The following is a 56,440-nucleotide window of genomic DNA, read 5'->3' as shown; positions in this document are numbered from 1 at the left end:
GAAGGAAAGGCTGGAGCGGATCTGAAGGCGCAGGCGATCGATTGGCTGGTGGCGCTCGATTGCGGCACCGCCGACGAGCAGGCATTCGCCGCCTGGCGCGATTCCGACCCCCGCCACGCTTCGGTCTTCGCGCAGGTCGCCGCGACATGGCGGCGAACCGCCGATCCGCAACTTGCCATGCTGATAGATCCGATAGCGCCGCCGCCGCCAATGGCTGCGCCGGTTGCACCGCATCGCGTGTCGCGCCGGGCCGTGACGGCGGGCGCGGCAGCGTTGCTGGGCGTGGGTGGTGCGGGCGCGTTCCTCGCCTGGCCGCGCCGGAGCTATGCCGCGACGGCGGTGGGCGAACGGCGCACCCTGCGCCTGCCCGATGGCAGCCTGGCGATGCTGAATACCGATACACAGCTGGCATGGCGGTTCGGCCGCGATCGGCAATTGTGGGTCGAGCGCGGCGAGGCGGCGCTGCTGGTCCGGGCGGGGGCAACGCCGGTCCGCCTCTACAGCGATCCCATAGAAGCAGGGCTCAGCGACGGCAGGTTCAACCTTCGGCTTGCCCCGGAAGGTGGGCAGCTGCTCGTCGTCACCGGTAGCGCGACAGCGGCTTATCGGGGTGCGCCGAGCGAGACGATTGGAGCCGGCAGCGCGCTGACCGTCGCCGATGGCAAGGCGCAGGTGAGCCGATGGTTGCCCGACGCGCTCGCGGCCGCGACGGCCTGGGAGCAGGGCCGGATCATATTTGACGGCATGCGGCTGGACCGTGCGATCGCCGAGTTCAATCGCTACCTGCCGGAGAAGATGGTGCTGCGACAGGCCGATCTTGCCGGCACCCGACTGGGCGGCGCGTTCCAGATCGACGATCCGGACAGCTTTCTGCTCGCCTTGCGCGAAGGCTTCGCGATCGATCACCGCCGCGCGGGTGATCGGATCGAGCTGTTCCGCCGTTCCAACTGACGCACGACTATTCCGCAAGCGGCGCGTGACACGAAGCTGTCGCGTGCGGGCGGCACGGACGCTTCATGCGCCTGAGTCGGAGCCTGTTTCCCATCCGCATGCCCTTGCGTGCCTGCCGGCTGGCGTGCGGCGCGGCGGTGGTCGTGGTCGCGCCCGCACAGGCGCAGCCGCAGCGGGAAGCCCTGTTCGACATCCCGGCACAAAGCCTGGCGACCGCTCTGGATAGCTTCGCTCGGCAGGCGGGCGTGCAGATCCTCTACCCATACCGCCTGGCTGCCCCTCGCCATTGCGCCGGCGTGCGCGGCAGGATGACGGCCCGCGCGGCGCTCGATCGACTGCTGCGCAACAGCGGTCTTGCGGTCGCACGCATGTCCGATCGCGTCGTCATCCTGCGGGCGGCGCCGGCACGGAGCACCCGGCCCATTCCCAAGCCGCAGGCTCGACCCAAACCAGCAATGCCCCCGGAACCGCTCCCCCCGCCCGAGGAGCTTGTGGTCACCGGGCGCGCTGCCGGCACGCCGCTACGCGATACCGCGCTCAGCTACGCGGTGACGCCGATCGACGCCGACACGCTGGCACGGGCCGGGCCGCGATCCACGGCAGACCTGTTCAGGCAGATTCCCGGCTTCTGGGTCGAGTCCACGGGCGGCGAGGCGAGCAACAATGTGCGTTCGCGTGGCATCCCCACCGACGGCTATTCGTCGGTCGCGCTGCTCGAGGACGGGCTACCGGTCCAATATGACGGAGGGCTGGGATATCTCAACACCGATCAGGTTTTTCGCGCCGACTCGACGATCGACAGGGTGGAGGCGGTCCGCGGCGGCCCCTCTGCGGTATTCATGCCCAATGCACCCGGCGGCAGCGTCAATTTCCTTACGCGCTCCGGCCTGCATAGGCCGGGCACGACGCTTTCCGCCACGCTGGGAAGCTTCGGCTACCAGCGGATCGACGGCTTCGCAGGCGCCGCCCTCGCGCCGCATCTCGGTCTGTCGGTGGGAGGCTTTTACCGCCGCGACGATGGTTTGCGCGATCCGGGCTATCCCGCCGACCGCGGCGGCCAGCTTCGCGGCGCCATCGAGTATGACGACGGGGGCGTGCGCCTTGCGTTCAACGTCAAGCACCTCGACGACCGTGTCATCCTGTACCTGCCGGTGCCGCTCCAGGCCGGTGCTGACGGTGCCATCCGCGCCATTCCCGGCTTTGATCCATTGTTCGACACGCTGGCCGGCCCGCAGGCGGTGCACGTGCCCATGAAGACCGCTGCCGGCACCACGGACTTCGATCTTTCCGAAGGCACGCACAGCCGCGTCACGTTCTACACGTTTACCGCACGGCTGGCGCTGGGGCAGGGGCTTGCGCTGGAGAGCAAGGCGCGCCTGCGCACTGGAAGCACCCTGCGCAATGGGCTGTTCCCGATCGGACGCCCGATGTCCGGCGCCGCCTATCTCGACGGCGTCCGCACCCAGCTGGTGTCTGCCTTTCCCGGCACCGCCGCGACTCAGATCCGCTACACGGGCAGCAGCATGCCGTTCCTTCCAGATAGCAACGGCAACGGCCTTGTCGTGAGCGCAAACCTGCTTTCAGTGCGGATGCCGATGACCGAGTTCGTCTCCGACACGCGTCTGACGCAGCGACTGGATGCGCTGGGCAGCCACGAAGCGGCGGTTGGCCTAAGCTATGATCACATGCGGCTTGGCTTCGATCGGGAAATGGGCTCGGTGCTGCTGGACGTGCGCGGCCGGGCGCAGCGTCTGGATGTCGTGGCGCTCGACGGGACGGGGCAGCTGCTCGGCGCGCTCACCGACAATGGATTTCTCCGCTACGGCTCGCTGTTCGACCATGTCGACCTGCGCGCGTCGGACGTCGCGATCTATGGGGCGGACGAATGGAAGCTGTCGTCGCGCTGGCGGCTGGATCTGGGCGCGCGCTGGGAGCGTACCCGGATAGGCGGGGGCGTCGAAGGCGCGGTGGCGGTGGATCTCGGCGATCCGGCGACCTTGGCGGACGACGCGGTGCTGACCGGAACAGGTGCGATCACGCCGATCCACCGCAGCTTTTCTGGCGTGAGTTGGACCGCTGGCGCAAACTTCAATCCCACGCCCCGCAGCGGCATGTTCGCGCGTGTGTCGCGGATCGCACGGCTGCCGAGCGCAACCGAATTCAACGGAAATCCCAACCGAGCCGACGAAGCGGCGGTTCCGATCGCCATGATCGAGGCGGGGCTGCTGCTGCGGCACCGGCGCTGGAACCTATCCGCCGTGGCATTCCGGACCCATTTCACACGGCTGCCCTTCGCCGACTATCGCTTCGATCCTGCGTCCTACAGCTATGTCGAACGGACCTCGATCGCCGATACCACGACGCGGGGCCTTGAGCTGGACGGCCATGCCGAACTCGTGGGACCGGTACATCTGGATGTGCAGGCAACGCTGCAAGACCCGCGCTACCGCAATTTCCGCTATGTCGATCTCGTGGACGGCGCGCCGGTAACCTTCGATGTGACCGGCAACCATCTGATCCGCGTGCCGAAGCTTGCGGTCCGCGCAACCCCAAGCCTCGTCCTGTTTGGCGGCGATCTTCGTCTCGCATCCGAAATCGTCCATTATTCCGAGCGCTTCGCGGATATCGCCAACACTCAGCGCCTGCCGCCCTTTTCGCTCCTCAATCTCCACGTGGACGCCCAGCTCTCGGAGAGGCTGAAGCTCGTCGTCCGCATCACGAACCTGACGAACACGCTCGGGCTGACTGAAGGGAACCCGAGAGGCGGGTCCTTCAATGCAGACGGCCGGGGCAGTGGCTACTTCTTCGCCCGGCCAGAATTCGGCCGAGCCCTGCGCGCGACGATCATTGTCCGCCCATAGCGTTAGCGCATGCGGAGAAATTGCAGCACACCGTGGATTGCTGCCGGGGCTTTTGGGACGAAGCTGTCGTTCGCGGCGAGCTTGGCGAATGGCAACTCGCGCACCAGCGGACATTCAACCTCGTGGCCCGCGATCCGAAAAGATGCCCTCGCTCAACGAAGCAATTCCCGCCCGCTGTTGAGCGGATTCTAGACACTAGATGGCTGGTCTCGCCGGCGAACCTCACGCCCCGAGCGCCACGGCGTCAAAATAGTCATTGCCCCCACCATCCCGATGGCACCCCACTATTTCGCATCCCGCCGCACGGAGCAGCTTGCCGTACGCCGCTTCGCCCAGCGACCGCGAGCGCCGGCCGGTAAGGCTGTCCTGCCATGCGCAGCGCTCGCGGGGCGCGCTGAACAGGAAGCGGCCGCGGGGGCATAGCGCGCGGGCGACGCGGGCGATCACCGCGGCCTGGGCGGCCTCCGGCAGCAGGAACAATATGCCCACCGCCACTACGCCGTCGAATCGGCGGTCGAAGAAGCGGCTGGTTTCCGCCGGCTCGCAGGCCGCGGTCGCCTCGGGCACGTTGTCGCGGAAAGCCGCGATCATCCGCGTTGCGGGGTCGATGCCGAACAGCGTGAAGCCTTCGGCCGCCAGGCAGGCACCGATCGGCACCCCGGTGCCGCAGCCGATGTCGAGCACCGCGCCGCCGCGTGGCAGGTGGCGGGACCAGTGGAGGACGATGTCGGTGCCGACATCCGAGCGCAGCGCCGCGAACCGGTCCGCGACCGCGTCCCAGCCGGCGGAGGCGTCGTCGTTGGTCACCGACGCCTCGCCACCGTCTAGCTCTTCGGCTTGAGCGCGTCGGCCAGCGAGGCGGTCGCGCTGCCCGGGCGGGCGGGCTTGGGCTGGGACGGGTCGGGGGCCCAGCCGGTCAGGTAGACGATCGAATATTTCTCGGGCGTGCGGCCGTCCGGGTCGGCGCGCTCGGCGAAGGCGGCGGCGGTGCCGAGGAGGGTCTCGCGGCGGAGCGGCGGGGTGTTTGGCAGCAGGTTCGTCGCCGCCATGCCGCGCAGGTCGCGGATCAGCCCGCCCAGGCCGCCATAGCGCACCGTCAGCGTCTCGACATCGGCGACCGGCAGGGTGAAGCCGGCGCGCGACAGCAGGTCGCCGGCGGCGCGCACGTCGATCTGCGGGTGGAAGCGCGCGACCGGCCGGTCGGCCTCGGCGGCGAGCAGGCAGGCGCGCAGCGTCGCGAGGCTGCCGGCGCCCAGGAACGCGCCGAGGAACAGCCCGTCGGGCTTGAGCGCGCGGCGGGCGAGGGCGAGCGCGCCGGGGACGTCGTTCACCGTGTCGAGCACGCCGGCGGAGATCACCAGGTCGAAGCTCGCCTCGGGGAAGGGGTGCATGTCCTCGTCGGCGTGGATCGCGCCGCTCGCGGCGGCGAAGGCCGCGCCGGCCTCGAGCCGGGTGATGGTGGCACCGGGCCAGACGAAGCTGCCGTCAGCGCTGCCCAGGTCGAGCACATTGCGGAATTCGCGCTTCACGCCTTCCAGCCGCTCGTACAGCCCATCGAGCATGTGATCGCGCAGGAAGCTCTCGTAGCTGCGCGCGGCGCGATCCCGGCGCTTGCGGCGCAGCGCGCGGTCGAAGATTTCGGAGTCGGACACGGCGCGCTTGTGCAGCGGCGCGGGGCTTGGAACAAGAGGCGCGTGGATCCGCGCGCGCCTTTCCTCCGTATCCTCGACCTGGCGCTGCCGCCGCGCTGCCCGGGCTGCGGCGCGATCGTCGAGGCCGATCATCGTTTCTGTGCAAGCTGCTGGGACAGCCTGCATTTTCTGGGGCCGCCCTGGTGTGCGACCTGCCATCTGCCGTTCGAGTACGACCGCGGGGCGGGGGCGCAGTGCGGCGACTGCCTCGCCCATCCGCCGCCGCATGACGGGGTGCGCGCGGCGGTGGCCTATGGGGATGTCGCGCGACGGCTGGCGCTCAAGCTCAAATATGGCGGGCGATTGGCGGTGGCGGAGACGATGGCACGGGCGATGGCGCGGCTGGTGCCCGACGGCGTCGATCTGGTGGTGCCGGTGCCGCTCCACCGTTGGCGGCTCTGGTCGCGCGGGTTCAACCAGGCGGTGCTGATCGCGCGGAGCGTGGCTAAGGGGCGCGGGCTGCCGGTCGAGACCGATCTGCTGCGCCGGGTGAAGGCGACGCCCAAGCTCCAGGGGCTCGGGCGGCGGGCGCGGGCCAAGGTGGTCGCGGGCGCCTTTGCGCTGGCGCCCGATGGGCGGGCGCGGCTCCAGGGGCGGACGGTGCTGCTGGTCGACGACGTCCATACCAGCGGTGCGACGGGCGATGCCTGCGCCCGGCTGCTCAAACGCGGCGGGGCTTCGCGCGTTGTGGTTCTTTGCTGGGCACGCGTTCTCGCCGAGGACGCTACGGATTGACAAGCCGGGACCCCGCGCACACCTCTGGAGGCATTATGGCAAAGGTCGAAATCTACACCAAGGCGTTCTGCCCCTATTGCACGCGCGCCAAGCAGCTCCTCACCGCCAAGGGCGCGGACTATGAGGAGTATGACATCACCATGGGCGGGCCCAAGCGCGCCGAGATGCTGGAGCGCGCGCCGGGCCGCACGACGGTGCCGCAGATCTTCATCCACGGGCAGCATATCGGCGGCTCGGACGATCTCGCCGCGCTCGATCGCAAGGGCGGACTGGACCCGCTGCTCGCCGCATGAGCCGCGCCGCGCTGCTCCAGATGACCAGCGGGATCGATCCCGCCGTGAACGCGGCCGCGCTGGTCGAGGCGGTGGCGCAGGCCAGGGCGGGCGGGGCGGCGATGCTGTTCACCCCCGAAATGTCCGGCCTGGTCGACGGCAACCGCGAGCGCGCCCAACGCCACTATGCGCATGAGCGCGACGATCATGTACTTTCCGCCGTCCGCGATGCCGCCGCGAAGCAGGGCATCTGGGTGCATCTCGGCAGCCTTGCGGTGCTGCGCGAGGACGGCAAACTCGCCAACCGCGCCTTCGTCATCGACGACCAGGGCGAGATCCGCGCGCGCTACGACAAGATGCATTTGTTCGATGTCGACCTGCCGACCGGCGAGAGCTGGCGCGAGTCGAACAGCTATACGGCGGGTGCGGGCCCGGTGGTGGTCGATACGCCGCTGGGCAAGCTCGGCCTCGCCATCTGCTACGACCTGCGCTTCCCGGACCTGTTCCGCACGATGAGCGATGCGGGTGCGACCATCCTGGCGGTGCCGGCGGCGTTCACGCGGCCGACCGGCGCGGCGCATTGGCACGTGCTGCTGCGCGCCCGCGCGATCGAGGCGGCGGCGTTCGTGATCGCCGCGGCGCAGACCGGCGAACATGAAGACGGCCGCGCCACCTATGGCCACAGCCTCGCCATCGATTCCTGGGGCGACGTGTTGCTCGACATGGGCGAGGCGGCGGGGCTTGGCTTCGCCGAGCTCGACATCGCGCGGCTGGAGGATGTGCGGACCCGCGTGCCGGTGCTCCGCCATCGGCGCGCGATCCCAGAGGCGAGGACGGCGTGATCGTCTTCGACCTGAAGTGCGGCGGCGATCATGTGTTCGAGGCGTGGTTCAAGTCGAGCGGCGCCTATGAGGAACAACGCACGCAGGGGCTGATCGCATGCCCCTTCTGCGGCGACGTCAACGTGAACAAGGCGGTGATGGCACCGGCAGTGGCGGCCAAGGGCAACCAGGCGCCCGACAAGCCGCCGGTCGCTCCGGCCGCGTTCAAGGCCGCGCTGGCTGCGATCGCGCAGCTCCAGGCCAAGCAGCTCGAAACCTCGACCTGGGTGGGCGGCGCGTTCGCCGAAAAGGCGCGCGCCATGCATCTGGGGGACGCGCCGGAGGCACCGATCCACGGCCAGGCGACACTCGCGGAGGCGAAGTCGCTGGTCGAGGACGGCGTGCCCGTCGCGCCGCTGCTGGTTCCCGTCGTCCCGCCTGCGGCGCGCAATTGATTTGGGCGGCATAGGCCGGTACGAGCGCTCGCGTGGCCCGGTAGCTCAGCAGGATAGAGCAAGCGATTCCTAATCGAGAGGTCGGAGGTTCGAATCCTCTCCGGGCCACCACGCAAAGCCGCATAAAACCTCGCTTTTTGCACGTCCGGCGCACCTCAGCGCCGGAGCGTTTTGACACGCGTTTTGATATTCTTGCTTCGTTCTCCGCCTGCGATATCATGTCGCTCGGGGGGCGAAGATGCACTGTTCGAATTCGATCGATTGGGCCGCGACAGGCTCTATGCTGCAAGGGATCGGCACACTTGCTGGCGTCGCTGCGGTGATTATCGGAGCGCACATCGGCGCAAATGCCTGGCGTCAACAGAAGTTGGCAGAGCGGCGGTTGGAAATGGCCGAGCGCATCCTCACCGCCACTCACAAAGGCCGCGCCGCGCTCTCATATATCCGCACACCTATGATGTTCGGTGGCGAGATCGATAAGGCACTAGAGGAATTGAAGAAATTCGAAGGCTACTCGGATTGGCCACGTGAGAGAAGAGAACGGATGCCTCTTGCTCAAGCTTATCTCAACAGGGTGGTGAACTGCCGGCCGCAAGTGGAAGCATTGGATGACTGCCTTCCGCTCGCACGAGCTATGTTCGGTGAGAGCGTGGAGAATTCCCTAGAAATAATTAGGCAGCAGTTTTGGGCACTTCGCACTTGGTATGAGGCTTATGCGAATGATTGGAATGGCACCGACCCTGCCTTCACTATTAGAATTCGTCGGGCAATGTACGAGATCGAACCGAGAGATGGGGAGCCGAACGAAATCTCAGAAGCGATCACGAACGCCGTTACAGTGATCGAATCGGCGCTTGAGCCAGCGCTCCGCCTAGAGCAAGTTGGCCTCGCCAAAGCTAGCTCGTCCGCCCCATAACATCGTCAATCGGCGAGGGCAGCAAGCGTCTCGCTATTAAGGACGCGCGCGATGTGTTCTCGCCGGGCTCGTGCGATCCGGAGGGCCTTCTCCCGGTTCGCCTTGTCGTAGATCTTCGTCGTCTTGATCTCGGTGTGGCCGGGCACCGCGCGAATATCGACCTCACCCGAATCACCCAGCTCGGTGAGGCCGCCTGCCGGAAGCTGGTGAACCGCAGGTCCTTCGGCAGCCCGGCTTTGATCCGGATGCGCTTGTGCAGCTTCTGCATGTAGTCGATGCCGTATGCCTTGCCGGTCCGCTCATCCCGCACGATCATCTCGCGCTCGGCGCCTTCGGTGCGCGGCGTGCGCGCCAGCTCGGCCTCAAGCTCGGGGTATAGCTCGACCGCATCCGCCCCCTTGCCGTCGACCAGCGGCAGCGTGATCGACTTACCCGTCTTCGACTGAATGACGGCGATCTGCTCGCCCGGGCGATAATCGCCCCAGTAGAAGCCTCGCACGACCTTCTTGTCCGGATCCTCGAACCCGAACACGTCCGTGACGCGCTGGCAGGTCTCGAAGCAGAGCGCCGCGGCGGTCGCCATCGACTGGCGGCCCATCGCGCGCGCAGTCTCGCGATAGAGGTCGTACTCCTCGCGCGTGGCCGCCCGGTTGCCCTTGCCGACGCCGGTGCTGATCTTGATGCCCATGCCCTTGAAGGGGTTCACCTTCACGCCGGTGTGCTTCGAATAGCCCGGCCGGCAGGCGAGGCTCCACACCAGGCGGCAGACCTGCATCATGTAGGAGCCCTGACGCTCGCCGTGCTTGGCCATCGCGCGCTGGTAAAGCTTGTCGGCCGCCGGCCCGTCGACGGCGCCCGCCTGGCGCTGGCCGAACGTGCCGGTCTTCATCTCCATCTCCTCGACGTACCGCATGGCGCGCTCGTAGCCGATCCGCGTCTGGTGGCGCTTCTCGGTGAAGCGATCCTGCTTGCGATACCAGTCGAAGAGCCACGCGATCGTGCCGTGCGGGATCTCCTTCTGATCGCCCAAGCGCCAGGCTGCGAACGCCTCGTTCAGCACGCGTGCGCGAACGATCACCTCGGCGACGTCGGTGCCGAGCGGCGTGCTGGCGACCGGGCACGTCTTGCCGTTCCGCAGCGCCTTGCGGCGGACCTTCTCGTCGGGGGAGGTGGCGAGCTTCGGATCTGCCCAGGCGGGGCGGCACCAGAAATAGGCGCGCTGGCCGCCGGCGAGCCGACGCACGTTCACATAGGCGGGCAGCCGTTCAGTCGCCATCGCCGAAGTCCATGTCGTCGGCGACCTCGCCGAACAGCTTGCGGAGCGCCCCGTCCAGCTGCGCGCGCTCGGTGATCATCGAACCGTGCGGCCCGCGCGCCCGGAAGCGCACGGTGCCCTCGCGCTCCCACTGGCGCATCTGAGCCTCGGACACGCTGGTATAGGCCAGCGACATCGCGCGCGTCATCGCGGCGGGCCAGAAGGGCAGGGGGCCGTCGATCTTTTCAGCTGCGCCCTTGCTCAGCCTCTCTGTTCCGCCGCGCCTGCTCCCATTCGCGGCTGACGCTCGCCATTTGGCCCACGTCTTCTGGGAATTCCCGTCTGGCAGTGGGGACAGGCCGGAACCATGTTGCGGCGGCGGAAGTGCTCGTCCATCTGCCGTGCCGCGATGCGAATGATGTTGTGCGCGCGGGCTTGCTCATCCTCGTGCGCGGCATGGAGGAGGGATGGTTCACCGGTAAGGCGCTGCGCGACTATCTGCCGGGTCAGACGGGCGCGGCCGATCAGTTCGCCGCCGCCCGCCGCATCATCAATGGAACCGACCGCGCCGACATGATCGCGGCCTATGCCATCAAGTTCCAAGCGGCGCTGACCGCTGGGGGGTGGTCATGAGCATCCTCAATGCCCTGCGCGGCATCAACGGCGAGTACGAGGTGCAACGCGTCCTCGGCGCCTTCGGCACGCTGACCTACATCGTCACGCCGCCGGCGCTGATCTGGGCGGGCAAGGTGCAGGTGTCGATCACGGAGTTCTGCGTTGCCTATCCGGCCGGCCTCGCCGCCTGCATCACGGCCACCGCGGGCGCGATCGCCATCAAAGACCGCCAGGTCGCCAAGGCCAAGGCAGAGACGGAGGCCTCGGCATGATCGGCTGGCTGATCCCCCTCGTCGGCGAGCGCTACGCCAAGCGCGTCGCCATCGGCGCCGGCGCGTTCGCCGGCCTCATCGTCCTAGCGGCTGGCCTGTGGCTCTGGCTGCACTTCCATGATCGCCGCGTGGTCACGAACGACCGCGCCGCGGCGAACGCCGAGGTCGGGCAGCGGCAGGTCCGCGCCGAGCGCGCGGCCGGCGCCGCCCAGGCCAACCGCGACACCGAGATCCGTGACGACCAAGCCCAACAGGAGGAACGTGCCCATGAAGCGCGCCGCAATCGCAGCTCTGCTCTCGATGGCCTGCATAACGGCCTGTAGTACCCCGCGCGCGATCCCCGTCACTCCGGATCCCGCGAAGCTCGCCGCCTGCCCAGCAACCGACGAGACGTTCCCCGTGCTGCCGCCGCTGCTGCCGGTGACCATCCCGGCAGGCACCCAGGTGACCGACGCCAGCGGCGCAAAGCGGATCCTGGCCGCGCCGCTGGATGTCGTCGACTTCGATATGTTGCTCGACCGCGACGAGGCTACGGCCGTGTTCGTGGTGCGCGAGCGCGCCGACAAGAAGCTCTGCCGATCGGCCGTCCAGTACGTCCGCGACTGGTCGATTGAGATCGCGAAGAAGCCCTGATCAGCTGACCGCCGCGGCGCACGGCACTCTCTCCCTCACCCCAACATAGGAGCGCGGCCATGCGCCTTAGCGCCTTGAATCTGTCTGTCTCCAGCCGGGCTCTGTTCGCGGCGCGGCCGGCGCTGCCCGCCGCGCCGGTGATCGACGGCCTGGTGGCGCTATCCTCGGTGGCTGGCGCCGTCGCCAACGACAACGGCTCGTTCCCTGATCTCACCGGCTGCGCGGTTGCGCTGACGATCAACAACATGCCGCTCCGGCATCCGATCAACGACCCGCCGCTGGATGCGACCAAGCTGGTGATGCTGGTCGAAGATGTGTCTTATGACGTCATTGGCGGCGTAATCACCGAGCAGCGTATTACCCGCGCGGTCAGGGGCACGTTGCCCGCTAAGCGCCCGTGGCCCAAGGACTGGCTGAGCCTTGGTTCTACTGTGCCGGCGCGCTCTTATTGCTCTTCGGTCACCTCGGGGGGAGTGACGCGGGCATATTACACCGAGCTGGGCGGTACCAAGGGTACGACGGCGCCGACGCACTCGGCCGACGGCCAGACCGTTTCCGACGGCGGTGTCCTGTGGAAGCTGATCCCGCTGACCCAGGACACCGGCTATATCGAGCAGCAATCTAGCGGCGACGTGATCGCGCACGTCATGACGGACATGCCCATCTACAAGAGCACGGTCATCAAGAGCGTCAGCCTGGGGGCTGGTGCCTATGTGTCGGGCATCGCGGCCTCGCTCGCCTCGATCGGGTCCGGCGCAACCGTCACCAACCTGTCGACCATGCCCTATCCATCGCCGATCGTGACGATCATCACGCCGCCGCATCAGCGGTCGACCGGCACGCTCCGTGTTGAGGTTGTCGTCGATCATGGATGGGGGATCCACATCGGTGGCCGCCGGCCGGTTGCCGGCATCCGGGCCACCGCTTGGAACATGGCACGCACCGCAAGCGTGGTGCTGGCCGATGTCGTCGATACCGAGCTGTCGACCCAGTACACGACGTCCGGGCCAGGAGGTTGCGCGGTCGAGGTTTTCCCGCTGACGTTCAACACGTCCTCGCTCCCCGCCGGCGACTGTTTCATCGAGCTCGAGGTGTGCCCCTGGCTGGGAACGTCGTTCAACACGAGGTTTGGTGGCGAGGGCGCCGACTGGCGCGCGTCGCAGGCCTATACCTTCGTCGGCACCATCGTCCGCAACGGCTCGAACTATTATCAGCTGAAGACGGCCGGCGTCTCCGCCTCCTCTGGCGGGCCAACCGGCACGATCGTGTCAACCGACGTGACCGACGGGACGTGCACCTGGGCCTATATCGGCAGCGACAACCTGATCGTGAACAGCCGCAACATCCAGGCGCGCTGGCACTTCTACAACGACCCATCCAACCTCCTGAAGATCGGCTATTGCTTCATCGATCCTTCGGGAACCGCGACGGGCACCACGGGCGTGTTCAGCACCTTTGCCGCGGCCGATGCTGCCAAGGGCACGCTGTCGAATTGCTACGCCACCCCTGCGGCAGCGGAGACGGCGCTGCAGAGCTACCACAACACGGCAAGCGGCGGCCTGACCACGCACAACGACAGCGGCGGCGGGCATGCCTACATGAAGGCGGGCACCCACAACGGCTTCGGCACCGCGATGGGCACCAGGACGCGAGGCAGCGTGTGGTTCTACCTGCAGGCGGACCCGTCAGCTGCGCCCGGCACCGTCATCTTCGGGAATGGTCCGGTGAAGGCCGGGCACCCGCGCATGTGGTTCGGCGACGGCGTGACCATGACCGCGACCGCGACAAGCTCGGCCAACATCTTCTTCGACCGCGCGACCGACAACACCGCGATCGTGAAGCAGGCGACCGGCGAGCTGGTGATCAGCGGCGTGACCTACACAGCTTTCGACACCACGTTCGGCTTGCAGTGGCGGAACGGTTGGGTGTGGCTGCTGAATAGCAGCATCCTCAACGCGGCGGTGATCGGCGAGCCGAAGCAGCAGCAGTCCGGCTATGCCCTTGTTGCCGGGAACAATCTCAATGGCCCGAACGGCGGCTATGTCAGCACGCCGAACACCATCGGCAACACGATCTTCCTGCTGACCGCTATCCGCGACTTCGCTGCACCGACCGTGCCGGTGATGTTCTCGGTGATCCGGGACAACCGTATTCACGGGCCGGTTAACTCGAACGGCGGCGTCCTAATCTTCCTCTACACGTACAATGCCGGCGGCAATTATGGCTATCCGGTTCTCGGCATGTCGCTGGACGGCAACCTGGCGAAGTCCGCCTATTATGTCGGCTGCAAGGTCGCGCAGATCGGCGCGGATGGCTCCTCGGTGCCGATCTATAACCTGGTCGAGGCGTACAACTCATTCTTGGGGCAGCGCCACAACCTTGCCTATAACGACAGCAATGGGCCCTATCACACGCAATTATTCCGCGGTTTCAATCTCTCGACCACGGATAATATCGTCTGGGACAGCACGGGTCACGGCAACAATCCGCCCGCCGGCTCGCGCTGCCAGAACTATTGGCCGGTATATGGCGTTGCGTCGGCGCTGAACGTCAACCTGAACGGTTCGGAATCCGGGAATGCGCCCGGGATCAGCAGCTATCTGGGCATGTGGATCGACCCGTCCTCGACCTATTTCGCGCTGGGTGGGACGAGCACCTTCTCGTCGCAGTTCGTCAGCGACACGACCGGCGTGACCAACGCGGCCAACCAGGCCGAAACCGTGGGCGACTTCCGCCCGGTCGCCGGCTCGGTGATCGTCAACCGCGCGTCGCGGCAGGCGCGAAAGTTCGACATCCTTGGCGTCACCCGGCGCACCGACGGCAGCGGCGCCGTGGGTGCGTATGAGCGAGCATCCTGACGCCGCCGCTCCAGCTCCAGAAGGAAATCACCATGCTCCGTTTCCTCCTCGCCATGATCCTGCTCATGGCGCCCGCCGCCGCACACGCGGCAACGATCCCCGTCGCCACGCCCGCGCAGCTCACCGCCGCGATCAAGGCGGCAAAGCCCGGCGATACCATCGCGCTTGCCCCCGGCGCTTACGGGGCGCTGGTCATCAACGACCAGGTGTTCGCGAAGCCGGTGATGATCACCAGCGCGGACCTGGCGCGGCCGGCGGTGATCGCGCAGATCGTCCTCAACCGCTCGGCCAACATCACCTTCTCCAACCTTGAGGTGACGTCGGTCACGCGGATCTATGACTACCTGATCCGGGTCAATGGTGGGTCGGGCATCACGCTCGACAAGCTCTTCATTCACGGCCTCCTCGATGGGGTGGTGGACGAGCGCAACGGGGTCATGGTGGCGCAGAGCGACGGCTTCACGCTCTCTGGTTCGCGCATCGTCGAGATCGGGGTCGGCATCAACGCCAAGCAGAGCACCAACATCGTCATCCGCGACAACGACATCAGCTGGATCGGCGTCGACGCGATCGAGATCCCCGGCGTTGCCGGGGCCCTGATCGCCTGGAACAAGTTCTCCAAATTTCGCACCATCGGCACGTACCACCCGGACGGCATTCAGTGCTGGACGACGGGGATGCCTGCGGCCTGCAAGAACATCCGCATCATCTCCAACCAGTTCATCGGCGATGCGCAGCCAGGGTCAGCCTATGTCTACCCGCAGGGCATCTGGTTTGGGGACGAGGAAAAGCGCGGCGATTACACGAACATCGAGATCGCGGGAAACCTGTTCAGGTGCGTCAACTGGCAGGCCATCGCGCTCTATGTGACCCAGGCCCGAGGTACGATCGTTCGGTTCAACCGCATCGATGCCTGCCCGGGCGTGACGCCGTGGATCAAGATCAACGACCCCGGTGCAGTAGTCGAGGGCAACGTAGCGCCGGTCTTCTACGTGAATAGCACCGTCAAATCGCTGCCGGCGGGCAACTACGTCGGCGGGGTGGCTGGGCAATAGGTAGCCTCAGGCAGGTCTTAGAGAGCGCCGCTACCTATCAGAGCTGACGAGAGAAGTAGCAGTCGTCACACTCGCCGTGTTCTACGCAGCCGACAGAGGGGCAATCAGGAGTGATGCACTTCTCAGGCGTGACGGCGGTCCGCGAAGCGATCGTTTTGCGAGTAATAGTCGCCAAAATGCGAGAGACTAGCCCCGGCCGCGACTCGCGAAACGCGAAGTTCATCTCATTTCTCCAAAAAGCTAGTCTGCCCCATGCTTGGTCTGAGTCGCCTGAGGCGCTTTGTTCACTGCGATGTTAAAATAAGTGTTACTTACGATGGAAGCAACAGAATAGATTCCAGGATTGTTTCCAATGTAGACGCGGTCATCCGTTCTCGTCATGTTCCGCAGACGCGAGTCGCCAAAGACCGAGCGATCTTTCACGCGCTGTGCGTGGTGGACGAGGCGCAGGAGCGCGCCCGATCCGGGCCCGTGCCGCCGACGGCCGGGCTCCGGCTGGGGCTCGCGTTCCTGCACCTATGCGGCGCGGAGCGGAACTGGATCGACCAATTCTGGAAAGCCGCGGTTGGTCGGTCGGAGGTAGGGCAGGGCGCCGATGCGTTCGGCCGCAGCCAGGAGATGACGGCGGCCGTGAATGCGATCACGCGCGCGGTTGGTGTCGAGCGATCGACAGCATTCCTCGATGCGCTTCGCGCAGCGCGGGGGGACTAGGATCAATCCTCCACTGGCCTAGCCGCATCGAGCACCAATCGCACGACTGGCAGGTACGCCCGCCAGGCCGGGCCATCCTTCGTCTCGCTGTCAGGAAAATGCCCGTAATACTCGCATAGCTTTCGAGCAGCCCGCTCTTCGGGGTCGGTGGCCTTGAGGCCTATTCTATCCATCCCCGCCGCCCACTGCTTGGCCGCCAGCGCCGTGCGCAGCTCGATCGGCTTCTCGCCGCGCTCCATCATCCCGATGAACACGGCCGACAGTCCGATCGCGGTACCAAATTCCTTCTGAGAAACGCCGCGGGCGGTGCGCAGCTGCTTCAGCTCTTCCGGTTGCATCGTCACGCCAAGCCCTCTATTTTAAGGCCCGGCCCCCGTCCCGCTTCTTCTGGCGGTTCCGAGGACCGGTCACTTTAGAAGCGGATTTCGAGGATCAGTCTGATCCGCTTCCATTTGAACCGGAGTTTGAGATGTAAGAGCATCTCTTCACTCCGTTTTTCGTCGGTGGGGACCATCCCCGCCGACGAATGTTCTATAACTCAGTTATACTGAGTGCGCAAGCTGAAATATAACTCAGTTATGTTTTTCTGCGCGGTCAGGTCGCGCGGCGCAACACGGTCCGATAGTTCGGACGGAAGCGGCGCTGCTCCGCGCGTGCCTGCCGCTCGCTCTTGCGCGGCGGGGCGTCCAGGTAGGGACCAGGCACCCCAAAGAACTCGGCAGCACGGGCGCGCTCGGTCTGCGCCAGCTCATATGGGACCTGCTCGCGGATGTGCCGGGCGATGTAACCTTCGGGGCGGCCGAGGATCCGGGACAGCTGCGCGTAGGAGAGGCCGGTGCTGGCGCACTGCTCCGCAATGCGCTGGCGAATGACGTCCGGCGATGGTCCCATGGTGCGCGCGCCCCGATCTCGTTCTTATCGGATCTATATAGCGGTCGTTCTGGATGTGTTCCACCTGCGCGCGGCCCCTGAGGCGTGCCGCTCCGGGACGGGACGGCAATTCGAATCGCCAGTCGACCGGCCGACTTGGCGCGGCATGGTCGCGCGCGCCGCCCGGTTCGAGGTCCCGAAAGCGCCGTTTCAGCCTCGGGGTACAAGTCGGGGTATCATTTCAGCCGCTGGCGGCAGAAACGACGGTAATCTGCGGCGCAGCGTCACCAGTTCGACGGGCTCCCTCTCGATCCAATAGGCGGCTCGATCCGGCTCGAATCGTCCCGCGGAAGCGCTCATCATGCTAGGTTGCTGGCGGCAGCGCACCAAGCTTGGGGAGCAGCCAGATGGGGAGGGTGCACTTGACGCTGATACTGGGGCCGAATGGCCAGACCTCAACTGCTCACCGGAAGTTGTCCGAGCCAGAGTGGAGTTGGCGTCCGTTCTCCGCCACTGACGTTCCGCTAAGCGACAGCGAGCTCGCGCAGCTGGGCCTGTTCTCGCAGTTGGAAGCCCAGTGTAAAGTGAGCGTCGCTGCATCGATCAAGGGCCTCGAAGGGCTCGATTACGATCAATTTCGCAAGATCGAGGGGCAACAGTTCGGCCAGCTTCTCGCCCGATTGGCGAAGGCTGCCGCGGGGATAGATCAAATACTGGACGGCCGTATCTCGATGACGCAGGAGCTTCACGAAGCCGCGCTTACCCATAGAAACCAGAGCCTTCACAGTTGGTGGGCCTGGAGCGAGGATGAGGGGGAGGCGATCGCCTTCGATCTTAAGCGCCGCCAGAGATTGGCTGCCGGCGGTTTGGAGGTGGCGCTCCGGGAAATGTCCGCGCTGACGTTTCCCACAAAAGCGTGTCTGATCCGGGTGGTAGACCTGATTGCCGGCGGCATCATCCCAGGCAGCGCCGACGGCCGAATCAAGATGTTCACCGCTGGCAGGTGGGTTTCGGTGTGATCGCCTCGGTCCCAGCTTGTATAGCGTGGGGGTATCGGTGGGGGTATCGTCGCAGAGCGGCCGCGGCATAGCGACGGTATCCGGCCAAAAACCTGCTGTAGGCCGGTAGGTGCCGGGCCAGCAGCAATGGCTTCTCAGAAAGTTGCATGCGTTCTCACGGCGCGAGCCCAGCCACGTCGTGACCGTTAGTCTAGAGCGTCGGAGTGCCCGGTGTTATAGCCGCTCTGCGCGTTCTGGATCCCCTCGATCAGATCTTCGAAGAGGTCGGCAACGGTGCCATGCGGCACTCTCACTTCATTATCATCGGCGAGTGAGATCACGATGCCGCCATCGGTTTCGCGGGCCTGGATGATCTGGTCCGTGTTGATGATGACTTGGCCCCTCGGCAAAGCGTCGATCGAGATCAATGGCATGATGTTCCCCTGTTTAGCCGGGAGCGCTTAGGCCCCCGCGACATGATGGTGCCTCCGCCCGTCCTCGGTCAACGGGCGCCGAGCTGGCGATTGGCTCAGTTTCGGAACAGTGGTAGAACATCGGCAGGGATCGGCGTTTTGACAAATCCCGGAACGCCGCAGGATACCGTACGGGAACGGAGCGTGAATATGTAGAAAGCAATGTTGAAAAATAAGGCTTTCCTCTCGATTCCTAATCGAGAGGTCGGAGGTTCGAATCCTCTCCGGGTCACCATTACTCAGGCGCTAAGGCTTTATCTCTTGAGCGAGATTTCGCGGGTGCAGGGGGCGCGCCGTGCGAGCGATGGCGAGCATTCGCGCCAGCGTTGCCGCGGTCCGTAAGCGTCGGAACCGAGATATCGCGTAGGCCCATTCCCTTCGCGAGGGACTGGCACCCAGGCAGGTCCTTTTGCATTCCAAACGCGGGCGCGAATGGACCGAAGGGAGGTCCCGCATGGGGAGCGCTGCCGGCCCTCTTCGGGCACCATATCGACCAGCCGATCGATGGGCGGCGCAAGCGTCGCGCCGAATGGGCGTTTTCGCTCGCATCGCCAAAGTTCTGGTTCGCCATGCAACCGGCGGCGCTGGCGGGCTTTCTACCAGCAACTGCGTGGACTGGTGGTCGATCCAAGCTGGGTTGAAGGGGAAGATGTGACCGGTCGCTGTGACAATATGCCCGGCGGATGGTGGGCCCCGGTGGCGGGCGTACTCTTCCGCGAGGCGCACCCGCGATTGTGCTTCCTGCAATGGTATCAAGAGGTTGCTGGGCATATCCTTTGTTCGGCCCGGCTTGGAAGGAGCATGTCTCTCGCGAGCAGCGGGTGTGACCATCATCCACGGCAGAGATCCGGGAAGGCCCATGGCAGAGGACTCCAAGACCGAACTGCATCATTCCCTCAATCTCGCGGGTTTCCGCGCGCTGGCGACCGCCGCCGGCCTGTTGCAGCTTTGCCGGGAGCTCGAAGCGGCGAAGCTTCTATCTCCCGATGCGATCGATCGCGTGCGCGACTCCATGTTCAACGAGCTGATGGAGCAGGCTGCCCCCGCGCGTCGGCACGACGCGGCGTTTGCGGCGCATCTCCGGCGCAGGTTGGAAGGCCTGTTTTCAGGCGCGGAGCGGCTCGGCGACACGCCCATCCTGCCGTCCTGACGCCGGACAAGGCGCTCAAAGGGCCGCTGTGCTGCCCGACGAGCGGCAGGTTGTGGGCGGAGGGTTTGCCATGAGCGCGCGTCCATCCGCCGTTGACACCCGTGCCTACCATGCGGGCGGCGTGGGTATGCTCACCGTCGCCATCAGTGGTTCGCCGCATTCCGAGTGGCTCGTCGAGCAGGCGGAAGCGCTTGCGGCGCGGCTGGGTGTTCCCTGGGAAGCGCTGCATGTCGAGACGCCAAGAGCCGATCGCGATTCGCCGCGGGGGCAACGGGCAGCGGTGGCGCTTGCGACGGCGGCGCGGCTGGGGGCCACCATTGCGCGGGTGCCCGCCGCGTCTGCAGCCGATGGCATCCAGGCGCATCTTCGAACCATGCCGATTCGGCATCTCGTGCTGGGCCACGCCGCGGAGGGACGTCGCACCTGGTTCCGCGGCCCCGGGACCGCCGACCGCCTGCTCGCGGACGAAGAGGGGCTGGCGATCCACCGCTTCACCCATGCCCGTGAGGAGAGCCGCGGCCGATTGAACGGCGCCGCGCGGCCGGCGGCCTCCGTGCCCGTCCGCCACTATCTGCTTTCCGCCGCTGCGGTTGCGCTTACCCTGGTAATCGCCGGCTTGTTGCAGGCCTTTGTGGGGCTTCGGCCGCTGGACCTGCTGTTCCTGTTTCCGGTGATCGCGGTGGCGGCGCGGCTTGGACTTGGCCCGGCACTGCTGGCGGTGGCGCTTGCCGTTCTCGGCTATAACTACTTCCTGATGCGCCCCCTGAACGCATTCAGCCTGCAGGCCCCGCTCAACGTCGTGATGGGCGCGGTCCTCGGGGCGGTCGCGATCTATACCAGCACGATCACCGCACGGCTGCGCGGCCGGCTGGTGCTCAGCGACCGCAGCGCGCACGAGAATGCGAGCATCGCCGCGCTTGCCCAGAAGCTGACGCGGGACGCCGATTGGGAGACGACGGCGCGCACGGTGTGCGAACACGTCCACCGCCTGTTCGACGTGCAGGCGACGATGTACCGCGAAGTCGATGGCGTGATTTGCCACGTTGCCTCGATCCCGAGCGAGACCCGGCTCGGCCCGGTCAACCAGGCGGCGCTCGACTGGGCGTGGGCGGAAGGGGAGGCGGCCGGTGTGGGAACCGCCGTACTCGGCGCAGCGGACTGGCAGTTCCATCCGCTGAAGACCTCGCTGGGAACGCTCGCCGTGCTCGGCATCGCGCGCGATGATGGCCGGGACCCGGTGAATGCGGTGCAGAAACTGCTGCTGCACACGCTGATCGCCCAGGCTGCCCTGGCGCATGAGCGGCTGCGGCTCGAAGACAGAATGCGCGGATCGTCAAGAGCATAGGCGATCGGTCCCGGCGCCTTCCGGCCGGAGGATGCGTTGGGGCGCGGAAGGAGAAGCACGCATGCTGTTCGTTGTGCCAGCGCTCGATCGGAACCTGGCATGAAGGCCGCGCTGATCCGCCTCGCCGACCAGCTCCGCCAGAGCTACTGGTTCATCCCGGCGCTGATGACGTTCGCCGCGGTGCTGCTCGCCGGCGGCATGGTATGGCTGGACGGACAGGACGGATCGGGCTGGATGGACCGCTTTGCCTGGCTGCACGCCTCGCGGCCCAGCGGCGCGCGGCAATTGCTCTCCGCGATCGGCGGGTCGATGATCACCGTTGCGGGCACGGTCTTCTCGGTGACGATCGCCGCGGTCGTCTATGCCTCGGGCGAATATGGGCCGCGGCTGCTCAGCAACTTCATGCGCGATCGCGGCAACCAGATCACGCTCGGCACCTTCATCGCAACCTTTCTCTATTGCATCATCGTGCTGCGGACGGTGCGCTCGCCCGAGGAATCGGGCGCGGCCGCGTTCGTGCCGAACCTTGCGGTGCTGGTGGCGCTGCTGCTTGCGATCTGCTCGGTGGGGGTGCTGATCTTCTTCATCCACCATGTGCCGCAGCGCATCCATATCAACAGCGTGATCGAGGATATCGGCCGGCGCCTGCTGCGCGAGATCGATCGGCGCTTCCCGAGCTTCATCGGCGATGCGGTAACCGAAGACGCCACGGGGACCGACGACGCCCGGCCGCCATGCGGTGACGCTTGCACGGTCCCGGCGCGCGGCACCGGCTATGTCCAGCTGATCGACGAGGACCTGTTGATGCGCCTGTCGCAGGAACGCGACCTGGTCTGCCGCGTGCGCTACCAGCCGGGCGACTTCGTCCACGCCGGCCGGCCGCTGCTGGAGCTGTGGCCATCCAGCAGCTGTGACAAGGACTGCGTACGTCAGCTGCAGGGCGCCTTTGCACTCGGGGCGCAGCGTACTGCCCTGCAGGATCTGCGCTTCCTGATCGACGAACTTGTCGAGATTGCCGATCGCGCGCTTTCGCCGGGTATCAACGACCCGTTCACGGCGGTCACGTGCATGGACTGGCTGGGCGCGGCGCTCACCGAACTTTGCCGCAGGAAGCTGCCCAAACCGTCGCGCCGGGACGAGGCAGGGACGGTGCGGGTGATCGCTCCTCCGCTCAATTTCGCGGCACTGCTCGATCGGTCGTTCGGCGCCCTGCTCCAGCATGCGGGAACCAGCACCATCGCGGCGCTGCACTACCTGCAGACACTGGGCGAGATCGCTGCGGACTGCGACAATGCAGACCGCCGGGCGCTCCTGGTGCAATGGGTGGAGCGGATGGAGCGCAGGGCAGGCGATGTCCTTGCCGATCACGATGCGCGCCGCGTGTCCGAAGCGGCGTCGGCACTGAGCCGGTCCCTGGTAAACGACGACGAATGACGGCTGTCGGGCGACGAACCGAGGGGTTTCACCCTGCATCTCGCGGCCTTCCCTTGTAAGCGGTCTGGCAAAGGGAGAGTTGTTTGCCGTTCATCGTCACTGCCGCCCGTATCGGCGCACACGTCGCGCCGATCGTTCTGCTCGCTGCCTGTGTTCCTGCCGCGCCCCCTGCCGCCGTCCAGGCTCCGCCGTCGCCGCCACCCCGGCCGGCGCTGGTCGCACCACCGATCGACGCAACCTCCGCGACACCAAGGCCGAGGCGATCCGACGAGCCTCCGGCGGCGCTGCTCAATGCGGTGCAGGCGCTCGGCACCGGGTTCCAGGGGCAGGTCGCGATCTCCGTGCGCGACGTCGATCGCGGCTGGATGGTCGCGTGGAACGGCGAGCGGCCGCATCCGCAGCAGAGCGTCAGCAAGCTGTGGGTGGCGATCGCGGTGTTCGACGCGATCGATCACCAGCGCCTGTCGCTTGCCACGCCGGTGACCGTGACCCGTGCGGACCTCACCGTCTTCCACCAGCCGATCCGCGCGCTGGTCGGCCCAACCGGCTATGGCACCACGATAGGCGCGCTGCTCGAATGCGCGCTGACCCGCAGCGACAATACCTGCAACGACGTGCTGCTGTGGAAGGTCGGCGGCCCGACGGCGATCCGCCGGATGCTGAAGGAGAAAGGCGTCGACGGCGTCGGGTTCGGCCCCGGCGAGCGCGAACTCCAGGCAAAGACCGCCGGTCTGGCCTGGCGCAAGGAATGGGCGGGAGGCGAGGGTTTTCTCCAGGCGCGTGCTGCAATGCCCGCCGCCGAACGCCGCAGGGCGCTCGATCGCTACCTGGCTGCGCCCTATGACGGCGCGACCGCCAATGGCATCACGCTGGGATTGTCGCTACTCGCCCGGGACAAGCTGCTGAGCCACGGATCCACCGATCGGCTGTTCCGGATCATGCTCGCGAGCAAGACGGGGCCGTTGCGGCTGAAGTCCGGCCTGCAGCCGGGGTGGAAGATGGCGCACAAGACCGGCACCGGCCAGGAACTCGGCAACCTCGCCACCGGCTATAACGACGTCGGCCTGCTCACCGCGCCCAATGGGCACCGCTACGCGGTTGCGGTGATGATCGCCAGCACGCGTCAGCCGATCCCGGTGCGGATGCGACTGATGGGCGATGTGACCCGGGCCGTGATCCGCACGGCCGAATGAGAACCGATTTCGCGTTCCGGGTGAAGTTCGCCTAGCGTCCGCGCAACGGGTATAAAAGGGACGAGGACCGCCTTGAACGACGCCATCGAAGCAGCAGCGGATCGCCGTGCCCGGCTCCGCGAGCGCCTGTTGCACCTGACCTTGTACCGCTGGTGGCGTCAGTCGGTCGTCGCACCGATCGACCATGCGGCGGTCGTTGCGCGGATCGTCGAGGACAGCGGCTGGTCGGGGCGCTTCGCCTTCATGACGATGATGTCTGCCGGCATCGCGGTGCTGGGCCTGCTGCTGTCCTCCCCCGCCGTGGTGATCGGCGCGATGCTGATCTCGCCGCTGATGAACCCGATCCTCGGTTTCGGCTTCAGTCTGGCGCTGTTCGATTTCGTCGAGCTGCGAAGGTCGCTCAAGGCGCTGGCGATCGGCGCGTTCGCCGCCGTCGCGTTCACGGCGCTGATCGTCACCATCTCGCCGCTCCAGGCTCCGACCTCGGAGATCGTGGCGCGCACCCGGCCCAACCTGTTCGACCTTGCCGTCGCGCTGTTCGCCGCGCTGGCGGGTACCTATGCGATCATCCGCGGCCGCGGCGAGACGGTCGTCGGCGTCGCCATCGCCACTGCGCTGATGCCGCCGCTGGCGGTCGTCGGCTATGGCATCGCCACCTGGAACGCGCCGGTGGGGATGGGGGCGCTGGCGTTGTTCGTGACCAATTTCATCACCATCGCGCTCTCGGCTACGGCGATGGCCCGCTTCTATGGCTTCGGACACCATCTCTCCAGCCGCCAGACCTGGACGCAGACGACGATCCTGATCCTCGTCTTCGCCGGGATGGCGATACCGCTCGGCATCTCGCTCAACCGCATCGGTCGTGAGGCGGTGGCGGTTACCCAGGCACGGTCGTTCCTCGCCGAGCGTTTCGGCGCCAAGGCGCGGGTGACGCAGCTCGACCTCGATTTCAGCCGCGAGCCGCTCGTGGTGCGCGCGGTGGTGATCACCCCCCAGGATGCGATGCAGAAGACCGCGCCGCTCCAGAAGGCAATGGCGGCGCAGCTCGGCCGGCCGGTGCGCCTCAATCTCGACCAGGTGCTGCTCGGCGCGGGCGCCGACGCGCTGGCGGCGCAGCGTGAAGAATTGCGACGGGCGGGCGAGGCCTCGAACCAGGAGACGCAGCGCGCGACGGAGATCGCGCAGATGGTGGCGCTGATCGCCGGCCTGAAGCCCGACGACGTCACGGTCGACCGCGACCATCACCGCGCCACTGCCGCCGCGATGCCGCTGCCGGGTGCGGGGATCGAGGCCTATCGCATGCTCGAGACGCGGGCGGCACAGCGCGCTGGCGACTGGACGGTGGCGATCGTCCCGCCCCAGGGGCCGTTGCCGGAGATTGGCTTCGCGGACAATGTCGATACGCTGGATCCGCGGGCTGCAGAGGCAGTGGCCGCGTCGATCTGGGCGGCGAAGCGCTGGAACATCGCGGCGCTCGGCGTGCCGGGCCTGCCCCCCGGTACGCCGCCGGCAAAGCCCAATCTCACGCAGCGCAGGGCGCTTGCCATTGCCGAGCAACTGCGGCGCGCAGACCTGGTCGCCCGTGCAGCGCCGCCCGCCGGCCAACGCTTTGCCCTCGTCCCCACACCGGTTCTGCCCTAGGGATTGATCTCGCCCAGCCGCCCCCCGCGCAAGGAGCGCCCGCTTTGAACCATATCGGTCTTCCCGAACTCGGCACCTTGCTGATCGTCGCGTCCATGGTGGCGATGATCTCGCGGCGCATAGGGCTGCCCTATACCGCCGGGCTGGTGCTGGCCGGGATTGCGCTTGCCTTCCTGCCGGTCGGCGCGAACCTGCCCCTGTCGCGCGAGCTGATCTTCAACGTCTTTCTGCCGCCGCTGATCTTCGAGGCGGCGTTGCAGCTGCGCTGGCGGCGCTTCCGCGAGGAGCTGCCGCTCACCGTGGTGCTGGCGTTTCTCGGCGTCGCCATTTCCGCGCTGCTGGTCACCGCGGGTATGCACTGGCTGCTCGGCTGGAGCTGGCTGGGCGCGGCGTTCTTCGGCGTGCTGATCGCCGCGACAGACCCGGTCTCGGTGATCGCCGCCTTCAAGGAGATGAAGGCCGAGCCGCGGCTGAGCATGGTCGTGGAATCGGAAAGCCTGCTCAACGACGGCGTGGCCGCGGTGGGCTTCGCGATCCTGATCGCGGTGGCGGAGGGCGGGGGGCTCAGCGTTGGCGGTATTGCAACGTCGATGCTCTGGACGGTGTTCGGTGGCGTGGCGATCGGCGCCGCGATCGCTTTCGTGGTGCTGACGGTGGCGGGGCGGACCGAGGACCATCTGGTCGAGGTGACGTTGACCACCGTCATCGCCTGGGCGAGCTTCCTGCTCGCCGAGCATGTCCATGCCTCGGGCGTGTTCGCGGCGCTCGCCGCCGGGATCATCGTCGGGGCGATCGGGCCGCGCGGCTCGATCTCGGTTGCCGGTCGCCAGCATGTCCAGGATTTCTGGGCCTATGCAGCCTTTCTCGCCAACTCCTGCCTCTTCCTGCTGATCGGCAGCCACGAGGCGCATCAGCCGATCGCATTGGTGAGCGGCGCGCTGGTCGCGGGAATCCTGCTCACGCTGCTCGGTCGGGCAGCGGCGGTCTATCCGCTGGCGGCGCTGTTCGCGCGCACCAGATTGCGGCTGCCCGCCACCTATCAGCATGTGCTGGTCTGGGGCGGGCTGCGCGGCGCGGTGGGGCTGGCGCTGGCGCTGGCGGTGCCGGAGAGCGTCGCAGAGCGCGGCGCGATCGTGGTGGTCACCTTCGGTGTCGTCGCCTTCTCGATCTTCGCGCAAGGCCTCACCATGCCGCCGCTGCTTCGCCGCTGGAAGCTGACCGGCGCAGAGGATGCCGAGCATTGACCTCAGGGGCCGATGTCGATGGCGTCGGCCTGCGTCCTGGTGTGTGTACCGTCGTCGAAGCCCAGCGCCCGCGCTACCGGGCCGTTCCAGTCATAGGGATCGGTGCGGACCGTCACCCGGCCCGTCTCGTCGACAAAGGCATTCTGGTAGAGCAGCCGCACCGGAATGCGCGTCGGCAACGGCACAAAGGTCTGCTCGCCACTCGCGCTCGCCGCCTGCCAGCGATCGGCCACGCCCTCGTCCTCGGCGAGCAGTTGCGCAAAGCCTAGCGCATCCTCCACCCGCACGCAGCCATGGCTGAGATGCCGCTGGCTGCGCTCGAACAGGCCCGGTGCACTGGTATCGTGAAGATAGATCGCCTCATCGTCGATCATGTCGAACTTGACCATCCCCAGCGCATTGTCCGGCCCCGGCTGCTGGACGATATAGCCGCCCCGACGCACCATGTTGTGGCTGGCGAGATAGTCGGGGCCGACATGCGCCAGCTCGCTATTCTCGATCGACTTGGGGATCGTCCAGGTGGGGTTGGCGACCAGGCGGTAGATCGGCGCATAGAGAAGCGGCGTCTCCCGCCCGGGCTTGCCGACGATCACCTTGCGCGTGTCGGCCAGCACGCCGTTCCGATAGTAATAGAGGCGCGCGGCCGCGATGTTGACGTCGATGCGCGTCGCCGGTGGATTGCGCGCCAGCCAGCGCAGCCGCTCGAGCGCGACGGCGAGCGCCCGGGCGCGATCCGCGGGGCCGAGATTGAGCACTTCGACGGTGCGTGGCCCGATCACGCCGTCTTCGGACAGACCATAGTCGCGCTGCAGGGACCGCACCGCGTCGGCAATTGCGTCGGTATAGAGGCCGGGAGCGGCGGCGGCCTCCGGCTGCCCTGTTGTGGGTTCGAGCAAATAGCCCTCGGCCGCGAGTTGCTTGGCGATCGCCGGGATTCGATCGTCATGGTCGCCGGGGCGGATCAGCCCCACTGCGGCGATGGGGATCATATGCCCGCTGGCGGCGCGCTGCTCTGCGACGGCGGCACGATATGCTTCGGACAGGCGGGCATAGTCGGTGTCGCCAGGGGCCAGCCCGGCCAGCCAAGGTTGCAGGTCACCGCGTTCGATCGCCTTGGCCAGTTCCTGGACGAGATCGATGTCGGGGCGGGGCAGCGTGTAGACACCATGCAGCGCCTTGGGATCCACCACCCCCTTCGCCAGTGCACCGGCATAGAGAAGCGCGGCGCGCGTCAAGGCTAGTTCGCGGGCGGCGGGCGCTCCGGCGTGGGCCGTTTCGGGCAGGAACTGGAGACGGTCCAGCCCGTGGTCGGCGCGCCGGGCAATCGCAGCTTCCAGTGCTTGCACGGCGGCTTCGGTCCACACCGGTCGCCAGCCCATGCGCGCATAGAAGCGCTGCACGTCCGGCTCCGCGGCCAGCGCCCGCAGCGAGGCGGCCGTGGCTTCTGCCGAATGTTGCGCAGCACCGCTCGAGCTTGCCTGCATGGCAAGGACCGGGGAGGCGCACGACAAGGCGGTGCAAGCCGCAAGCGCGGAGCAGAGACGAAGCTTCCTGATGTTCATGTCTCTGCCAACGCCTTCCGCCCGCCGATCGCTCCCGCGGCGCCAGTCCGTCAGCCTTTCCCCCAGCGGATCGGATCGTGCGGCAAGTCGCCGCTGATCTGCTGGGTGGCGGAGGGCGGCGCTCGGCACACGTGCCTGGAGAGCCGCCGACCCGCTCAGTGTGGCGCCAGTCCCAGTTCGACGCCGGTCTTGTCGTGGAGCGCGAAGCGATCCACGATATCGGCGCTCGCTCGATTGTAGCCGACCACGTCGACCGCGCGGCCATCGCGACGTAGCCGTGCAACGATCTTGTCGAGCGCGCCAACGGCGGAGATGTCCCAGAAATGGGCTGCCGTCACGTCGATCACCACCCGGTCCGCGCGATCTTCTGCCTGAAAGGCGCGGGTGAAGCGGTTCACCGAGGCGAAGAAGATCTCGCCGGTGACCCGGTAGACGGCGCGCGTGCCGTCTGCGGAGAGATCGCGCTCCACCGAGAACATGCGCTGCACCTTGCCGGCGAAGAAGATCCCGGAAAGCAGGACGCCCGCAAGGACGCCCAGCGACAGGTCGTGCGTCGCGACGACCACCACCACGGTGATCAGCATCACGATGGACGAGGTCGGCGGGTGACGGCGAAGGTTCGGGATCGAATTCCAGCTGAAGGTGCCGATCGATACCATGATCATCACCGCTACGAGCGCCGCCATCGGGACGCGCCCGACATAGGGGCCTAGCACGGCGAGGAGGAAGAGCAGGAAGGCGCCGGCCACGAAGGTGGACAAGCGCCCACGCCCTCCCGACGTGACGTTGATGACCGACTGGCCGATCATCGCGCAGCCGCCCATCCCGCCGAACAGGGCCGCGACGATATTTGATCCACCTTGTCCGGCACATTCCCCGCGCTTGTCGCTCTCGGTGTCGGTCATGTCATCGACGATCTGGGCCGTGAGCAGCGATTCCAGCAGTCCCACCGCCGCCATGGTGAGCGAATAGGGCAGGATGATCCGGAGCGTCTCGAGGCTTAGCGGGACGTGCGGCAAGGCGAAGCTCGGCAGCCCCTGCGGCAGCTTGCCCATGTCGCCCACCGTATGCACCGGCAGCGACAGGGCGATGCTGACCGCGCTCAGCACGAGGATGGCGATCAGCGGCGACGGCACCGCTTTCGTGATGCGTGGAAGGCCGTAGATGATCGCCAGCCCGGCGGCGACCATGGCGTAGGTCTGCCAGCCGACATTCGTCAGCTGGGGGAGCTGGGCCAGGAAGATCAGAATGGCGAGCGCGTTGACGAAGCCGGTGATGACCGAGCGCGAGACGAACTGCATGACCAGATCGAGCCGCAGCAGGCCGGCTACGATCTGGATCACGCCCATCAGGATCGTCGCCGCGAGGAGATATTCGACGCCGTGCTGGCGCACGAGCGGCCCGACAAGGACGGCGACTGCCGCTGTCGCGGCCGATATCATGCCGGGACGCCCCCCGATCAGGGCTATGGTCATCGCGATTGCGACAGATGCGTAGAGTCCCACGCGCGGGTCGACGCCGGCGATGATGGAGAAGCCGATCGCTTCCGGGATCAACGCCAGGGCGACGACGATGCCGGCCAGCAGGTCTCGGCGAGCGGTGATGCCGTCAGTGAACCACTGGCGGCGGTACGCGGTAAAATCGAAGGTCATTGAATATCCACAACAGGGCACAGGGCGCCAAGCAGCGCCGACAGGATGGGTGCGTGTTGTTGTCCGGCGGATCGGCGGCCGGAATAGCCACCCGGAATTTCACCGGGTCCTTGCGAATGCTGCGGCTCATAAATGCTTGGCGGGCTGGAAGCAACACGCCCGCCATGGGAAAGCTTCCGCGAGCGCGCGACCAGTGGACCGACCGGCCCACGCGACGCCAAGTCCGGGAAGGGGAGGCGCGGCGCCATGATGGCCGTTGTGGCCCAGGAGGGGCGTCAGGCCAGCCCCAGCAGGTGGATGAGGCCGAGGCTGATCGCCCCGAGCACGAGGAGCGAAAGCACCACCGCGGCGGTGACGCGGCCGCCGGCATGGGCGACCGTGCGAACGTCGACTCCCAGGCCCAGCGCCGCCATCGAGACGACGGTGAGCAGCGTCGCAGCTTCGTTTGCCGGGGCGAGCGCGGCATGTGGGATCAGGCCGCAAGACCGCAGGCCGACCAAGCCGAGAAAGCCGAGGATGAACCAGGGCACCAGGTGGTGCAGCGGCGGCCGGCCGCGGGCGGGGCGTTCGCCGGTGGTGACGTGTGGGGGCAGTTCGTCCGTCTCGTCGCGCAGCTTGGGCGCGATCAGCGAGAGGATCAGGCAGACCGGGCCGAGCATCAGCACGCGCACCAGCTTGACGAGCGTGCCCATCTGGACGGCGAGGGCACCTCCGGGCGCGGCGGCGGCGATCACCTGCGGGACGGCATAGACGGTAAGGCCGGCAAGCGCGCCGAATTGGTGGCCGCTCAGGTGGAGGCCGAAGGCGATCAGCGGCAGCGTCAGCACGACGACCACGCCCAGCACGGCCGTGAAGCCGATCGAGGCGGCGACATCGTCGCCATCCGCACCGATCACCGGCGCGACCGCGGCGATTGCCGAATTGCCGCAGATCGAGTTGCCGCAGGCGACGAGCAGCGCCATGCGGGTCGGCAGCCCCAGCATCCGCCCGATCAGGTAGCTGCTGGCGATCGCCACGCAGACCACGCCGGCGATGCCGAGCAACAAGCCCGGTCCGGCAGCAAGGATCGTCGCCGCGCTTACCGACGCGCCGAGCAGGACGACGGCAAACTCGAGCAGGAACTTGGCGCTGAAGCCGATGCCGGGGAACCAGCGCCTGTCCGGCGTCCAGGCGGTGCGCACCGCGGTGCCGATCAGAATGGCGAGGACAAGCGCTTCCAGCCAGGCGCGCCCGAACACCGCCTCCTCGATCCGTTGCAGCACGAAAGCACCGGCGGTGACGCCCAGGCAAAGCGCGAGCCCCGGCAATATGGTGCTGCCGGGCAGTGTGGGGTAGCGGGACGGGCTCAGCGTAGTCACATCGTGTCTCCTTGGTGAGGCACAGATGCTGAGGTAGGACTGCTCCATCCAACGATCAGTTCCTATGATTTTGATCGGCGGAGATGATTGATAAGCGATGGTGCTCGCGCTGTTCGGGCATGTTTGAACCTGGACGTGCGCTCATCCTCAGAAAAGCGTGCCACGCTGCCGGTGAGATGTGATCGAACCGATCGTTCCGTTGACTAAATGCCCGAGTCTTGATGCGCGTCGACGCTCTTGATGTCGTCGAGAGGCGGCTGCTGACAGGTATGGGCGATCGCCTCCGCTGGCGTGCTACGGACCAGCAGTATCGGTTCGCGGACCGCCTATCCAGCGAGCGACAGATCGCTCGCGGCGTCTTCAGCATTCGCCTCATCGAGAAAGAAAGGGGGGGTCGGTCGGCTCAATGCCGAGGCGTCGCGGTGGAACAACTCGACGGCGTGCGCGGCTCCGGTGGGATGAACGCGGCGGAAGCGGCGGACCCGGTACCGCCCACCACTCCCGCCGCGCGTCAGATGCTCGGCTCCTGCAATTGCAACGAAGCTGCGAAGCCGTTCGGGGTCATGCCGCGGGCGTAGCGCTATCCACGGGTACGTCATCGTCGCCAGCCGACGGGGTGCGCGGCCGGCGGTGGCCCGTGGTCATGCTCCGCAGCACGCCGTCGCGCCGCACCAGGCCGTGCATCAGCGCCGCGGCGAGGTGGAGCAGGATCAGCGCGAAGAAGGCAAGCGCGACCGCGGTGTGCGCCGCGCGCAGCAGCGCGTAGAGCGCGAGGTCGTGCGGCAAGATCGGCGGCAGCACGATGCCGCCGCCCAGCCGAACGGGGTAGCCGCCGGCGGACAACATGCCCCAGCCGATCAGCGGCAGGGCGAACAGCGTGGCGTAGAGCAGCACATGCGATCCCCAGGCGATCCGCTTCTGCAGCGGCGCAAGGTCGTCGGGGAGGGCGGGCGCCCCGGTGGCGAGGCGGAGCGGCAGGCGCAACAGCACGAGGACGAGGATGAGGATGCCGATCGGACGATGCAGATCGAGCAACGCCACATAGGCCGGGCCAGTGGTGGAAACCATGAAGACGCCGATGAACAGCATCGCGAGCACCAGGGTCGCCATCACCCAGTGCAGCACGCGCAGGGCGAGGTGGAAATCGGGGGAAGGGCGGGTCATTGCTGCGCTCCCTTGGCCGGGCCTTCACCGATCGCGCTCGGATGCGGGCCTTCGCCGGCGCGTCGCGTGAAGGAAGAGGAATAGGCCTTGGAGCGGGCGGCGAGCAGCGGATCGTCGGACAAGGCAATGCCCTCCGGCAGGATGGTGGGATCGAAGTTGAGGTCGCGGCAGCTGCCGGTTTCCTCCGGCTGGGTAGCGCGGATCGTCAGCGTGCCGGCATCGATCGTGCGATGCGGCCCCTGCCAGGCAACCGTTGCCTTGTCCGTGACGTCGCCCGGATTGGCCTCGACGAGCAGCAGGTGCCAGCGCGAAGGCCCCTTGGCGGTGCGGTCGATCATCTCCCGGAACAGCGCGTCGCGGGGGAACTGGTCGAGATGCTGCTTGTCGAGCTCGGCAAGCGGCGCCTCGGGAGCGAACTGCCAGCGCACGAAGCGGGTGGTGCCGCTGGCATCGGTGAAGCGGAAGGCATTGATGCTGTAATAGGTCGCATTGGCAAAGCTGTTCGGCAGCACCGCCTTGGCCATATAGGCCTGGAACACCTTCACTTCCGGATGCGCCGCCAGGAAGGGCTTCATCGCGGCAGGATCGGGCTTGCCGGTCTTCGGATCGGGCGTGGTCGCACGCTGGAGGGCGACGAAGGAGGCGACATCGGCGACCGGGAAGATCGGGGTATGGTCCAGCGCCATTCGCCATTCCTCGCCGTCGGGCGTCTTCAGCAGCAGCGCCATCGAGTGGAACACGTTGCGCCCGTCGCCGGCCAGCGGGTTGCCGCCAGCCAGCGAGACTCGGCCGAGCACCGGCAGCGTGCCGGTGCGCAGCGGCTGCGCCGTGGTGAGCGCGCTCCCCTTGCCGTTCGCTGCGAAGTCGCCGGTGAAGCACAGGCCCTTGGCATGGGCGCGGCGATAGCCGGGCTTGGCTCCGCCGCTGTTCGCCTCCAGTGCGGTGGTGACGTCGCCGCCGCTGATGCGCCGCTGACCGAGCCAGCCCGCGGCCCAGCCAAAGCCGGCGAGCAATGCCAGTATGATTGCGCCGATCAGGGCGAAAGCGCTGGAGGTGCGCCGGTTGAGCATGGGCATATCGATTCCGGTCCAAGCTGATGTTGCTGGGGTAGACGACGCAGCGTTGATACTATTCCCGTCGCGCCGAAGAAAAAATTAGACGATGGAATAATTGCGCCGTCGACGCGTCTCTCGCTCAGGATGGTTTCGATGTCGGTCAGCGAGCAGATGATTGCCGAAGTTCAGCCGCTGATCCCAGCGATGCGGCGCTATGCGCGCGCCATGCTGCGGCATCGCGACGATGCGGACGATCTGGTGCAAGACGTTCTGGAGCGTGCGCTCGCCCATTGGCGCAGCCGCCGTGGCGCCGCCAGGCTGCGTGCCTGGCTGTTCGCCATCCTGCACAATCTTGCGCTCGATCGGCTGCGTCGCCGCGCACGCCGAGGCCCGGAAGCGGCGATCGATTCGGTGCCCGAGCAGTGGCTGGCGGTGCCGGCGGAGCAGGAACGCGCCATCGCCCAGCAGGATTTGCTGGCGCAACTCGCGCTGCTGCCGGAAGACCAGCGCGCGGTGCTGCTGCTCGTGGGCGTGGAGGATCTCAGCTATGCCGAGGCCGCGGCGGTGCTCGACGTGCCGCTGGGCACGGTGATGTCCCGGCTCTCCCGGGCCCGCGAGCGTCTGCGCCGGCAACTGGAGGAAGGGGGGCGGCCAAGCCCCGCACTAAGGGTGGTACGATGAGCAACGGGCCCATTACCGAAGCGGATCTCCAGGCCCATGTGGATGGCCGCCTCGCGCCCGAGCGCGAGCAGGAGGTTCGCGTCTGGCTCGCTGCGCATCCCGAAGACGCCGAGCGGCTCTCCGCCTATCGCGTCCAGATGGGCGCGCTGCGGGAAGCACTGCGCGGCGTTGCAGAGGAACCCTTGCCGGCCGCGCTCGACCTGCGGGTGCGGGTACCGCGTCGAACGCGTTGGACCGCATTGCGGGCGGCAGCCGTTGCCGCAGGTGCCGCGGGCCTGATGCTGCTCGGGGGCGCGGGGGGCTGGGCGCTTCGCGACCGAAGCATCCCTCCGCAGGCAGGCACCGCCGCTCTCGCCCGGGAAGCGGTGTCGAGCTACGCCGTCTATGCCAGCGACACCGCCCGCCCGGTGGAACTGCCGGCTACCCAGTTGGAGACCCTCGATCGCTGGTTCTCACAGCGTCTCGGTCGCGCCATTCGCGCACCGGACCTTCGCGCCGCATCACTGACGTTGATCGGCGGTCGACTGGTGCCGTCCGCGCACGGCGCAGCCGCGCTTTATCTGTACCAGGATCCGGAGGGACGTCGTCTGGTAGTGTACCTGCGGCCTATGGCAGTGGAGGGCACCGATCGCATGCAAGCGCGGCGTGCGGAAGGGGTGACGGGCTGGACCTGGGCCAATGCAGGCCTCGGGTTTGGCGTCTTCGGAACGGCGCCGGAGTCGGATCTGCACGGCGCTGCCGACATCGTTCGATCGCAGCTGGCCCGCATCTAGGCGAAGAGCAGCTCCATCGCGGCTTGGGGCCTCGCGGCGTGAAAGTGTCGTCTCGGGTACTCGCCCAAGCCGCCTCAGCAAGCGGTAGGAGTGGCGCGCGATGGTTCGTCCGAGCGCTCGGCACTGAAAATGTGACTGATAGCCACAAAAATCGGGCAATTCGGTCCCATTGTCATGCGGCGTCCATATTGCTGCGGTAGCGCCTGCCCGAACCGGCGACAGCACAGGCTCGGGCACGAAGGTTTGGAATGGAAATCGATCGCAGACGCTTTCTTCTCGGCGCCTCCGGCGCCGCCGCGAGCGAGGCCGTCGCCGCGCCCGCTTTGGCCCGGCCTGCCGAGCGCGGCTCGCTCCAGGACATCGAGCATGTCGTGATCCTGATGCAGGAAAATCGCTCGTTCGATCATTATTTTGGGATGCTGCGCGGCGTGCGCGGGTTCGGCGATCCCCGGCCGGTCACGCTCCCCAGCGGCAAGCCGGTCTGGGCGCAGCGCCGCGCCGATCGCGACGGCGGGCAGATCGCCTGGCCGTTCCGGCTCGACTATACCGCCAGCAACGCGCGCTGTTTCACCGGCCTGGACCATAGCTGGAAGGACAGCCAGGCACGTTGGCGCAACTGGGATGTCTGGGCGGAGCAGAAGGGTGCGCTGACCATGGCGCACCTCACCCGCGACGACATTCCCTATTATTACGCGCTGGCCGACCAGTTCACCATCTGCGACAGCTATCACTGCTCGCTCCAGGGGCCGACCGGGCCCAACCGCCTCTATCATTTCACCGGCACCAACGGCCTCAGCGTCGGACAGACCGGGGAATATTGCGTCACCAACGGCGGCTCGGATCCCAATCCCGGCGCCGACATGGCCAGGGACGACGACAGCGACGGCCTGCCCTGGCGCACCTATGCCGGCCGGCTGGAGGAGGCCGGCGTGTCGTGGCGGGTCTATCAGGAACTCGCCAATTATTCGGACAATCCGCTCGGCTATTTCCAGGAGTTCCGCAAGCTCGACCGCGCCTCGTCGCGCTATCGTCGCGGTCGCGCCTTCGTTCCCTGGAGCGATGGCATCGCCCCCGCCGATCCCGAGAAAACCCGTGCCCAGCACCTGATCGCCGCCTTCGCCGCCGATGTCGCCGCCGATCGCCTGCCCGCGGTCTCCTGGATCGTGCCGATGATGGAGATGAGCGAGCATCCGGACGCGCCGGTACCCTTTGGCGAAGTGCTGATCTCCAGCCTGGTGGCGGCGCTCGCGGCCAATCCCAAGGTCTGGGCGAAGACCGTCTTCATCCTCAACTATGACGAGAATGACGGCTTCTTCGATCACGTGCCCGCGCCGATGCCAGCGATCGCCCCGCGCTACGGCGCGAGCAACGTCGATGTCCGCAGCGAAACCTATCAGGGCGAGCCGGTGGGCCTCGGCCCGCGCGTGCCGGTGCTGGTGATCTCGCCCTGGACACGGGGCGGCTGGGTCAATTCGCAGCTGTTCGACCACACCTCGGTGCTGCGCTTCCTCGAGAAGCGCTTCGGGGTGGCGGAGCCGAACATCTCGCCCTGGCGTCGCGCCGTGTGCGGCGATCTGACCTCGATCTTCGATTTCGACGTGCCGCGAAAGGCCCGGCTCGATACGCGCTGGGCGACGGCGCTGCCCTCGGTCGCGGACTATGTCGAAGAGACGCAGCGTCTCTGTCGCACCGCGCCTAACCCAAGGATCGCCACGGGGACCGGCGTGCCCGTGCAGGAAGCCGGGACGCGCCCGGCGCGCGCGCTGCCCTACCGCTTCGAACTGGTGCCGACCTGGTCCGACGCCGGGCTGACGCTGCGCTTCGACAATAGCGGCCCCGACGGGATCGTGTTCAGCGTGCAGGACGAAACGGCGTTTCCCGGCTGGCGATACTTCACTGTCGCGTCGAACAGTCGGCTGGAGGAACATTGGCCGATCGCGCCGGATCGCCCCCACGCGCTGGTGGTCCGCGGGCCCAATGGCTTCCAGCGGGAGTTCCGCGGGGAGGGGGCGATCCGGATCGAGCCGAACCTCGCCTGGCATGCGGGGGAGGCCGGTGGAACCTTGCACCTGCTCAACCGAAGCCCGACACCGGCCGCGCTCAGTCTGCACTGCGCGCATAGCGATGCGCAGGCGCAGGTCGAGATCGCCTCGAACGGGCGTGCCGCGCTGCCCGTGGCGCTTGCCGAGCATCGCTGGTACGATCTGTTGCTCCGGGCGCCCGGCGGCACGCGGCTGCGCCTCGCCGGCCATGTCGAGAACGGCACGCCGGGCCTGAGCGAGCCCGCTGCCGCCTTCCCGCATCCCTCCTGACGGCGCTGTCATCAGCTTGTTGTGAACCGCGCCTAGGGCGCTCGCTCGATCAAGGGCGGGCAGATGGAATCAGGCAGGGCGGCAGACCAGACGCTGTGGAGCACGCGCTTCCTCGCGCTGGCGGCGATGGAGTTCTGGGAGCGCTTCGCCATGTCCGGCATGAAGTCGCTGCTCGTGCTGCTGCTGGTCGATCATGTGCTCGCCGGCGACCTCTCCCATGTGCTGGGCGCGACCACCGTGCGCGACGCGAGCGCGGCGCTGTTCGGAGAGGTTTCGGTCACCGGCCTCGCCTCGCAACTTTACGGCTACGCCAATGCGCTGATCTATCTGTCGATACCGCTGGGCGGCCTGGCCGGTGACATGATGGGGCGCCGGGGCAGGCTGGTACTGGGCGGCGGCGCGCTGATGCTGCTGGGGCTGCTATTGCTGCTCGACGCCCGCAGCTTCCTGATCGGGCTGGTGCCGTTCGCGATCGGGACCGGGCTGCTGAAAGGCAATCTGTCCGCTCAGGTCGGCCTGCTGTTCCGCGACGAGGCGCAGCGGCGGCGGGGCTATGCGCTGTACCTTGCGGCGCTTAACGCCGGCATCATCTGCGGGCCGCTGGTATGTGGCGGGCTGGTGGTGGTCGCCGGACCGGCTTCCGCGATCGCGGCTGCGATGGGTGCGCTGGTGATCGGCCTCGTGCTCTATGCGCGCAGCGGCAGCGCACGCGATCGTGCCACGCCCGGGCCGGTGGCCGGCGGGGCTTCCACGCCACGCGTCGCGGCCACGGCACTGCTCGTGGTGGCGCTGACGGCGGTGTATCTCTGCTATGCGGCCTATGACCAGCTGACCAACATCTTCCTGGTCTGGGCGCGCGCGCATGTCGACCTGCGGCTCAGCGGCTGGACGATGCCGGTCGCGTGGTTCGCCTCGATTGACGGTGCCTTCACGCTTGCGCTGATCGGCCTGTCGCAGCTGGCGATGCGCCTGCTCGAGCGGCGCAGCGTATCGATCAGCGCGGTGACGCAGATCCTGCTCGGCGGGCTGTGCTGCGCCGCCGGCTATTTGCTGCTCGCGATCGGGGCGGCGACGCATGGCGGCGCGACGCTGCCGCTGCCTTGGGCGCTCGGCTATCTGCTGCTGATCGACGCGGCGGTGGTATTCCTGTGGCCGTCAGCGCTCAGCCTCATCGCCGCAGTGGCGCCAGGGCGGCTTGTCGGCTTCTGGATGGGGCTGTTCTACCTGCACGGCTTCTTCGCGAGCCTGTGGGTAGGCTTCAGCGGGGTGTTCTACGAGCGTATGGCTGCCAGCAGCTTCTGGCTGCTCCACGCTGGCGTTGCGGGTGCAGGGGCGCTGCTCATGCTCGTCGCCGGCCTGCCGCTGGTGCGGGCCACGCGTCGGCAGGCCGCCAACGGCGCCATCTGACCGCCGTCAGGCGATCACGACCTCGGCATGCGCGAAGGCGCGGGCGAAGTCGTCGTCCAGCGGCTTGTCCGTCACCAGAATGTCGACGTCGCTCAGCGTCGCGGTCTGGACCAGCGCATAGCGCCCGAACTTGGAGGCATCGGCGGCGAGCAACACGCGTTGCGAGGTCGCATAGGCGATCTTGCTCATCTCCGCCTCGCCGGGGTGGAAGTCCATCAGCCCGCGATCCAGGCTGATCCCGCCCACCGAGAGGATCGCCAGGTGCGGCGTCAGTCCACGGACAAAGGCCTGGGCGCTGTGATCGGAAAAGGCACGATAGTCATAGTCCATCTGCCCGCCGGCGAGGAACAGCCGGTTGTTGTTGATGCCGCCGAGATCGCTCGCGACGTTGAGCGAATTGGTAATGACGGTCAGGGCGCGGCGATCGAGCAATTGGCGCGCGATGAAGCAGCTCGTCGTGCCGGAATCGATGAACACGATGCCGCCATCGGGGACCAGGTCCGCCGCGGCGCGGGCGATGCGCTGCTTGGCATCGGCATTCTCCTCCATCCGCTGGTGGAGCGGGCCCTCGTGCACCTGGGTGGCGATGCGGGCGCCGCCATGTTCGCGGATGATGACGCCCTGGTCTTCCAGCGCGCGAAGCTCCCGGCGGACCGTCTCCTCGGATACTTCCAGGTCGACGGCGAGCGCCGCCACCGACAGGGTGCGCCCGCTGCGCAGCCGCGCGATGATCTCGCGCTGGCGGTGTGATCGCTTTTCTATCATGCCCTCCATCGCCGTCGTCCCGCTCAGCACGCGATCCATGCGGGCCGCGCGCGATTTTGCAAGCCGGGATCTGCCGGGACGGGCCGCTGCCCGCCCCGGCATCCTGCCTCAGAAGCCGAGGCGTGCGGTCAGCCGCATCGAGCGCGGCGACTGATAATTGACCGGCAGGCGATAATCGGGATTGGCCGACCCGTCGCCCTGCTCGCCGAAATTATTGTACGAGCTCACGGCCTTGCTGTTGAGAATGTTGAAGATGTCCAGACGTACCGAGGCGTCGACCTTGTAGGGCAGCGGCAGGTGCACGACGGCGCTGACGTCGAACTGGGTGCGCCATTCGCCGTCGAAGGCAGTGCCGCGCGGGATCAGCTGGCCGCGACAATAATAGCCATAGCCGTGATAGGTGTTGGCATAGGCATCGACGCTGAGCGGCACCGCGCCGATGCAGCTATAATGCGCAGGCGACTGGATGACCGCGTTGGCGCCGAGATCGAGTTCCTCGAACAGCCGGTAGCTGCCAAAGGCCTTGATGCTGTGCCGCCGATCATTGGGCAGATAGCCATAGGCGCCGTTGACGAAGCCCGGCGAGTCGAAGTCCGCGGTGCGGTTGATCGCCAGCTGGCCGTTCTCGGACCGCACGCCGCCCTCGTAATTCCCTTTGTCGAACGCCAGCGTGTAGGAGGCGGAGAGGCTCCATTTCTGGTCGAAGGTGCGATCGAAGGTGAGCGTCAACGCGTTGTAGTTCCGGCTCGGCTTGGGATAGCCGAGATCGGCTGCCTTGAGCGTCGCCACCGGAGTCGATCCGTCGGGCAGCTTGTTGAGCTGCACCGTCACGTCGCGACCCGGATTGGCGATGACGAACTGGCTGCCGCCCGGGAAGGCCGCCTGGCACGCGCTGGCCGAAAAGCCCTTGCCGGCGCAATAGGCGCGGGCACCGCCGTCGATCGAGATATCCTCGATCACATTCTGCAGCTGGCGGTGGGTGAAATAGGCGCCGAGGCGGACATGGTCGCCGAACTGGTGCTCGGCGCCGATGATGAATTCATTGTCCGATTGCGGCTTGATGTTGTCGGCGATCGCGCCGGCCGGGTTGAACGCCGATCCGTCGGCCGAGACCTCGCAGTTCTTCACCTTGGTATCCGGGCAGGCGGCGGTGTTCGCCACGGTGAGGATCGGCGCGCCCTCCGCGGGGATGTTGCCCGCGCCGCTCGTCGCGGTGAAGAAATTGTAGCGTGTATAGGTCACCAAGCTGCCGGCGACGTTGAGATTGATGTCGCCCGCCATCGGCAGATAATATTTGGCGTAGGATCCGAAGATCTTGGTGTGGCCATCGCCGAGAGGATCGAACGACGCGCCCAGGCGCGGCGCCCATTGGTTGCCCGATTCGAAGAAGGACTGGCCGTTCACGCCCTGGTTGCTGAAGCGATCGTTGCGCAGGCCGAGATCGAGCCGCAGCCGGTTGTCGAGCAGCGACCATTGATCCTGCACGTAGAAGGCGTCGTTGCGGACATGCGCGGTGCCGTTCTGCGCATAGACGCGGGTCGTGTAATATTGCGTGCCGACCGGCTGGCCGATCCGCGCCGCAGAGTCCTTGGTGACGTTGTAGATCTTGAACGCGCCGCCGCCGATCGTCTCGAAGGTCTGGACCTGTGTGTCCTTCTCGTGATCATAGCCGCCGCGGACATGGTGCGCGCCGAACAGGTGGAACTGCAGATCGGCGTCGAAGCGGTAGAATTCGCGCTTGTCATCGGTCTGGCTGAACGCGTCGGTGACCTTGTTGAGTCCGATCTGGATGCCGGCCGGATCGTTCCGGTAATCGGTCACCTGCGGGTTGGTGATGTCGAGCGGCACGTTGCCCGAGCGCAGCTTGTTGACGCCATAGGCGCCGGACAGCGTCAGCCAGGGGGTGAAGGTGCCGGTATAGCGACCGACATAGTTGATGCCGCCCGCACGCGCATTGGTGCCACCGGTCTTCGCACCCAGCGTGAAGTTGGTGCGATCCCAATTATAGCTGCGGTTGTGCGTGTCGTTGGTCGTGTCGAAATAGGTGAATTCGAGGTGGTGGTCGCCGGTGATATGGGCGTCTACCTTGCCGCCCCAGAACGGGCTGGTGTTCGACACGCCGGTGGCATTGTTCTGGTTGGCCTGGGGCGTCATCGAGCGGATGTCGCGGAAATTGTACAGGCCGTAGACGAACAGATGGTCCTTGATGATCGGGCCGCTCGCCTGGAGGATCAGCTCCTGCCGGCTCGCCGTGGCGTGGCGATAGTCGGTGGTGCGCGTGGACGGCGAATGGTCGCGCAGGCCGTTGGGTTCCCAGATACCGGTGACGCTGGCGTGATATTGGTTGGAGCCCGACTTGGTGGTCGCGACGACATAGCCGCCCGTCGCGCGGCCGAATTCCGCCGGTGCGCCGCCCGTCTTCACTTCCACCGTCTCGTAAAAGTCGAAGGGTACCTCCGTCGGCTGGCCCCCCGAAACGAAATCGGTGACGTTGAGGCCGTTGATGTAGAAGGCGTTCTCGGTGAAGGCGGCGCCTGCGATCGACACCTGGCTGGCGAAGCCGCCATTGGACGGGGAGGAACCCTGCACCGTGCCGGGGGCGAGCAACATCACGTCGCGCAGCGAGCGGCTGATCGGCACGCGCTGGGTCAGCGAGGCGAGATTGATGCTGCTGCCGACGGTGGTGTCCTGGAAGTCGGCGACGCGGCGCCGCGAGCCGATCACCACGATCTCGTTGCTCTGGGCGGGCGTAGCGAGGCGGAAGCTGTTGGCACCACCGGTATCGCGGGTCAGCGCGATCGCGCGTTCGGTATAGGTGTCATAGCCCGCCGCGCTGACGGTAAAGTCGTAATTGCCCGGGGTGAGCTGGGGGAAGACATAGGCGCCCGCGCCGTCGGTCGTGACCGAACGGCTGACGCCGCGGTCCGACGAGGTGATCTTGACTTCCGCGCCCGCCAGCGGCGCGCCGTCCGCGGTGGTGACCCGCCCCGAAGCCGTGATGTTCGTATAGTCCTGCGCATGCACCACAGGAACGGCGAACAAGGCGACCGGGGTGGTCGAACCGAGCATCAATAGCGCGCGCAAGGCTGCGCGCGACGAACGTCGCGTGTGACGAAGCATCGTACCCCCTGACAATGAAGACCTGGACGCACAGTCTGGCTGTGTCGTGAGGGGGCTCTAGGAGTGTCGCGTTTATATTTTGTGACAAACGGGCATAAAATCCACACACAAGGCGGGTCGGAGCCGTACGGCAGGCCATGGCAACGTGCTGGCGTCAACAGCGGCGCGCCGGAGGTGCCATCCAGATGGGCGATAGCGGGCGTAGCGAACGACCTTCCAGGCGTCTTCGCGCCTGCGAGCGGATCCGGAACCGAGACGCGATGGTGCGGGAGAGGTCGCGCGCGCAAAGGAGCATCCTAAATCGTCCCTGCCGGCAACAGATGAGATGCGAGATGTAGAGGCCGCGCTAACATGAAGAGGCTTGCACATATGGAAATCGCAAGATGTCGATTTCGATTCTCCTGCGTAACGACGAACCGTAGAAATACCTATCAGCGTAGATTTACCAATTGCTCGCTATAAGTCTTTGTGAGTGTGGGCAGTTGATGCCTTCACCGTAGACATTGGCGGGGGTAATCGAAATGTTTGTACGACTATTCGCTTGTGTGTCTGCCATGTTGCTGCCGACGGCGGTAATGGCGCAGACCTCTGCTTCTGGTACGGGTTCGTTGACCGTCATTCAGCCGCTCACGATCACCAAGAACGCCGATCTGCAGTTCGGCAGCGTCGTTCGCCCGGTTTCGGCTGCGGGATCGGTCGCGGTTGCGGTGACGGGCGGACGCACCGTGACGGGCGACATCCAGGCGCTCGCGTCCGGCGACACGCCGCAGGCCGCGCGCTTCACCATCTCGGGCGAAGGCGGCCATGCGCTGTCGGTGACGATCCCGGCATCCTTCACCCTGGCCAACGGCTCACAGTCGCTGGTCGTGACGACCACCAACAACCTGTCCGGTACCCTCAGCGCACAGACGCTCAGCGGAACCGCCGGGGGCGCGGGGACTCTGGACGTTCGCGTTGGCGGCACGGTTGCGCTTGCCACCACCACGCCGGCCGGCCTCTATACCGGCGCCTTCACCGTCTCGACGGCGTACAACTAAGATGGTGCGGGTTACCGCGGCGCTGCGGCTGAGCGGCTTCGCGATCGGGACGGCGATGCTGCTCGCGGCGGCGCCGGCAGCGGCGCAGGCGGGCAATCTGGGCCTGTCGCACCACCGGGTCGTGTTCGACGGCACGTCGCGCACGGCGACCATCTACCTGTTCAACCGCGGCAGCGTACCCGCCGCGTTCCGGATCGACCTGATCGACATGACGATGTCCAGCGACGGCGTCATTCGGCCGGTGGCTGCCGATGCGCCCGCGCCCGAGCATTCGGCGCGCGACGTGCTGGAGTTCACGCCGCGGCGGGTCCTGCTCGGCCCGCAGCAGAGTCAGGCGGTGCGTATCCGGGTCCGGCCGCCCGAGGCTTCGGGCGAATTGCGTAGCCACCTGGCGATCACCGCCCTGCCAGCCAGCGACGGCGCACCGACCGTCTCTCGTCTCGACAATGGCGTGGCGAACGGCGTTGCGGTGCAGATCTCGACGCTGTTCAGCGTCAGCATCCCGATCGTGGTGCGGACCAACGCCAAGGCTGCCTCGGCGCATATCGAAAAGCTCCAGGTGGCGCGCAGTGGCACGTCCGCGGGGGCGATGCTCAGCTTCGACCTCGTCCGCGACGGGCCGGGATCGGTGTATGGCGATGTCGAGCTTGTATCCGGCCGCGGCCGGGACCAGCGCGTGCTCGGCAGCATGCGCGGCATCGCGCTCTATCCCGAGACGGACCACCGCACGGTACAGCTGGCCGCGCCCGCGGTGGCGCCCGGGCAGGTCGCGCGGCTGGTGTTCAGCAATCGTGAAGCGCCCGCTTCGGTAGAGGTCGCTTCGGCGAACCTCACAATCCCGTGAAACCCGCCCGAGCGGCCGGTTGCGGGCTGCTCCTCGCCACGATCAGCGCCCCGGCAATGGCCAGCGCACAGGCGAGCGGCTCGGCAGGCGTGACCGCCTGCCCGTCGGAGGACATGCTCCTCTGGCTAGAAGTCCGCACCGATACCGATCTTCTTGCCGAGACGATGGATGCCTATGCGGGCACGGGCGGCACGCTGCTGCCGCTCGGCCAGTTCGCGCGGATCCTCGATCTGGGCATCGTCGTCGCCGCTGATGGCCGGCATGCGAGCGGTACGATCGATCCGCGAACGCGCGTCACCGTCGATCTCGATGCCGGTACCGCGCAGGTCGGCGCGACCAAGATCGCGCTCGGCCCGGGCGCGTGCGTTCGCAAGGGCGACATCTATCTTGCCGCGGAGACGATGGAGAAGCTGCTGCCGGTGCGCCTGCGCGTTGCCGCCGACGCGCAGCTGTTGCAGGTGACGCCGACGGGCACGCTCCCATTGGTCCGCAATCGGCAGGTCGCCGAGCGGCGCGCCGCCTTGTCGCAATTGGCGCCTCCCGAGACTACAGTGATGGCCAGGGATCCCTATCGGGCGTTCAGCATCCCCGCGGTGGAGGTAAATGCCGGGCAGCGCTTCGGCAGCGGCGAGGTGCTGCAATCGCGCTGGCTGGGGGTTCGAGCGGCCGGGGACCTCGCCTTCGCCGGATTTCGCGGCTTTGTCGGTCTGGACTCGGCGGGGGCGACCAATATCCAGCTCACCCTGGAGCGCACCAGCGCAGACAATCGCGCGCTCGGCATGCTCGGCGGCAGCCGAGTCGCGGTCGGCGACGTGGCGACCCCCGATGCCCAGCTCGGCGCGCGCAGCGTGGCGGGTCGCGGCATCTTCTATTCCTCGGCGCCGCTGCAGGCCTATGACTTCTCGCATCCGCTCGTCCTCGAGGGCGATGTGGCGGATGGCGAGCAGATCGAAGTCTATGTCGACGGCACGCTTCGCGCCGCCCGCGCCGCATCGGAGGGCGGCCGCTACCGCTTCGACAATCTCTCGCTGGGCATCGGAGATCATCAGGTCCGCATCCTGTTCTATGGTCCGCAGGGGCAGGTGCGCGAGGATGTCCGGTCGTTCCAGCTGGGTTCCGGGCTGCTGCAGCCGGGGCAGACCGCAGTGCGCTTCAGCGTGGTCCAGCCCGAGCGACCATTGCTGCGAATGGAGGACGGCCCCTGGCCGCGTACGGGCGATGCGCTGCGGGTGGTCGCTCTGATCGATCGCGGCTTGAGCCGCAGGGTCACCGCGCATGCGGGCCTCACGCGATTTCGCCCCTGGTACGGGCAGGAGCGCCTTGCCGGTACCGCGGGGATCAAGGCAATGCTGGCAGGCGCGGCACTCGACGGCGTGGTGGGCCTCGACAGCCGGGGTGGACGCGCCGCCAGCCTGCTGGCCGGATCGCGGATCCGCGGCGTCAGCGTGCGGATGCTGCACGCAGAATATGCCGGCGGCTTCGTCGACGAAACGCGGGATCCGATGTCGGGCGGCGTGGCCCTGCGGCGCGCGACCGAGGCGCAGGTCGATCTCGCCGCAGCCTTCCCCGGCGGGCAGAAAATGCCGATCGCCTTCGATATCCGGCGCATCGAGCAGCAGGACGGGACGCACCGTGTCGAGGCGAATGCGCGCGCTGCCGCCATGCTCGGCATCAGCTACGTCAACGTCATGGTCAGTCGCCAGGCCTGGGGCGGCGGCCTGGCAGGTGCCCAGCACCTCGCCTCCATCGAGACCTCGACGCCGCTGGCAGCAGCCCTCCAGCTGCGCACGGGCCTGGCCTATCGGATCACCGGCAGGCCCGGCATCGAGAGCGCCTATGTGTCGACGCAGGTTGCGATGCCGCAGGGCGACCTGCAGTTCACGGTGTCGCGCCAGGGCGGGATGCCTTCGCGGCTGCGGCTGGACGCCTCGTATCGCCACCGTTTCCGCCGCTTCGATCTGTCGACAGCAGCGGGCTATGACGTTCGCACCCGCAGCTGGCGCGCGGCGCTGCAGGTCACCTTCGCCTTCGCGCAGACCGCGCGGCAGGGCTATGGCTTCGCGCCGACAAGCGTGGGCATCAGCGGCCGGGCGGCGATCCGCACCTTCCTCGACACCAATGGCGATGGCCATTGGCAGCCGGGCGAGAAGCCGGTGGGCGGCGTTCAAGTCTACACGCCCGCGGGCACCGTCACCACCGATGCGCAGGGGCGAGTGCTGGCGGAGGATCTGGGCGACACGCTGCCGGCCCAGCTCCGGATCGACGCGTCGCAGAGCAGCGAGCTGTATCTCGCCGAGATGCCCGACGCGATCCGGCTCGTGCCCCGCCGCGGCCGGACGACGCCGCTGGAGATCCCGTTGCGGGCGGCGGGCGAAGTGGAAGTGAAGCTGCAGTTCGCCACGGCGGACGGCGCCCAGCCGCTCACTGCGGTGACCGTCGAACTGGTGGCCGAACGCGGCGGCACCGCTTTCCCCGCGCGGACCGACAATCTGGGGACGGCGATGTTCGAAGGCATCCCGCCCGGCCGCTACCAGCTGCGGCTTCTGCCCGCCCAGGCGTCGCAACTGCATCTGGCATTGCAGGCATCGGAAGCGGTAGAGGTGCCGGCGCAGGGCGGTTTCCTGCGCGTTAGGCCCCTTCTGGCCCATCGAGTGGACGACGAATGATGCGACGTTCCAGGGTGTCCGGCGGCCTTGCCGCATCGTGCCTCTGCCTCGCAGCGGTCCCTGCCGCAGGCGAGGTGACGGTGAACCTGCCGGCCCCGACCACGCCTGCGCTCGGCGAGATCGTGGCGGGAACGGTGCCGACGGTGTTTCGCATCGGGGTGGACGGGTCGGTGACGCGGATCTCGGGCGACGCCGTCCGCCTCAGCAACGCGCCGGTGACGCCACCGACGATGCGGCTGACGTGCGGCTTGCTCAACCTGGCCAATCTATGCGTCGTCCGCAATATCCGCATCACCATGACACCGCAGTCCAGCGGGACCGTCGCGTCGGTGACCATGTTCCACATCGGGGCGATTTCCGGGACCAGCTTCGTCGGCGGGGCGCCGGCGGATGCGAGCACGATGAACTTCCAGCTCACTCCGATGGGGCTTGGCGTCGTCACCATCCAGTTCGGCGTGGATATCACGGTCGCGCCGGGGCAGAGGGGCGCGACCGTCACCCGCTATACCGTGAATGCGGATTTCGTCTGAGCGGGCGGGCACTGTCCTTTCGAACAGGTGCCGGGATAAACCATTTTTACGCAGGCATTTGTAACCGACGCGCGTCTAACGCGTTTCTCGTGGTCGCAGGCAGACCGAAGATTGGCTGCCACTATAACGAGAATGATAGATGCTCCTCCGCAAACTATGCCCGGCGCTCGCGCTTCTTCTGCCGCACGCCGCGATGGCGCAGGCTGCCGACACCGCAACGGGATCGCTGACGATCGTGCAGCCGCTCACGATCACGAAGGACGCGGATCTTCGGTTCGGCAGCATCGTGAAGCCGTCGACCAGCGGATCGGTCGCGATCTCCACGGCGGGCGCGCGGAGCGTCACCGACGGGGTACAGGCATTGAGCGCAGGGGACACGCCGCAAGCCGCGCGGTTCACGGTCGCAGGCGCCGGCGGCCGCGCGCTGTCGATCCAGATTCCGCCTTCGATCACGCTCAGCAGCGGCACGCATGCGTTGCTGGTCACCACGACGAGCAATCTCACCGGGTCATTGGCGGCGCAGGTGCTCAGCGGCACGCCGGAAGCGTCGGGGAGCCTGGAAGTCCGGGTGGGCGGCAGCGTCGCCCTCACCAGCACCACCGAGCCGGGAACCTATATGGGCGTACTGACGGTGTCGGCGGCGTATAACTGAGAGAGACTCTCCGAGCGTCGTCTGGCACGCCGAATGGCGACGGTCCTCTTGCGTCCTCGCGGGCACAGCGGCCGGCCTTTCTCCAGCGCTACAGAAGCGCGCGCCGGATCCGACCCGAACGCGTGATCCCGTGAAGACGCAGCGGCCTCCAGCCCGCACGATGCTTTGCGTCTACCAAGTCCGCGGAAATAGGATAGACAGTCGGCCGAAGACTTGAGGGGGCAAGTATGACGCTATCGGCGCGGGGTGGGGCTCGCAACTCTGGCTGTGCACCTGGTGTCCAGGCCTCGAGCGCGCCACCGTCGGCAAGGCATCCCGGAGCGCCGGAGGATCGGTGAAGAGATGACCGCGCCTACGGTCCTGCACATCAGCTTCGATTTCCCGAGCCCCCTGGCAGCCCCTCACATGACCCGCGCGGTCGAGCGGCTGGTCGACAGCGCCGACGGGTTTCGCAACATCGTCTACAGCATGACGCGCGTGGGCAATCTCGGTCGCGAGATCGCCGCCCTGCGCTACGCACCCGATCGGGTCGCCATCGCCTATCGTGCGCTGCCCAAGGGGCTGGGGTTGCGCCACGCGATGGCACGGCTGGCGCAGTGGATCGCCGCCGATCTGCGTGGCCAGGGTATCGGCGTCGATCTCATCCATGCGCACAAGCTGACGACCGACGGGATCGTCGCCAGCCTGCTCGCCCGCGAGTTCGGCGTGCCCTATCTGTGCAGCATCTGGGGCGATGCGGACGGCTGGGTGTGGCGCGGACGCCCCGACCTGCACGGCCAGTGGCGCGAGATCGCAGCCTCGGCGCGCGCGCGCATTGCCACCGCGCCCTGGGCGGTCAAGCGCTTTTCGAAGATGCTGCGTCTGCCGCCGGACGCTTTCGCCGTGCTGCCGGTCATGGGCGGGGTGGCGGAGCCGACTCCATCGACCGTCTCCAGCGACCGCATCATATCGCTCTTCCATCTTGCGCATTGGCGGCGGAAGGGCGTCACCCAGTTGATCCCGGCGATGCAGGCCGCCGCCGATGCAGGCGCAGGCTGGCAGCTCGACATCGTCGGCGGGGGCAATGCGCGCAGCCATCTCGAGGTAGACCGGCTGATCGCGCGTGCCGGCGCGCGCGCGCGGGTGCAACTGTGCGGACCGGTACCCAACGGATCGGTACGCGAACTGCTCGGCGGCAGTGCGATGCTGGCGCTGCCGAGCCAGCAGGAGACGTTCGGCATGGTTTTCGTCGAGGCGCTGTTCGCCGGCATTCCCGTGCTCTATCCCGCCGGCTGGGCGATCGACGGCTATCTGCCGCCCGAACGGATCGGCTATGCCTGCCGCGCCGACGATCCCGCCGACATCGCCGCAGGCCTGCGGCACGTCATGGCGAACCAGCAGCCATTGAAGGAGTCGATCGCCCGGCTGCAAGCCGAGGGCGCGCTGACGCGGTTTGCCCCGCACAGTATCGCCCTCGACTATCGCCGCCACCTGTCAGCGGCGCTTGGCTGAGGTTACTTCAGCGCCGTGCACCAGGTACGCAGGCAGGGCACGAGGTGCTCGAGATAGGGGCGCAGCATGCCGCTGGCGCCGCCGGCGCGCGACGCCACATTCTCGGTGAACTCGGCCATCATCGTCAGATAGTCGGCGGGCGCGACCTCGGCCGACAGGCTGAAGATCTCGATCGCCTCCTGGTTGACCATGTGGGCGATATGCTCCTGCCAGATGTTGCGCTGCATGTCCCCGGCCTTGCGATGGCCGATCATCGGGGCGCCGACGGTGAGCGTATCGCCGGCACGATCGACCAGCATCTTCAGAATGAAGCCGCCCCAGATGTCGCCATAGCGGTCGATCATCCAGTGCGGCAGCACCGGCACGTGCATCGGCAGCTGGTAGACCGCCGGGGTCACCTTGCGCCGGAACTGCATGTTCATCGAGCAGACCGAGACCAGCGCGCCGGGCGCGATTGCCGCAGAGGGGATGGCGAGATCGACTTCGGGCCAGCGCCACTGCGGCCCGTTGATCTTGTCGATGCCGTTGACGTCGAACGCATCGGTCCACAAGCCGAGGTTGAAGATCGGCGCCTTCGCGTTGGTCGCGTCGCCAACCGAGGCCCGCTGATAGTCGCCGCGGCACTCATAGGGAAAGCCGCGCGGGAACAGATTGTCCGGCGTGCCTGCATACAGGTCGAGGATGTTGAGGTGGCGCATGCCTTCGCCGACCACCGGGCGCGGCGCGGCGGTGAGCGCCTCCGTCACTTCGGCGAAGAAGTTCTGCGACGTGACTTCGCAGTCGTCGTCCAGCGCGACAATGATCTCGTCATCATCGCTCTCGTGCCACGCGACGTAGAAGCCGAAGTCGCGGCAGGCGCCGTTGCGGCGCGGGAACCATGCATCGGCATCGCCGAGCATCCGCTTCCGATCTTCCCAGGTGTAGATGCGGAAGCTCGGATGATCGACCGTGACCGTGCCCGGCGAATCGTCGACGACGACGAAGCGCGCGCCAGCATCGATCAGCGGGGCGAGATATTCCAGCGATACCGAACGATTGGAGGGAACCACAACGATCATGGTTTAAAGCCCTTTATGTTGGATGAGATGAATGGGGAGTACGCATACTGATATTTGCGACCCTTCAAGTTCTTTTGAGTAGTTGTAAGGGTGTTTGATGCGAGCATGCGCTCACGCCTTGGAAACTGTTCCGATGTGAGCGGCGGTTATGCTGGTTTCAGCCGATGAAATGCTGACAGTAGTCGAGGATAGTAGAGGCGAGGTGCCTCAAATCGCATCCACGCTTGGCGCGATCAGCTTCCCCGGGTTTCCGCGGACCGTGGCTCCGTCCGGCACGTCTTCCGTCACCACGCTGCCGGGAAGCACGACCGCGCCCTTGCCGACCTTGAGCCCCGGCAGGACGATGGCGCGGGCGCCGAGCGTCGCGCCCTCGCCGATATAGGTGTGCAGCCAGACCCTGGTGGCGATGTCGTGCGTCAGCACGACGGCCTGTTCGCCGATCGCGGCACCGGCCGCGATGTGCACGCCTTTCGGAAAGGTGCGGTCGATGAGCGCGCTGTTAGCGATGTCCGCGCTCGGATGAATATCCATCCCCCAGACGCGCGTCTGGACAAAGCGCCGCAATTTGCGAGCGAACATGTGATCTGGAAGCCCCCCCCGGAGTAATCGCATATCCGAGTAAGGCTCTTCCCGATTCGCCTCAACCCGGAATATGCTGGCGCATCATGTTGCGCTCGCTCGATCAATTGGATTTCATCCGCCTGCCATTATACGCCCTGCGACGATGGTGGCTGCAGCGGCGGTACGGCGTCGTGATCCATCCGAGTTCGCGCATTTCGTTGCAGGGCAGGATCATTTCCGGCGGGCCTGGCTGCATTCTGGTGGGACGCGACACGATGATCGCGTTCAAGACGCTGCTCGTCGCGCGCGAAGGGAAGGGCGTCGTTCGGCCGATCGTGATCGGGGACCGCTGCCTGATCGGCGGCGGGGCGATGATCCTGCCCGGCGTGACGATCGGCGACGGCTGCGTGATCGGCGCCGGCGCCGTCGTGGCGGACGACGTGCCGTCCGGATGCATCGCAGTCGGCAACCCCGCGCGTGTCGTGCGCCGCGGGATCGAGACCGCAAGGTTCGGGCGGCTTCAGGGGGTGGTCGGCAATGAAGGCCGTGATCCGCTTCCGGAATAGCCGCTGGACTGCGGCTCCCGCGTGGCGCCGAAACGCCTTGCCGCCCGGAGCGAAGAAGGGGAGCCGCGCGCCCCGGCACACGGCTCCCCAGTCACTCCCCCGCTGGAGGGGTAAGCGGTCGCAAGCGGGGGAAAGCGCCGATCAGAAGCGGGTGCCGACGCCGAAGCCGAACACCAGCGGGTTGATGTCGACCTTGGTCTGGTTGATCGCGCCGCCGGTGTTGAGCCGGGCGGTGGTGCTCATGTCGATGTACTTCACGTCGAGGTTCAGGAAGAACTTCTTGTTGAGATCGATGTCCACACCCGCCTGCAGTGCATAGCCGACGCTGTCCTTCAGCGAGAGGCTGGTTTGGCCGATCGCCTTGTTGAGCGAGTCGCTGGTCTTCGCCGAATAGAAGGTGGTGTAGTTGATGCCCGCGCCGAGATAAGGGCGCACCGCCGCCTTGGGCAGGAAGTGATATTGCAGCGTCAGCGTCGGCGGCAGCACCCAGGTGTGGCCGACCTTGCCGAGCGCGGAGATCGCCTCGCGGCCCTGGATGTCGTGGCGGGTGCTGGAGACGATCAGCTCGGCGCCGATATTGTCGGTGGCCATATAGGTGAAGTCGACTTCGGGCATCACCGCATCGCCGACGCCGACCCGGGCGGTGGGCAGGGCGGGGGTGATGCCGGTCGACGATTCATTCGGGGCGACGACGATGCCGCGCAGGCGGACCAGCCAGTCGCCGGCTGCGATGCCCGCTCGGTCCTGTGCCTGGGCGCTCGCAGTGGAGGCCAGCAGACCGGCAGCGGCCAGACCGACAAAAAGCGAAGTACGCATGGTTCATTTCTCCTCGTGTTCGACGAGGCACCGGGTAGCCGCAAGCATCTCGTGCGGTTTTGATCGGGCGCAACGTTGCGCGTAGGTAATGTTCCCACGGCGGTCCATTGGCCCGCTTGGGACCACTACGTAACGACAATCCGCTCACCCCAGGCGCATGCCACGCGCGGAGGCGGATATGTACATGGATCGAAACCGGCCGGACCTGGGTGCTGCGGAATGGAGCCTGCCGTCGCGCTGCGCGGCGTGCGGCGTGCGGATGGCGTCGCTGTGCGGCGGCATTTCGGCGGGCGCGCTGGAGGCGCTTCATCGGATCGGCCGCAAGCGCGTGCTGCGCCGGGGCGAGGCGCTGATCTGGCAGGGCGACATCGCCGAGCAGGTCGGCATTCTCCACCACGGGCTGGTCAAGCTCTCCGCCTCGCTGGAGGACGGGCGCGAGCAGATGCTGGGGCTCGCCTTTCCGGCGGATTTCGTCGGCGCGATCGGCGATCGGCCGTCGAGCCACTGCGTCACCGCACTGACCGAGACCGAGCTTTGCGTCTTTCCGCGCAGCGCGCTGCCAGGCCTGGTCGAGGCGCATCCCGATGTCGGCCAGGCGCTGCTGACCCGCGCCTATGACGAGCTCGACCAGCTGCGGAAATGGATGCTGCTGCTCGGCCGCAAGTCCGCCGAGGAGCGCGTCGCCAGCCTGCTGCTGCAGTTTGCGGCGCGCGGCACCTGCAGCCCGGGCGCGCCGGTCGCGCTGCCGCTCACCCGCCAGCAGATGGCCGAGCTGCTCGGGCTGACGATCGAGACGGTCAGCCGCAAGCTGACCGCGATGAAGCGCGACGGCGTCATCGCGCTGCCCGATCTGCGCAGCTTCGTGATCCTCGATGCCACGGCGCTCGCCGTGTTGGCGGCCGAGACTCCGTAACTAACCGCATGTCGGCGTGCAGTGCATCTGCCTAGCCTGGCTTCATCCACGAAGAAGACCGGATGAAATGGAGGCGACCATGAAGAATATACTCGTTCTGATGCATGACGACGCCGGACAGGAGGCGCGGTTCCAGGCCGCGCTCGACTTGACGCGCGGGCTGGAAGGGCATCTGCGCTGCGTCGATATCGCGATGGTGCCGGCCTATGTCGGCGATTATGTCGAATTCGGCGGCGGTGCGGCATTGCTCGCCGACGAGCAGACCCGCGAAGCGGCCAACCGCGTGCGGATGGAAGGGCGGCTGAAGATCGAGGACGTGCCCTATGACTGGGTGGACGCGACCGGCTTCGCCCGCGAATGCCTGCGCGACGCGACCGCGCTCGCCGACCTGGTGGTGCTCAACCGCGAGCTCGACAAGGTCGACTATCCGGACATGCGCGACCTGATCTGCGATACCATCCTCAAGACCGGCAAGCCGATCGTCGCGGTGCCGGAAAAGACGCTGGGGTTCGATCTCTACGGCCATGCGGTGGTGGCGTGGGACGGTTCGCGCACGGCCGAGGCGGCGCTGCAGGCGACGGTGTCGCTGCTCAAGCACGCTGGGACGGTGACGATCCTGGTGGTCGACGAAGGTTCGCTGCGATTACCGGCGGCGGAGGCAGCGGAATATCTGTCGCGCCACGGTATCCGGCCGGAGGTGCAGGTGGTGCCCAAGACCGATACGGTGGGCGGCGCGATCCTCGGCGTCGTCGGGGCGTTCAAGGCTGCCTATCTGGTGATGGGCGGGTTCGGTCACAGCCGCTTCCTTGAAGCGGCATTCGGCGGGGTGACGCGGCGGATGCTGGTCGAAAGTCCCGTGCCGCTGGTGCTGGCGCACTGACGCGGGCGAATCGGGAACAGTCTCCCACATCTCGAAAAAGAAAAGGGGCAGGCAACCCTGGATGCCTGCCCCTCTTGCTGTTCGCGCGGCCCGAACAGGCCGCTACGTCCTCGCTTACTTGACGTGCTTGGCGAGGTGCTTGTTCATTTCGAACATGGTGGCCTTGTCGCCGCCGAAGATCGGCTTCAGCGTGTCGTCGGCCAGGATTTCGCGCTTGTTCGCAGGGTTCTGCAGGTTGTTCTTCTTGATATATTCCCACACCTTGCTGACGATCTCGCTGCGCGGCAGATCGGCGGTGCCCACAATCTTCGCCAGTTCGGGCGAAGGGGTAACCGGCTTGGCAATGCCACCGCGTGCTTTGGTCTCGGCCATCGTGTCTAACTCCTGTTCGTACCCCTTATTGGGGCTATTCCTTCGTCAGCGCCTCGGGATTGAGAGGCTTCCTCCCCCTTGTCGCAACCAACGATGTACTGCGGTTCGTGCGGTGATGCACGCCCCTGTACGCCTTTGATCGTGCGAAACGGCTTCTGTCCAGCGCAGACCGCACCGAAGCGCGGCGAACCGCTGTTTTGCGGCGCTGCGGTGGTGCAGCCGGGCAACACTTTGCGGGGAAGACGCAGTAATATTGCGCGTTCAGGCCAGGACGCGAGCCTGGACAAGCCCTTCGAAGGTGCCGCGGACGTCCGGCGACGCGCCCGCCGTAAGCCGTTGGACATCCGCAAAGAAGCCGGCTGCGTCCGCACCGGGTGCGCGATGCGCCATTTCCCAGTGGCCGAACTCGCGCCGATCGACGATCCGGCGGGAGAGCAATACGATCGCACGATGCCGCGGATCGCGGTTGATGCGGGCATAGGCCGCTTCGACCGCGTCCTCGGGGCCTTCGAGCGCCTGGAGGAAGCGGCCGCCATCCGCGTAGAGAAGGCCGCTGATCCGATCGCGCGCGTTGTTGCGGCGGGAGACGGTCAGTATGTCCTGCGTAGGGCATGGGGCGGCCGGATTGGCGGAACTGATATAGACGAGCTGCAGCATGGAAATCCTCTCCTGCGAGCACGCTTCTTCGGCGTATATTGGTTAATAACAGATCAAGATCGCAAAAGCTCCCTTGTTTTGCAGGTGTTTAGTCCAAGCTGGACAAAATCCGACAATTGCGGCACATGGATCCGGTGATCGACGCCCTGCGCCTTACCCTGCGACTTATCCGCCCTTAGGGGCCGATTTCGCACGCGCGCGTCTCCCCTAAGGGCAAACCGGAACTTCCCTATCGCATCACGGCTGCGCTAGGCGCGGCCAGACCTTGAAGAGAGACACGGCCCATGTTGCGCGATCCCAGCGTCAAATATCGTCCCTTCCCCCAGGTGGATCTGCCCGATCGCCAATGGCCCAGCCGCACCATCACCAAGGCGCCGCGCTGGCTCTCCACCGACATGCGCGACGGCAACCAGGCGCTGATCGATCCGATGGACGGCGAGAAGAAGACGCGCTTCTTCGAACTGCTGGTGAAGGTAGGCCTCAAGGAAATCGAAGTCGGCTTCCCGAGCGCGGGGGCGACCGAGTTCGACTTCATCTCCGGGCTGGTGCGCGAAGGCAAGGTGCCCGACGACGTGATCGTCCAGGTGCTCACCCAGTCGCGCCGCGACCTGATCGAGACCAGCTTCCAGTCGCTGAAGGGCGCCAAGCAGGCGATCGTCCACCTCTACAACGCGGTCTCGCCCGCCTGGCGCCGCATCGTGTTCGGCATGAGCCGCGACGAAGTCCGCCAGATCGCCATCGAGGGCGCCAAGGTACTGCGCGACGAAGCCGCCAAGCAGCCCGATACCGAATGGCATTTCGAATATAGCCCCGAGACCTTCTCCACCGCCGAGCTCGATTTCTCGGTCGAGGTCTGCGAGGCGGTGATGGACATCCTGCGCCCGACGCCGGAGCGCCCGCTGATCCTCAACCTGCCGGCGACGGTGGAGGCGGCGACGCCCAACATCTATGCCGACCAGATCGAATGGTTTGGCCGCAACATCCGCAACCGCGACAGCGTCGTCATCAGCTTGCACACGCATAACGACCGCGGCACCGGCGTTGCTGCGTCCGAACTGGGCCTGCTGGCGGGTGCCGACCGCGTCGAAGGCTGCCTGTT

Annotated in this window: 54 protein-coding genes, 1 tRNA gene and 1 other annotated feature (3 of these 56 cut by a window edge); of the genes, 36 read left to right on the top strand and 19 right to left on the bottom strand. The window is 66.8% G+C overall.

Annotated elements, in window-relative coordinates; genetic code table 11:
- Window positions 1–25, top strand: partial view of a sigma-70 family RNA polymerase sigma factor gene (locus tag BM009_RS01600; RefSeq protein WP_093293100.1) — the 3' end only. It extends 551 nt beyond the left edge of the window; 25 of the gene's 576 nt are visible here — the last part of the coding sequence; the start codon falls outside the window, past its left edge; it ends in the stop codon at window positions 23–25.
- On the top strand, window positions 1–951 hold the 3' portion of the coding sequence (locus BM009_RS01595) for a FecR family protein (RefSeq protein ID WP_093293098.1). It extends 9 nt beyond the left edge of the window; only the last 951 of its 960 coding nucleotides appear in the window; its start codon lies beyond the left edge, outside the window; its stop codon occupies window positions 949–951. Before BM009_RS01600 ends, BM009_RS01595 begins: the two co-directional genes overlap by 34 nt.
- 143 nt (window positions 952–1,094) lie before the next feature.
- Entirely contained in the window at window positions 1,095–3,812 is a 2,718-nt protein-coding gene (locus tag BM009_RS01590) for a TonB-dependent receptor (RefSeq protein WP_175487852.1), read from the top strand.
- A 222-nt stretch (window positions 3,813–4,034) separates the two neighbouring features.
- Here the strand turns inward: BM009_RS01590 and BM009_RS01585 are convergent, their stop codons facing one another.
- The gene (locus BM009_RS01585) at window positions 4,035–4,619 is read right to left on the bottom strand and encodes a class I SAM-dependent methyltransferase (protein ID WP_254772104.1); all 585 of its coding nucleotides are present in this window, start codon (window positions 4,617–4,619) and stop codon (window positions 4,035–4,037) included.
- Window positions 4,620–4,636: 17 nt separating this feature from the next.
- Window positions 4,637–5,464: a methyltransferase domain-containing protein gene (locus tag BM009_RS01580; RefSeq protein ID WP_093293094.1), complete on the bottom strand. Its 828-nt coding sequence runs from the start codon at window positions 5,462–5,464 to the stop codon at window positions 4,637–4,639.
- A gap of 42 nt (window positions 5,465–5,506) precedes the next feature.
- Between BM009_RS01580 and BM009_RS01575 the strand changes: the two genes are divergently transcribed.
- The 6 genes from BM009_RS01575 to BM009_RS01550 all read left to right on the top strand — a co-directional run bounded on the left by BM009_RS01575 (window position 5,507) and on the right by BM009_RS01550 (window position 8,702).
- Window positions 5,507–6,238 carry a ComF family protein gene (locus BM009_RS01575; protein WP_093293092.1) on the top strand — a complete coding sequence of 244 codons (732 nt, stop codon included), beginning with the start codon at window positions 5,507–5,509 and terminating at the stop codon, window positions 6,236–6,238.
- 35 nt (window positions 6,239–6,273) lie between these two features.
- Complete coding sequence (grxC, locus tag BM009_RS01570; RefSeq protein WP_093293090.1) at window positions 6,274–6,531, top strand: glutaredoxin 3; 258 nt, start codon at window positions 6,274–6,276, stop codon at window positions 6,529–6,531.
- Window positions 6,528–7,352 (top strand): carbon-nitrogen hydrolase family protein, encoded by an 825-nt coding sequence (locus BM009_RS01565; protein WP_093293088.1) that lies wholly within the window; start codon window positions 6,528–6,530, stop codon window positions 7,350–7,352. Before grxC ends, BM009_RS01565 begins: the two co-directional genes overlap by 4 nt.
- Window positions 7,349–7,786, top strand: coding sequence for a DUF1178 family protein (locus BM009_RS01560; protein ID WP_093293086.1), 438 nt, complete (start codon window positions 7,349–7,351; stop codon window positions 7,784–7,786). Before BM009_RS01565 ends, BM009_RS01560 begins: the two co-directional genes overlap by 4 nt.
- A gap of 34 nt (window positions 7,787–7,820) precedes the next feature.
- A tRNA-Arg gene (locus tag BM009_RS01555) sits at window positions 7,821–7,897 on the top strand.
- Between the two features lie 169 nt (window positions 7,898–8,066).
- The gene (locus BM009_RS01550; RefSeq protein WP_093293084.1) at window positions 8,067–8,702 is read left to right on the top strand and encodes a hypothetical protein; all 636 of its coding nucleotides are present in this window, start codon (window positions 8,067–8,069) and stop codon (window positions 8,700–8,702) included.
- Here BM009_RS01550 and BM009_RS01545 read toward each other — a convergent pair.
- Window positions 8,683–9,978, bottom strand: coding sequence for a hypothetical protein (locus tag BM009_RS01545; RefSeq protein WP_093293082.1), 1,296 nt, complete (start codon window positions 9,976–9,978; stop codon window positions 8,683–8,685). The two genes, BM009_RS01550 and BM009_RS01545, sit on opposite strands and share 20 nt — an antisense overlap.
- Entirely contained in the window at window positions 9,968–10,165 is a 198-nt protein-coding gene (locus BM009_RS01540) for a hypothetical protein (protein ID WP_093293080.1), read from the bottom strand. The genes BM009_RS01545 and BM009_RS01540 overlap by 11 nt, the downstream gene beginning before the upstream one ends.
- 176 nt (window positions 10,166–10,341) lie before the next feature.
- Here BM009_RS01540 and BM009_RS01535 point away from each other — a divergent pair, with 176 nt between their 5' ends.
- From BM009_RS01535 to BM009_RS01510, 6 genes are read left to right on the top strand one after another with little or no spacing between them, the layout of a single operon-like run.
- Window positions 10,342–10,590, top strand: a complete 249-nt coding sequence (locus BM009_RS01535) for a hypothetical protein (protein WP_093293078.1) — start codon at window positions 10,342–10,344, stop codon at window positions 10,588–10,590.
- Complete coding sequence (locus BM009_RS01530) at window positions 10,587–10,844, top strand: hypothetical protein (protein ID WP_093293076.1); 258 nt, start codon at window positions 10,587–10,589, stop codon at window positions 10,842–10,844. The genes BM009_RS01535 and BM009_RS01530 overlap by 4 nt, the downstream gene beginning before the upstream one ends.
- On the top strand, window positions 10,841–11,167 hold the full coding sequence (locus BM009_RS01525) for a hypothetical protein (RefSeq protein ID WP_093293060.1): 327 nt from the start codon (window positions 10,841–10,843) through the stop codon (window positions 11,165–11,167). The genes BM009_RS01530 and BM009_RS01525 overlap by 4 nt, the downstream gene beginning before the upstream one ends.
- Complete coding sequence (locus BM009_RS22070) at window positions 11,112–11,477, top strand: hypothetical protein (protein WP_139216504.1); 366 nt, start codon at window positions 11,112–11,114, stop codon at window positions 11,475–11,477. Before BM009_RS01525 ends, BM009_RS22070 begins: the two co-directional genes overlap by 56 nt.
- Window positions 11,478–11,536: 59 nt before the next feature.
- Window positions 11,537–14,335 (top strand): hypothetical protein, encoded by a 2,799-nt coding sequence (locus BM009_RS01515; RefSeq protein WP_139216503.1) that lies wholly within the window; start codon window positions 11,537–11,539, stop codon window positions 14,333–14,335.
- Window positions 14,336–14,367: 32 nt separating this feature from the next.
- Window positions 14,368–15,390, top strand: a complete 1,023-nt coding sequence (locus tag BM009_RS01510) for a right-handed parallel beta-helix repeat-containing protein (RefSeq protein ID WP_093293054.1) — start codon at window positions 14,368–14,370, stop codon at window positions 15,388–15,390.
- 713 nt (window positions 15,391–16,103) lie between these two features.
- Here BM009_RS01510 and BM009_RS01500 read toward each other — a convergent pair.
- Window positions 16,104–16,439, bottom strand: a complete 336-nt coding sequence (locus BM009_RS01500) for a helix-turn-helix domain-containing protein (RefSeq protein WP_254772163.1) — start codon at window positions 16,437–16,439, stop codon at window positions 16,104–16,106.
- Between the two features lie 256 nt (window positions 16,440–16,695).
- Complete coding sequence (locus BM009_RS01495) at window positions 16,696–16,992, bottom strand: helix-turn-helix domain-containing protein (RefSeq protein WP_093293048.1); 297 nt, start codon at window positions 16,990–16,992, stop codon at window positions 16,696–16,698.
- A 401-nt stretch (window positions 16,993–17,393) separates the two neighbouring features.
- On the opposite strand from BM009_RS01495, the gene BM009_RS01490 reads away from it, so the two are divergent.
- Entirely contained in the window at window positions 17,394–17,990 is a 597-nt protein-coding gene (locus tag BM009_RS01490; protein WP_139216502.1) for a hypothetical protein, read from the top strand.
- A gap of 185 nt (window positions 17,991–18,175) precedes the next feature.
- Here BM009_RS01490 and BM009_RS01485 read toward each other — a convergent pair whose 3' ends face one another.
- Window positions 18,176–18,403, bottom strand: a complete 228-nt coding sequence (locus tag BM009_RS01485) for a hypothetical protein (RefSeq protein ID WP_093293044.1) — start codon at window positions 18,401–18,403, stop codon at window positions 18,176–18,178.
- 898 nt (window positions 18,404–19,301) lie between these two features.
- On the opposite strand from BM009_RS01485, the gene BM009_RS01475 reads away from it, so the two are divergent.
- The 6 genes from BM009_RS01475 (at window position 19,302) to BM009_RS01450 (ending at window position 26,449) form a co-directional block, all read left to right on the top strand.
- The gene (locus tag BM009_RS01475) at window positions 19,302–19,592 is read left to right on the top strand and encodes a hypothetical protein (RefSeq protein ID WP_093293042.1); all 291 of its coding nucleotides are present in this window, start codon (window positions 19,302–19,304) and stop codon (window positions 19,590–19,592) included.
- 28 nt (window positions 19,593–19,620) lie between these two features.
- Window positions 19,621–20,937: a DUF4118 domain-containing protein gene (locus BM009_RS01470; protein ID WP_139216501.1), complete on the top strand. Its 1,317-nt coding sequence runs from the start codon at window positions 19,621–19,623 to the stop codon at window positions 20,935–20,937.
- Between the two features lie 99 nt (window positions 20,938–21,036).
- Window positions 21,037–22,371 carry a DUF2254 domain-containing protein gene (locus tag BM009_RS01465; protein ID WP_093293038.1) on the top strand — a complete coding sequence of 445 codons (1,335 nt, stop codon included), beginning with the start codon at window positions 21,037–21,039 and terminating at the stop codon, window positions 22,369–22,371.
- Window positions 22,372–22,583: 212 nt separating this feature from the next.
- A complete protein-coding gene (locus BM009_RS01460) occupies window positions 22,584–23,564 on the top strand; it encodes a serine hydrolase (protein ID WP_093294556.1) in 981 nt (326 codons plus the stop codon).
- A gap of 84 nt (window positions 23,565–23,648) precedes the next feature.
- The gene (locus BM009_RS01455; protein WP_093294555.1) at window positions 23,649–25,205 is read left to right on the top strand and encodes a DUF389 domain-containing protein; all 1,557 of its coding nucleotides are present in this window, start codon (window positions 23,649–23,651) and stop codon (window positions 25,203–25,205) included.
- Window positions 25,206–25,249: 44 nt separating this feature from the next.
- Window positions 25,250–26,449 carry a cation:proton antiporter gene (locus BM009_RS01450; RefSeq protein WP_093293036.1) on the top strand — a complete coding sequence of 400 codons (1,200 nt, stop codon included), beginning with the start codon at window positions 25,250–25,252 and terminating at the stop codon, window positions 26,447–26,449.
- A gap of 2 nt (window positions 26,450–26,451) precedes the next feature.
- Here BM009_RS01450 and BM009_RS01445 read toward each other — a convergent pair whose 3' ends face one another.
- The 5 genes from BM009_RS01445 to BM009_RS01415 all read right to left on the bottom strand — a co-directional run bounded on the left by BM009_RS01445 (window position 26,452) and on the right by BM009_RS01415 (window position 33,261).
- Entirely contained in the window at window positions 26,452–27,849 is a 1,398-nt protein-coding gene (locus BM009_RS01445) for a L,D-transpeptidase family protein (protein WP_254772103.1), read from the bottom strand.
- A 317-nt stretch (window positions 27,850–28,166) separates the two neighbouring features.
- Window positions 28,167–29,663, bottom strand: a complete 1,497-nt coding sequence (locus BM009_RS01440; protein ID WP_093293032.1) for a SulP family inorganic anion transporter — start codon at window positions 29,661–29,663, stop codon at window positions 28,167–28,169.
- Between the two features lie 57 nt (window positions 29,664–29,720).
- Window positions 29,721–29,776: a sequence feature (sul1 is cis-regulatory element that is thought to sense ions involved in sulfur or methionine metabolism; They are found in Alphaproteobacteria), on the bottom strand.
- 162 nt (window positions 29,777–29,938) lie between these two features.
- Complete coding sequence (locus BM009_RS01430; protein ID WP_254772102.1) at window positions 29,939–31,021, bottom strand: YeiH family protein; 1,083 nt, start codon at window positions 31,019–31,021, stop codon at window positions 29,939–29,941.
- A gap of 561 nt (window positions 31,022–31,582) precedes the next feature.
- Window positions 31,583–32,185: a cytochrome b gene (locus BM009_RS01420; RefSeq protein WP_093293026.1), complete on the bottom strand. Its 603-nt coding sequence runs from the start codon at window positions 32,183–32,185 to the stop codon at window positions 31,583–31,585.
- Window positions 32,182–33,261 (bottom strand): catalase family peroxidase, encoded by a 1,080-nt coding sequence (locus tag BM009_RS01415; protein WP_093293024.1) that lies wholly within the window; start codon window positions 33,259–33,261, stop codon window positions 32,182–32,184. Before BM009_RS01415 ends, BM009_RS01420 begins: the two co-directional genes overlap by 4 nt.
- A gap of 132 nt (window positions 33,262–33,393) precedes the next feature.
- Between BM009_RS01415 and BM009_RS01410 the strand changes: the two genes are divergently transcribed.
- The 4 genes from BM009_RS01410 to BM009_RS01395 all read left to right on the top strand — a co-directional run bounded on the left by BM009_RS01410 (window position 33,394) and on the right by BM009_RS01395 (window position 38,413).
- Window positions 33,394–33,921 (top strand): sigma-70 family RNA polymerase sigma factor, encoded by a 528-nt coding sequence (locus BM009_RS01410; RefSeq protein ID WP_217644150.1) that lies wholly within the window; start codon window positions 33,394–33,396, stop codon window positions 33,919–33,921.
- Window positions 33,918–34,694, top strand: a complete 777-nt coding sequence (locus tag BM009_RS01405; protein WP_093293022.1) for an anti-sigma factor family protein — start codon at window positions 33,918–33,920, stop codon at window positions 34,692–34,694. Before BM009_RS01410 ends, BM009_RS01405 begins: the two co-directional genes overlap by 4 nt.
- Window positions 34,695–34,942: 248 nt before the next feature.
- Entirely contained in the window at window positions 34,943–37,006 is a 2,064-nt protein-coding gene (locus BM009_RS01400) for a phosphocholine-specific phospholipase C (protein ID WP_093293020.1), read from the top strand.
- A gap of 63 nt (window positions 37,007–37,069) precedes the next feature.
- Window positions 37,070–38,413, top strand: a complete 1,344-nt coding sequence (locus BM009_RS01395; protein ID WP_093293018.1) for a POT-type proton-dependent oligopeptide transporter — start codon at window positions 37,070–37,072, stop codon at window positions 38,411–38,413.
- Between the two features lie 6 nt (window positions 38,414–38,419).
- Here the strand turns inward: BM009_RS01395 and BM009_RS01390 are convergent, their stop codons facing one another.
- Window positions 38,420–39,217: a DeoR/GlpR family DNA-binding transcription regulator gene (locus BM009_RS01390; protein ID WP_254772101.1), complete on the bottom strand. Its 798-nt coding sequence runs from the start codon at window positions 39,215–39,217 to the stop codon at window positions 38,420–38,422.
- Window positions 39,218–39,286: 69 nt separating this feature from the next.
- Window positions 39,287–42,298, bottom strand: a complete 3,012-nt coding sequence (locus BM009_RS01385) for a TonB-dependent receptor (protein ID WP_093293016.1) — start codon at window positions 42,296–42,298, stop codon at window positions 39,287–39,289.
- A gap of 608 nt (window positions 42,299–42,906) precedes the next feature.
- Here BM009_RS01385 and BM009_RS01380 point away from each other — a divergent pair.
- From BM009_RS01380 to BM009_RS01355, 6 genes are all read left to right on the top strand, one after another.
- Window positions 42,907–43,335: a DUF4402 domain-containing protein gene (locus BM009_RS01380; RefSeq protein ID WP_175487851.1), complete on the top strand. Its 429-nt coding sequence runs from the start codon at window positions 42,907–42,909 to the stop codon at window positions 43,333–43,335.
- Between the two features lies 1 nt (window position 43,336).
- Window positions 43,337–44,179 (top strand): fimbrial biogenesis chaperone, encoded by an 843-nt coding sequence (locus BM009_RS01375; protein ID WP_093293012.1) that lies wholly within the window; start codon window positions 43,337–43,339, stop codon window positions 44,177–44,179.
- Window positions 44,176–46,845, top strand: coding sequence for a hypothetical protein (locus tag BM009_RS01370; protein ID WP_139216498.1), 2,670 nt, complete (start codon window positions 44,176–44,178; stop codon window positions 46,843–46,845). The genes BM009_RS01375 and BM009_RS01370 overlap by 4 nt, the downstream gene beginning before the upstream one ends.
- Window positions 46,845–47,375: a hypothetical protein gene (locus BM009_RS01365; protein ID WP_139216497.1), complete on the top strand. Its 531-nt coding sequence runs from the start codon at window positions 46,845–46,847 to the stop codon at window positions 47,373–47,375. The genes BM009_RS01370 and BM009_RS01365 overlap by 1 nt, the downstream gene beginning before the upstream one ends.
- Window positions 47,376–47,514: 139 nt before the next feature.
- Entirely contained in the window at window positions 47,515–48,027 is a 513-nt protein-coding gene (locus BM009_RS01360; RefSeq protein ID WP_093293006.1) for a DUF4402 domain-containing protein, read from the top strand.
- 342 nt (window positions 48,028–48,369) lie between these two features.
- Entirely contained in the window at window positions 48,370–49,518 is a 1,149-nt protein-coding gene (locus BM009_RS01355; RefSeq protein ID WP_093293004.1) for a glycosyltransferase, read from the top strand.
- Between the two features lie 2 nt (window positions 49,519–49,520).
- On the opposite strand, the gene BM009_RS01350 is transcribed toward BM009_RS01355, so the two are convergent.
- Together BM009_RS01350 and BM009_RS01345 are read right to left on the bottom strand one after the other, a co-directional pair.
- The gene (locus BM009_RS01350) at window positions 49,521–50,576 is read right to left on the bottom strand and encodes a hypothetical protein (RefSeq protein WP_093293002.1); all 1,056 of its coding nucleotides are present in this window, start codon (window positions 50,574–50,576) and stop codon (window positions 49,521–49,523) included.
- A gap of 207 nt (window positions 50,577–50,783) precedes the next feature.
- A complete protein-coding gene (locus BM009_RS01345; protein WP_175487850.1) occupies window positions 50,784–51,155 on the bottom strand; it encodes an acyltransferase in 372 nt (123 codons plus the stop codon).
- A gap of 86 nt (window positions 51,156–51,241) precedes the next feature.
- On the opposite strand from BM009_RS01345, the gene BM009_RS23065 reads away from it, so the two are divergent.
- Window positions 51,242–51,703 (top strand): DapH/DapD/GlmU-related protein, encoded by a 462-nt coding sequence (locus tag BM009_RS23065; protein ID WP_093292998.1) that lies wholly within the window; start codon window positions 51,242–51,244, stop codon window positions 51,701–51,703.
- A 141-nt stretch (window positions 51,704–51,844) separates the two neighbouring features.
- On the opposite strand, the gene BM009_RS01335 is transcribed toward BM009_RS23065, so the two are convergent.
- A complete protein-coding gene (locus BM009_RS01335) occupies window positions 51,845–52,519 on the bottom strand; it encodes an OmpW/AlkL family protein (RefSeq protein ID WP_093292996.1) in 675 nt (224 codons plus the stop codon).
- A gap of 178 nt (window positions 52,520–52,697) precedes the next feature.
- Between BM009_RS01335 and BM009_RS01330 the strand changes: the two genes are divergently transcribed.
- Window positions 52,698–53,432 (top strand): Crp/Fnr family transcriptional regulator, encoded by a 735-nt coding sequence (locus BM009_RS01330; RefSeq protein ID WP_175487849.1) that lies wholly within the window; start codon window positions 52,698–52,700, stop codon window positions 53,430–53,432.
- 79 nt (window positions 53,433–53,511) lie between these two features.
- Window positions 53,512–54,312, top strand: a complete 801-nt coding sequence (locus tag BM009_RS01325) for a universal stress protein (protein WP_093294549.1) — start codon at window positions 53,512–53,514, stop codon at window positions 54,310–54,312.
- Between the two features lie 114 nt (window positions 54,313–54,426).
- Here the strand turns inward: BM009_RS01325 and BM009_RS01320 are convergent, their stop codons facing one another.
- On the bottom strand, window positions 54,427–54,684 hold the full coding sequence (locus BM009_RS01320) for an SWIB/MDM2 domain-containing protein (protein ID WP_010543335.1): 258 nt from the start codon (window positions 54,682–54,684) through the stop codon (window positions 54,427–54,429).
- 261 nt (window positions 54,685–54,945) lie between these two features.
- Entirely contained in the window at window positions 54,946–55,341 is a 396-nt protein-coding gene (locus BM009_RS01315; protein WP_093292992.1) for a BLUF domain-containing protein, read from the bottom strand.
- A 284-nt stretch (window positions 55,342–55,625) separates the two neighbouring features.
- On the opposite strand from BM009_RS01315, the gene leuA reads away from it, so the two are divergent.
- On the top strand, window positions 55,626–56,440 hold the 5' end (the start) of the coding sequence (gene leuA / locus BM009_RS01310; protein WP_093292990.1) for a 2-isopropylmalate synthase. The gene runs 844 nt beyond the window's last position; the window shows 815 of its 1,659 coding nt (coding positions 1–815); it begins with the start codon at window positions 55,626–55,628; its stop codon lies beyond the right edge, outside the window.

Origin of the sequence: Sphingomonas sp. NFR04 (genome assembly GCF_900114095.1) — a bacterium.
GTDB lineage: Bacteria > Pseudomonadota > Alphaproteobacteria > Sphingomonadales > Sphingomonadaceae > Sphingomonas.
The sequence above is the reverse complement of the archived record's forward strand: the minus strand, read 5'-3'. Positions and strand labels throughout refer to the sequence as shown.

Bases quoted from the DNA above. Each gene is read 5' to 3' on its own strand.
- BM009_RS01515 (WP_139216503.1), top strand. From the start codon at position 11,537: ATGCGCCTTAGCGCCTTGAATCTGTCTGTCTCCAGCCGGGCTCTGTTC.
- BM009_RS01415 (WP_093293024.1), bottom strand. From the start codon at position 33,261: ATGCCCATGCTCAACCGGCGCACCTCCAGCGCTTTCGCCCTGATCGGC.
- BM009_RS01325 (WP_093294549.1), top strand. From the start codon at position 53,512: ATGAAGAATATACTCGTTCTGATGCATGACGACGCCGGACAGGAGGCG.
- BM009_RS01530 (WP_093293076.1), top strand. From the start codon at position 10,587: ATGAGCATCCTCAATGCCCTGCGCGGCATCAACGGCGAGTACGAGGTG.
- BM009_RS01335 (WP_093292996.1), bottom strand. From the start codon at position 52,519: ATGCGTACTTCGCTTTTTGTCGGTCTGGCCGCTGCCGGTCTGCTGGCC.
- BM009_RS01540 (WP_093293080.1), bottom strand. From the start codon at position 10,165: ATGACGCGCGCGATGTCGCTGGCCTATACCAGCGTGTCCGAGGCTCAG.
- BM009_RS01315 (WP_093292992.1), bottom strand. From the start codon at position 55,341: ATGCTGCAGCTCGTCTATATCAGTTCCGCCAATCCGGCCGCCCCATGC.
- BM009_RS01525 (WP_093293060.1), top strand. From the start codon at position 10,841: ATGATCGGCTGGCTGATCCCCCTCGTCGGCGAGCGCTACGCCAAGCGC.
- BM009_RS01510 (WP_093293054.1), top strand. From the start codon at position 14,368: ATGCTCCGTTTCCTCCTCGCCATGATCCTGCTCATGGCGCCCGCCGCC.
- BM009_RS01410 (WP_217644150.1), top strand. From the start codon at position 33,394: ATGTCGGTCAGCGAGCAGATGATTGCCGAAGTTCAGCCGCTGATCCCA.
- BM009_RS01350 (WP_093293002.1), bottom strand. From the start codon at position 50,576: ATGATCGTTGTGGTTCCCTCCAATCGTTCGGTATCGCTGGAATATCTC.
- BM009_RS01385 (WP_093293016.1), bottom strand. From the start codon at position 42,298: ATGCTTCGTCACACGCGACGTTCGTCGCGCGCAGCCTTGCGCGCGCTA.
- BM009_RS23065 (WP_093292998.1), top strand. From the start codon at position 51,242: ATGTTGCGCTCGCTCGATCAATTGGATTTCATCCGCCTGCCATTATAC.
- BM009_RS01395 (WP_093293018.1), top strand. From the start codon at position 37,070: ATGGAATCAGGCAGGGCGGCAGACCAGACGCTGTGGAGCACGCGCTTC.
- BM009_RS01390 (WP_254772101.1), bottom strand. From the start codon at position 39,217: ATGGATCGCGTGCTGAGCGGGACGACGGCGATGGAGGGCATGATAGAA.
- BM009_RS01375 (WP_093293012.1), top strand. From the start codon at position 43,337: ATGGTGCGGGTTACCGCGGCGCTGCGGCTGAGCGGCTTCGCGATCGGG.
- BM009_RS01565 (WP_093293088.1), top strand. From the start codon at position 6,528: ATGAGCCGCGCCGCGCTGCTCCAGATGACCAGCGGGATCGATCCCGCC.
- BM009_RS01485 (WP_093293044.1), bottom strand. From the start codon at position 18,403: ATGCCATTGATCTCGATCGACGCTTTGCCGAGGGGCCAAGTCATCATC.
- BM009_RS01550 (WP_093293084.1), top strand. From the start codon at position 8,067: ATGCTGCAAGGGATCGGCACACTTGCTGGCGTCGCTGCGGTGATTATC.
- BM009_RS01360 (WP_093293006.1), top strand. From the start codon at position 47,515: ATGCTCCTCCGCAAACTATGCCCGGCGCTCGCGCTTCTTCTGCCGCAC.
- grxC (WP_093293090.1), top strand. From the start codon at position 6,274: ATGGCAAAGGTCGAAATCTACACCAAGGCGTTCTGCCCCTATTGCACG.
- BM009_RS01495 (WP_093293048.1), bottom strand. From the start codon at position 16,992: ATGGGACCATCGCCGGACGTCATTCGCCAGCGCATTGCGGAGCAGTGC.
- BM009_RS22070 (WP_139216504.1), top strand. From the start codon at position 11,112: ATGAAGCGCGCCGCAATCGCAGCTCTGCTCTCGATGGCCTGCATAACG.
- BM009_RS01465 (WP_093293038.1), top strand. From the start codon at position 21,037: ATGAAGGCCGCGCTGATCCGCCTCGCCGACCAGCTCCGCCAGAGCTAC.
- BM009_RS01475 (WP_093293042.1), top strand. From the start codon at position 19,302: ATGGCAGAGGACTCCAAGACCGAACTGCATCATTCCCTCAATCTCGCG.
- BM009_RS01320 (WP_010543335.1), bottom strand. From the start codon at position 54,684: ATGGCCGAGACCAAAGCACGCGGTGGCATTGCCAAGCCGGTTACCCCT.
- BM009_RS01365 (WP_139216497.1), top strand. From the start codon at position 46,845: ATGCGACGTTCCAGGGTGTCCGGCGGCCTTGCCGCATCGTGCCTCTGC.
- BM009_RS01355 (WP_093293004.1), top strand. From the start codon at position 48,370: ATGACCGCGCCTACGGTCCTGCACATCAGCTTCGATTTCCCGAGCCCC.
- BM009_RS01500 (WP_254772163.1), bottom strand. From the start codon at position 16,439: ATGCAACCGGAAGAGCTGAAGCAGCTGCGCACCGCCCGCGGCGTTTCT.
- BM009_RS01345 (WP_175487850.1), bottom strand. From the start codon at position 51,155: ATGTTCGCTCGCAAATTGCGGCGCTTTGTCCAGACGCGCGTCTGGGGG.
- BM009_RS01330 (WP_175487849.1), top strand. From the start codon at position 52,698: ATGTACATGGATCGAAACCGGCCGGACCTGGGTGCTGCGGAATGGAGC.
- BM009_RS01545 (WP_093293082.1), bottom strand. From the start codon at position 9,978: ATGGCGACTGAACGGCTGCCCGCCTATGTGAACGTGCGTCGGCTCGCC.
- BM009_RS01400 (WP_093293020.1), top strand. From the start codon at position 34,943: ATGGAAATCGATCGCAGACGCTTTCTTCTCGGCGCCTCCGGCGCCGCC.
- BM009_RS01405 (WP_093293022.1), top strand. From the start codon at position 33,918: ATGAGCAACGGGCCCATTACCGAAGCGGATCTCCAGGCCCATGTGGAT.
- BM009_RS01420 (WP_093293026.1), bottom strand. From the start codon at position 32,185: ATGACCCGCCCTTCCCCCGATTTCCACCTCGCCCTGCGCGTGCTGCAC.
- BM009_RS01440 (WP_093293032.1), bottom strand. From the start codon at position 29,663: ATGACCTTCGATTTTACCGCGTACCGCCGCCAGTGGTTCACTGACGGC.